We start from the raw sequence: 57,671 nt of genomic DNA on the forward strand, positions 1-57,671 counted from the left end.
CAACTTCCTATGCGAGGATTTTTTTAATTCTTTTCTAATTCATTCATAAAATAACGTTCGACTTCTGCCCAGTTTTGAAGTCGAAGCGGGAATGTAGAACTTTCATTATGTGGCGCAGCAAACATGACACCTGTTCCTGTAAAACGTGTCAGTTGTAATTCGGTATCATCGATTAAATAATCGGCATGAACGACACTTTTATCGCCACAAAAAACGTAATGATGTTTCGGAATAGCTGGAAAATGCTCTTGCAGCCATTCAAATTTCGCTTGAAAAGAAGATGGCACGTCCATCGCTGCCGTCGCAATGAAAATTTCATAATGCTCACCTAAACGCGCAATCGTTTCCATAGCGCCTTCAAACAATGGTAAATCTCTGAAAAAAGTCGGATCGTTATAATAACGCGCAAGTGCCTCTGGTGCATGTGCGTCGAGTTCTGGTAATCGTTTATCACGTAAATCATCTTTCGTATAATGCGTACCGTATTGCGCATTAAATGTCGTTAGAAATTTAGCAATTAAATCCGCCATTACTTGGTCCATATCAATAGCAATTCGTTTCATTCGTCAATCATCTCCTTTAGTCTCTCTTCCTACTGTAGCGATAGTTGACGAAAAGAGCAACTAAATATGCTATACTACGGTTGAATAAAGGACTGACACTATGAAAAAAATACAGTTAGAGTTATTAAATACACGCAAGAAAAAAATACATGCCATTTTACTATTAGGTATTCCTGCAATGTTCGAAAATATTTTGCAAACACTCGTCGGCTTCGTCGACACACTCTTCGTTTCGAAAGTGAGCTTAGATGCGGTAACGGCCGTCAGTCTAGCAAATGCCATCATCGCGATTTATATGGCGATTTTTTTAGCAATTGGTGTCGGTGCCACGTCGCTCATCGCTAGACAACTCGGCAGCCATGACGTTCAACAAGCGAGTGCAACAGCGAAAAAAGCAATTTTTTTATGCATCGCCTGTAGTTTTCTTTTCACTGCATTCAATGCCTTTTTCGCAGAACAATTGCTCCAATTTTTAGGCGCATCTCCAGCAATCCATACGATCGGTGCTACGTATTTACGCATCGTCGGAATTCCTGCCCTCTTCATTGGGTTGCCACTCGTCCTGGCAACGATTATTCGCGCGACAGGTGACACGATGACGCCACTTAAAATTAGCTTCGTTCTAAACATCGTGCATATCGGTCTCGATTACGTTTTCATTTTACTACTCGACTTTGGTGTAGCCGGTGCTGCTTATGCAACACTTCTTTTACGTATGATGCACACCGTTATTTTATACCGTGCTGTACAGCGCTCTGTACTACGTATTACGTGGAAACAACCACTATCGCTTCGCTCTATGAAGCAGTTAACGAGCTTATCGATTCCTGCGGCGATTGAGCGTTTAATTATGCGTGTCGGTCAAGTCGTCTATTTCGGTCTTATTTTGAAAATCGGTGCAGCAACGTATGCCGCACATATGATTGCTGAAAATATCGAAGCGTTTACGTTCATGCCTGGCTACGGCATGGCAGTCGTTGCTACAACATTTGTCGGTCTCGCAATTGGTGCGAAGAGAATTCGGGAAGCGTATGAATACGGTGTCATTTCAACAGTCATCACGATTATCGTCATGTCCGTCATTGGATTGATGATGTACATCGTTTGTCCCTTCGTTGCCGCTTGGTTTACGAACGATCCGACCGTCATCGCACAAATCGTTACAGCGCTGCGCATCGATGCTTTTGCACAACCAGCTGTCGCCATTACATTCGTGATGGCTGCGGCACTTCAAGGTCTTGGCGATACGAAAACACCGATGTTTACGACCGCAATTGGCATGTGGGGGTTACGTATTATCGGTGTATACACTCTCGGCATCCACTTTGATTTAGGCATCGCCGGTGTTTGGTTTGCGCTTTTAATCGATTTATACATCCGCTCTCTTATTTTATGGTATCAATTCAAACGAAAAATACAAAAGGAGGAACAAGCATGTACTACATTATCGCGACAAGTTCCCAAGTAGATGTCCTCGAAAAAGAAGGCGCACTCGATTTTGAATGGGCACTCGAGCAACTACAATTAGAACAATCGAAACTCGTTCCTGTCGGCTTACATGAAATCGTCCCTAACGTCGTGTTATTTTGCGATGAACGTGCACAATACGATCAAGAAGGCTTCGCTTTCCGCCTTTCTTCAGATGAAGACCGTTTCGGTATGAAAATTTTCGGTTCTTTCATTATTAGTGCCCTCGATCCAAAAGCAGAAGACTTTTTCGGTTTAACCGATGAACAATTGAAGCAACTACAATTTAAAATGAACATCGAACCGTTTACACCGTACGTGTAAAATCTTATAAAAAAGGCATCCCTTTCGCTCATCGTTTGAGCGAAGGAGATGCCTTTTTATGTGACCGCATCTTACATCTTTTAAGCGGTACGTTTTTGTTGTCGTTTCATCGGATCCAGTTTTCGTTCGATTAATGATAGGACAATATCGGCAAGTACGGCCATTAATGCGGTTGGGATTGCCCCAGCTAAAATAATTGCTGTCCCGTTCGTCGCATTTGTTCCTCGAATAATAATATCTCCGAGCCCACCCGCACCGATAAATGCACCAATTGCCGTTACACCAATGGCTACAACGAGCGCAATACGAATACCGCCAATAATGACGGATAGGGAAAGTGGGAGCTCAATCATACGAAGTACTTGGCTTCGCGTCATGCCCATCCCTTTCCCAGCATCAATTAAATCTCGGTTAATATTCATAATACCTGTGTACGTGTTTTTAATAATTGGCAGTAAGGAGTATAAAAAGACCGCTACGATAACAGTTGGTCTACCTAAGCCCATACCGAGCATTAAAATCGCTAACATCGCCAGTGCAGGAATCGTTTGAATAATGTTGGCAATTGAAATGACGATGTTTGAAATTTTATAATACTTCGCAATTAAAATACCGATTGGAATCCCGATTAACGCTGCTAAAAGTACGCCATAAATAGACGTTAAGAAATGTTGGAAAAATTGACTTAATACGTAAACGCCATTTTCTGAGAGGTAATAGAAAAATTGTTCAAATGTATTCATGTCTTTCATTTCTATTTCCCTCCTTCGAAATAATTATTGTCTTCTAAAAAACGTTCTGCGACAATTGCTGGCTCAATTAAGTCGTTATCCGCTTCATAGTTTAATTTTTGCATTTGTTCTGTTGAAATTTTACCTTGTAGTTTATCGAGTGTTTCTTTCACATCTGGTTGCGCTTTTAGTAACGCTTCTGTTGCGATTAACGTCGCATCATATGGAGGGAAAAATTGGCGATCATCTTGTAATGTGACTAAATTATAACTGCTAATTCGTCCATCTGTTGTGTATCCTAAAATGACGTCCATCTTCCCTGCTGCTAACGCATCGTAAACGAGTCCAATTTGCATTGGGAAAATATCTGCAAATTTAAATCCATACTCTTTCGCAAACGCCTTATACCCGTCACCTTCACGCGTCATCCAAGACGTATCGATTCCGACTTTGACTTCATCTGCTATTTTTTTCAAATCACTTACTTTTTTCAAGTTATATTTTTTAGCCGTTTCTTCCGTTACCATAAATGCATACGTATTTTCAAAACCGTATGAATTAAAATAATGTTGTTGGAAACGTTCGCTCATTAATCTTTGTACTTTTTCTGTTACTTTTTTAGGATCTTTCATCGGATCTTCTTGTAAAACACCGATTAAATCTGTCCCTGTGTAACGTGCCGTAGAAATATTCGCATCTCCGTTCACCATCGCTTGGTGTAACGTCACACCAGTTCCTAAATTGTTAATCATTTTGACGTCTTGATCGTTGTAGTGCTCAATCATTCCCTTAACGATGTAAGCGGTAATGGCACTTTCTGTTGTCGCTGCAGAAGCAATTGAAATTTCTTCGCCTTCTTCTACCGCATTTTTGCCTGAGCATCCAGCTAAGATAAGTAGGACACTACAAGCGAGTAATGCTAGCTTTTTCATAGTTCCTTCCTCCTTATCGTTCGACACGCAAGCCTTTTGGTGTCACCCATTTTTCAACTCGGCTTAAAATAAAATCAACGAGCAATGCTAAAATCGTTACGAGAACAGCCCCTGTGACGATATAGTCAGTTTGATATAAGTTTAAACCGTTAAAAATAAAGTCCCCGAGTCCGCCTGCTCCAATGAATGATGCAAGTGTTGCCCAAGAGATGGCATATACAGCAGAAAGTCGAATACCTGCCATAATAACAGGAATTGCGAGTGGAAATTCTACCATATAAATTGTTTGCCATTTTGTCATTCCCATACTCGTGCCGGCCGCTACTAAATTAGCATTGACCGAACGCATACCTAAAAATGTGTTGTTTAAAATTGGTAATAACGTATAAATAAACAGCGCAATAATAGCTGGAATAACCCCGACACCTAAAAATGGAATCATTAATGCTAAAATCGCAAGCGATGGCAATGTTTGCAATACGCTCGTAATCGCTAACACGATTTTTGCGACTTTTTTTGTCTTTGATAATAAAATGCCGATTGGAACGGCTACTACTATACCTAATGCTAATGCAATCAATGAAATGTAGAGATGTTCCCACGTTTTCGTAACCATTTCACCCGCATTTGCTTGAATGAATTCAATCATGGAAACCCTCCTATTCTGCTACTTCTTCTCCCCAGATTGTATCGTATACGATGTCAACAATATTCGCGCGCGTTACGAGTCCTACGAGATGTTGTTCGTGATCAATTACTGGGATATTGCTTAAATTACGACGTAATATACGTCGAACAGAGTCTTGCAATTTCGTTCCTGTATGTACGGCATATATATCTTTATGCATCACATCTGAAACCGTTGACTGACCATCACGATTTGGCGTAATATCTTCAATCGTAACCATTCCTTTCAGTCGTTCCTTACTATCGACAACAAATAACGTATCAACACGTTTTTTCACCATCACTAAAATAGCTTCCTCTAAATCACGCTCAAGTGAAATCGTCGCTGGTTTAATCATGACATCATCTACTAGCTTCGCACTTGGTTTCGTTTGAATAAGGCGATGACTTCCGATAAATTCACGTACAAATTCGTTTGCCGGTGCTGCTAAAATATTGTCTGGCGTATCGTATTGCACGACTTGTCCGTTATGCATAATGCAAATACGGTCAGCTAACTTAATCGCCTCGTCCATATCATGCGTAACGAAAACGACAGTTTTTCCGAGACGTTGTTGCAAGTCTTTCATTAAGTCTTGTAACGTATCACGCGTAATCGGATCCAATGCACCGAACGGTTCATCCATTAAAATGATGTCTTGGTCTGCTGCTAAAGCACGTAACACACCGATTCGTTGTTGTTGTCCTCCTGATAATTGAGATGGGTAAAGGTCTAAATAGTTGTGTGGTAAGTCAACGAGGTTAATGAGTTGGTTCGCCTTATCGTCTTTCTTATCTTTTGACCATTTTAATAACTTGGGGACGAGCGTAATGTTTTCACGGATGGTCATGTGGGGCATTAAACCGATTTGTTGGATAACATACCCGATTGAGCGTCGCAAAGCAACTGGATTTTTCTTCATTAAATTTTCGCCGTCTAATGAAATAACACCACTGGTCGGTTCAATCATCCGATTAATCATACGTAGTGCCGTCGTCTTACCGCTCCCACTCGTACCGATAAAGACGACAAATTCGCCTTTTTCAATTTCAATGTTCATATCATCTACCGCTTTTTTACCTCCGCGATACACTTTCGATAAATGTTCTATTTTTAGCATATAATCTCTCCTCTCTATATTATTTATACCCTGTTTTTGGGAAATATAACCTTATTCCCTTATTTGACGCGTTTCTGCTTCTTTCGTCTTGCTTTTTTCAAGCGCATTCTAGTACGTAAATGAACGACAAGACCTCCATTATATTCAGGCTTATTTTTATTTTTCTCAAGTGCTTGAAGTACCGTCTACTTGGGTTTTCAGAAGCTTTCTGACATATCAAAATCACCGTTTGTATTTGACGTTCTTACATCATGCAGATTCACTGCCTCGTAACCTTTATAAAAATATCTATATGTCCTATTAAAAAAACCCGTTAAAACAAAGTTTTTCTGCTAAAACAACAAAAAAACAGACACCATTTTGAATCGATGCCTGCCTTTTTAATGTAACGCGGTTTTTATATGAATGTTTGAATTTACTCGGATAATAATACTTCATAAAATCCAATCATTTTAATGTTATGTTTTTTACCGTAGAATATTTTAGAAGCGTTCACAATAATTACAGAGAAGTTGGCCACTTTCTCTACTCCACTCCCCATTTTCTAACATACGGCAACTTGTTTATGAAATACTAATTGTGATTCCGAAAAATTAAAAATTACAAATTTTTACACAAAAAAAGCATGAGATACATCTCATGCTTTACACGACTAATTTTAAACCGATAACGGAAACGACGATTAGTGTCATGAAGAATAAGCGAATCGCACTTTTCGATTCTCCGTAAAACACCATGCCAATTAATGCAGCTCCGACTGTACCGATTCCTGTCCAAATCGCATAACTCATTCCGAGTGGTAATGTTTCCATCGCAATTTTTAATAATGTGAAACTACAACCGAAACCGAGGATGATCCAAATGAGCCCTTTCATATTACGTCGTGCCATCATATTCAATCCCATAACACCGAACACTTCAAAAATCCCTGCACTAATTAATGCAATCCAAGCCATCTATGCCGCCTCCTTTTCACCCGTTACGAGTTTTAATCCTAAAACACCGACTAGTAATAAGAAAATAAACATTATTTTCAACCAGCTAAACGGTTCGTCTAAAAACAACATGCCGACCGTTACCGTTCCAGCTGTACCAATTCCTGTAAAGACGGCATACACAGTCGCTACTGGTAAATTTTTCGATGCGTGCATGACTAAATAAAAAGAAAGAATAATTAACACGATCGTTCCTCCCCATTCCAAAACAGACGTTGACTGCTTCAAGCCAAATACCCATAAAATCTCAATGATTCCAGCGCCAATGACAAACAACCAGTTTTTCATTTTACACTTCCTCCTTCTTTTGAATACCACGCATAAAAATAACAAAACTTGCTTCTAGACGCGTCGTCGCTCTACGTTCATTTCCGTACAATAATTCAACGAATATACTATCTAATAAAGCTAAATAAGCTTTTGCGATTTGTGCTGGAACAATTTTTTTCGTTACAGCATCCGAATGAATAAAATAATCCGTTGCCTCTTGTTCTAATGAATCGATATACTGCTCGACCATATTTAATAACTCTTCTTCTAAATGTTGCGGTGGGAAGAACATCATACGCAACCAAAAACGACTTGCTTCATTTTGTTGAAATCGCTCCATGTAGGCTACTAAAAGTTGCTTCGGGTCTTGCTTCATTAAGCCTATTTCATGTCGTCCAAATGCCAATTCTTCCGTTGCACATTGCTTACATACCGCTAAAAATAAATCATCTTTATTTTTAAAATGGGAATAAATCGATTGTTTTTTTATGCCTACTGCTTCGGCAATCATTGCCATCGACGTTCCTTCATAACCAAATTGAGCAAATTGCTCTACTGCTGCAATCATTAATTGTTCTTTTTTCATCTTCTTCCTCCTTACGAACGTTCGTCAGTTTATAAAATAAATCATAACACGCGACTATTTCACTGTAAAGTAATTTGCTATAATTAACCGTATATGGAGGGACACTGTCATGGACCAACAACTTTTATTACAGCATATGCTGCTTCAACAAACGACGAATCTTCGTCAAAAAAGTACGTTATTCATGCATCAAACGGGCGATGACTTTAACGTTTTTCTTTGTTGAACGTAGAAAAACAATCGACTTTATTCATTCAGTTTTTAACGAATCTTCTCGATCCAAACGGGAAGCACGGTGTCGATCATTTATTTTTAAACTTATTTATCGAACACGTTTTACAACGGGAAAGCTGCGGTGCCGTGTTTCTACACAAACACGCCGCATCTCATCCTTTTGATTTTACAATTCATATAGGAGAAGAAGCATTCCCATTCGTTTTTGAATTAGAAGAAGAAATCGCACTACCTTTAACGTCTAATGGACCGATTTATTATGTAAGTAAACACGGTATTAGCCCAAAAGAACAAACGTATCCCATCATTTCTCTTTCGATGCGTAACCATCTCATGTCCTTCATCACCGCTGCCTTGTATACACCGTCCATTAATCGAAAAAATGCTTTAAGTCATGCATTAAAACAATTTTTATACTTCATTCGTGATATGACGAATCAGTTAGAGGAGACATCTCAAATGGAATTGAAAGAAACGATTAATTCATCACCTGAAATGATGAAAAGCGCATTCATGGTCGCGCAAACATTGCAAGACAGTAAAACAGCTTTACTCCACAAAATTTTCGAAGACTTGGACCGACAAATTCCAATGAAGCGGATTCTCGATGAGAAAGACTATTTAGCGCCGCATAAAATCGATCGTTATTATGAATCACGCGACTCTTCAAAACCAGGTTTAACGTATATGTTTCGTAAAAACATTTATGAAGATGTAGATTTACTTTTCCGCATTGAACTCGACGACCGTCTTTATGCAGGCTTTATCCCGACGAAACCGATTTCTATGAAAGATGTGAATCGTTTCTTACCCCATATTGATGAACCTTTTTATGATAATGAATTCGTCTACTGGACATTTTTACCGACTGAATCGATGGAGCATGTTCCGACATTTAAAGACCAAACGATGGATGATCCGTATTTTGATTTATTTAATAACGTGGAATATCATCTTTTCATTAAACACGCGACAGAAACTATTCAACGATTGTATATCGATTACATTTAATCAAACGTATGATGACATCATGCGTTTTTTTATGCAAACAGATGAAAGATGAGCTAATCTTCTCGAAACCCATCTCTAAGAAAGCTTGTTTTAATCTATTACACGCATCAATAAATAGATATTTTTATACATCAAACAGAAATTATTTACGTTTTAAATGAAAAAATCTATATTTTTTACGACCAAATATATTGGCTTTTTTCTATATTTATCAACGGTTCACGCCTCTTAATATATTGAATACACACATTGAAATACCATTTGTTGCTTAAAATAGCATTGAATGTTTTTAATTGTCAGAATATAATAAATTTATAGTTAAATTAAAAGAGGTGATTGAATGGAAGATTTTTTAACGAAAATTAACGATTCGTTATGGAGCCCCGTGATGATTTACGGTATTTTAATCGTCGGTCTTATTTTTACGTTCATGACGCGTTTCATGCAAGTCCGCTTTTTCAAAGATATGTTTGTTCAGCTATCGAAAGGTGAGAAATCATCAGCCGGTGTTTCTTCTTTTGAAGCGATGGCAATGGCATTATCAGGTCGTATCGGTGTCGGTAACATCGCAGGTACGGCAACAGCAATTGCGTTCGGTGGACCGGGTGCTATTTTCTGGATGTGGGTACTTGGATTTATCGGTGCTGCAACCGCTTATGTAGAGTCTACACTCGCTCAAATTTACAAAGAAGAAAAAGATGGTGTATTCCGTGGGGGTCCTGCTTACTACATACACAAATTTTCAGGTAAAAAATGGCTCGGTATGATTTTCGCCATCGTTGGCGTAGTCGCGATGGCGATCTTAATGCCGACTGTGCAATCCAATGCGATTTCTGGTGCAATGGATAACGCTTTCGGTATTCCAGCATGGGTATCTGGTGTACTGCTCGTTCTTTTAATCGGTGTCATTATCGTAGGCGGTGTGAAGCGTATCGCGACAGCGGCTTCCATCATCGTACCATTCATGGCAGGTCTTTACATCTTAGTCGCACTTATTATTATCGTTATGAATTTTAAAGAAATTCCAACTGTATTCGGTCTTATTTTCTCAAGCGCTTTCGGTGCAAATGAAATGTTTAGTGGTATTTTAGGTGCTGCGATTGCTTGGGGTGTTAAACGAGGCATTTATGCCAATGAAGCTGGTCAAGGTACAGGTCCTCACCATGCGGCAGCAGCAGAAGTTTCTCACCCAGTGAAACAAGGATTAGTGCAAGCATTCTCAATCTACTTCGATACGTTCTTAGTATGTACGGCAACGGCTTTCATCGTCCTTTTCACTGGTCAGTACAACGTTCAATATGAAAGTGGCGATAAAGCAGGTCAATTTATCGTCGAGAACGTGCCAGGCGTAGAAGCTGGTACACCGTTTACACAAGCGGCATTGGAACATGCCTTCCCGCTTGCTGGATTCGGTTCCGGATTCGTTGCAATTGCGCTGTTCTTCTTCGCTTTCACAACGATTATGGCTTACTATTACATCGCTGAAACGAATTTAGCCTACTTCTTAGAAGGTGGCAAACTAAAAATTTCGATTCGCGTCATGCAAGTCGTGTTCTTACTCGGACTGTTTTACGGTTCAATTAAAACATCCGAAGCAGCATGGACGCTTGGCGATATCGGGCTCGGTTTAATGGTTTGGGTAAACGTGATTTCCTTACTCTTCCTCGTGAAACCGTCGCTCATTGCGCTTCGAGATTATGAAGAACAGAAAAAAGCAGGAAAAGACCCTGTATTTGACCCCGTTAAGTTAGGCATTAAAAATGCTGACTATTGGGTGAAGAAAAATAAAGATCTCGGTCAATAAATGCTAACTAACCACCTTTTTTCGGTACACTTCCGAAAGAAGGTGGTTTTATTTTCGTAAAAAACAACTGATTGACGTATCAAAAAAGAACATTTCCAAAATCATAAGCCTTCGGAATTGTTCTTTTTTTATCGTATTCACGACTTATTGTTGTAACTGTGTTTGAAAATCGAGCACTTTATTAAATATTAATTGCTGAATCACATATGCCCCGTCCACTTTTTTCACGATAGCATACCCTTTTTTCGGTTGGCTATATTGAATCGCTTGACGCATTTCATCTGACCAATTTTTCACAGGTGTAAAAAATGTATCTTCTGTAAAGCCATTCGGATTATTATGTAATTCAACGAAGTCAAGCTCTACGTACAACTGATCATTTTGTAATAAACTCAGTTGTTGAATGACCGGAATGCTTGCTTTCGGGATGCTTTTCAGTTGTGGTAAATAAATGTATTGTTTCGTCGCAATTAAATCATACGGTAATTGAGAATTTTCGAACTTCACATCTTCGTACGTCGGTGTTTGATTAAATAATTTTTTCATGTAAGCGTCTAAATCTGTCCGATTGTATCCAACATATTTGTAGCCACCTAATGATTTAGTAGACTCTGTCACTTCTGTAAATGACGTGTCAAAAAAGCGTAAAGCCCCGTGAACAACATCTTTTGCGACAAATTCAGAAAGTTCTTTGTTCGTTAAGTTGCCAAATTGACGATCTTTATGAAATAAAGAGAGTGCCGCAATTCGCGCTTGTAAATCAACCCGTTCTTCGTCTGAAATCGGGTCTACTGGATTCGTCACGACATAATTTTTTCGTATGAGTTTACGATACACATCATTTAACGTATTTTTTGCTTCTATGTAAGGAATGTTCATCGTCAACGTGCCCGCATCGTTTGCAACGACCTTCTGTTTCACTTTATACGAATGCACCATCTCTTGATATTGTTGGACAGTCGGTTGTTCTTTCGTTACGAGATTTTTGCTTTTATTCGTCAGCGTTTGACTACCTGTCACTGTTTGTAAAAATACTCCTTCATCTACTACTAATTTTTTATTCGTGCCGACGTGATAATATGCCGCTTTTCGCATCGTATAATCATCTTTATCGTATTCGATTGTCGATGCTAAAAAATAGTGATCATTCCGCATCACGATGGACCGTTGGGCTTTTGCCGAGTCTAACGTGCCGCTATAGAGTGACGCGACTTCCCCGTCTTTCATTCCTAACACTTCTTCTTCGTATCCTTTTGCTGTTTTATACAATAAATATAGTTCTTCTTGTTTCGTATCGTTAAGGTTTAACAGTTGGACATACATAAGTCCTGAATAAGCATCTGTATCTCGAAGTAGGGGACGTCCCGCAAGACGTGACGCTAAGACAGCCGCTATTTTTTCTTTTTCTTCAGACGTCAATTTAAGTTCGACGGATGTTTCGGCCTTTGTGACGTTTTCCGTCGATGTTTGTGTCGATTCTTTACTCGAGCAACTCGCAAGTACGATTGTTGCAGCGAGCAGTACGATGAATTTTTTCACGTGCATCTCTCCTTACGTTCAGTATACGGCAACAACATGAATAATATGAATTAAAAAAAACACTTTTTACGTTTTTTGCATAAAAAGTGTTCATCTGTATTATGAATGTGCAACGAGTTGAAAATGATCCGCTAACGTTTCCATAATTCCTGCGGCTGCGGCCTTTTTACCGCCATACAGTTGGAACGTACCATCTTCTTTAATGATGTAATGATCGACATCGGTCGTATAGAGGGAGCGCGATTGATTTGCGACCATAAACGTCGCTTTAGACGTTTTCATACGATTTTTCGCACGCTCAATTAATTGTGCTTCTGTCGCATCTTCTAACTTAAAGCCAACGAGTGTCACTTCTTCATTCCACCCTTTTATTTGAGGTAAGATTTTCGGCGCTTTTTTGAATTTAATAATTGGTGGTTCGTCGCTCGATAGTTTACCAGAAGCGTGCATCGGTCGTCCTTGCTGATCTAATATTTCATCGACGAGCCAGTCGCTACCTGCCGCTGCCATAATGACGGCATCTATTTTTTCTGTCGTCACAAAATGTTTAATTTTCGCTCCTAAATCTTCAATTCCTTCAAACGTCACGAGTAGCAGTTGTTCGGTATGTTTCGGTTTTTTAGCAAAATAGCCATTCAAATAAATAACGGTCGCCCCGCGCTGTAATGCTTCTTCCGCTAAATACGTTCCCATTGTCCCCGTCGCCATATTCGTATGTCCTCGTACACGATCCCATTTTTCAAGCGTACCACCACTTGTAATTAATATTGTTTTGCCTCGTAAATCTTTTTTCATCGTTCTCACCTCTACGTTTTTCTATTACGTTAAGTATACATGAAAGAACCTCTTTTTAACTTTCATTTTATTTAAGTTGCCTACACTTCTCGTAAACTAATACGTATGTCGATTTCAAGTAAACCCTACGTAGGCGAACGGGCTTTCCCTATGGTATGCTAAAAGAAAAAGGGGGTATTCACATGACATTAACGTACCGTATTGCAACGCTCGCTGATTTGGAACGCATCGTTGCCATTTACAACACAACCATTGCAAGCCGTATGGTCACAGCTGATTTAGAAGAGGTTTCCGTAGAAGAGCGAACACCGTGGTTTCACGCACACGACCCAAAACGTCGACCACTTTGGGTCATTGAACAACAGAATGAAATCGTTGGCTGGATTAGCTTACAAGATTTTTATGGACGTATTGCGTATCAAAAAACGGCCGAAGTGAGCATTTATTTAGCTCCTGAAACACGTGGAAAAGGCATCGGGAAACAAGCGATTGCATTCGTTCTCGAACAAAGTCCGAACTACCAGATTGAAACTTTACTCGGCTTTATTTTCGGTCATAATTTACCGAGCCTTCATTTGTTCAAACATTTTAATTTTGAACAATGGGCTTCTCTGCCAGGCGTTGCAGAGTTAGACGGTGTAAAACGTGATTTAATCATTCTAGGGAAAAAATTATAACGGTACATAACTAACATACCCCCCCTTTCCGAATAGAGAGGGGGGGTATGTCGTAGAAAAACGATTCATAGATTGTTAGGACAAATACACGTTTACAACGTCGGGAATTTTTTCATTCGATATTGTAAGCTTTGTCTTTTAATGCCGAGCGCTGTAGCTGTTTGCGAAACATTGCCATCGAATAAATTCAGCGCTTGACGAATATACGATTCCTCGAGTTCGTCCATAACAATTTGAAGCGGGCGAATGTCCTTTTTAGAAGAAGCTAGCATGTCTTTTTCTGCTTGTTGTTGTGTACTGCCTTCCACTTTAAAACGGAACGCGATTGGTAAATGCTCAAACGCAATCTGCTTTTCATTTCGAATCGTCATCGCCGTTTCTTCTAATAAAACTTCGAGCTCCTTCAAATTCCCTGGCCAGTCGTATTGTTGAAAAACTTCTTCCACTTTCGGGCTAAGCGACTCTAAAAGGCTACCTGTATTTTCTCTTAAGCGACGTAAAAAATCCGTAACGAACGGTTGAATATCTTCTTTTCTCTCGCGGAGAGCAGGAATGTGAATGCAAACAGAAGCGAAATAATAATACAATTCTTTCAGTAATTTCCCTTCTTGAATGAGTTCAATTGGATCTGCACCAACAGAGGCAATTAGTTGATGTTTCGCGCCTTCTTTCCGTAGTAGCTGGACGAGCTTCTGTTGATTTTCTAACTGCATATATTCTAAACGGTCGCAAAAAATCGTCGCACTCGGTTGTGACAAAACGAGCTGTAGTTCATTTAATAATGCTTCATCATCGTAGCGGCAAATTAATGTGACATATTGATTTTCTTCTCGTTCGTATGCGTGATACATCCCTTCTGCAACGAGGTCCTTCCCTGTTCCAGATTCTCCATACAATAACGTCGGCATCCGATGTTCTGCAGCCAATCGAGCTCTCGTGATCGCTTGTTGCATATTAGTAGAAATCGCTGTAATCATATCAAATGTTAACGCCTTACCATAACGGCGCAGTGGCTGGAATGCCATCAGCTCGTTTTCAGTGACATCTTTCGTAATTTCGATTGCACCAATTAACGTCTTTTTGTCGCAAATGGGATAATAATCTGAAACGGTCACGAACTCTCGACCGTTCGATAGCCAATCATTTTGTTTATGATGCATGATCCGTTGCTTTGTCTTTAACACATGATAAATTAGGCTATCGCTACTCATCCATTGCATTTCTTCTTGCAATAAACCTTTTAACTGACGCATTTTTTTGTTTAATAACAACGTTTTCCCTTTCGCATCAACGACGTGTACGCCCTCGTCCAATTCATTCATTAACGACTCATACAATTTTATTTTATTTTGCATATCCATGGACTTCACCTTCTCTACTTCGCTGCATTTTCTTTTAAGTATACTATGATTGAATACACAAAAAAACTCGAAACCGCATGAATAGGCTTCGAGCTTTATATTATCTTTGTAAAATATACGGCTGTACTTTATTGCGTCCGTTATTTTTTGCTTTGTATAACGTTTCATCTGCTTCTGCAAACATTTTAGTCGCTTGTAAATCCCGTTGTTCATGTATTGCAGAAACGCCACAACTTGCTGAAATCACGTTACCGAACGGTGATTTCGAGTGTGGAATTTGAAGTTGGACGACCCCTCTACGTAGATTTTCTGCAACAGAAAAGCCTTGTGTTTGGTCGTAATCAATGAGTAAAATAATAAACTCTTCCCCACCGAAACGTGCGACGAACGCATTTTCAGAGCGCGTATATTTACGTAAAACATCTGCAACTTGCATGAGAACAGAATCGCCCTCTAAATGTCCGTAATAATCATTGTATTGTTTGAATGCATCCACATCGAGCAAAATGGCTTGCACCGTTCCAGAGCCATTCAAGTTCTCATCCATAAAGCGATATAAGCCACGGCGATTCGGTAAATTCGTCAATTCATCTCTTTCAGAAATGTCACGCAACTGTTCATTTACGGCTTCCAATTGTTCATTCGATTGTAGTAGCTTTTGATGTTGCGTAAAACTATTCGCCGCATAATTGTATAAAAAACGCGAACCAATCGTTGCAAACACGAGGTAAATGGCCATATTAATCACATGTGCAATAAAGACGCTATGCACTGGTTGAACGATGTAAATACCTGCCACAACGAGGGCGAACGGTATAAATTGCATAATAGCAAATTTCTTCATCGTCGTATGGTACATAAGCACACCAACTAATACGTTAGATAAGTATGCTGTTACTTGCCCATATGAAGATTGATCGAGAACAGTCAAAGCACCGCCCCATAACACATCAAAAATATAAAAACTAAAAATGACACGATCCAAATGACGACTTTTCTCTGGATTTTTTTTCATAACATAATGAACGTAAGCATATGTAGCCATCGCAACGACTAATAAAACAATATAAAATATAACGTAAATATGTAGGGAAAATCCGTGACGAATAATATTTCGCGTCAACATAATCAGTTCGAATAATATGACAATTAATAACGTTAATTTAGAACGTTGAACGTTATCAATCGTTAATTTTTCAGAGAATCCTTCTCCAGGCTTCTCACGAATAAACAACAATTCCTTCACTCAGTTCACCTTCTATTCCATACACATAATCTCGCTAAACTATAAAAAAGTATTTTAAATATATTTATGTCTTTTTATAAAAAAAGAACGCTCCTACTATTTTACTATTAAATCATTTAAATTGCATGCTATTTTTTCAATTAATTTATACAACTATTGTTTAGTACCCTTTTTTTAACAACTTTATACGAATTTCGACAAATTGAACCGATAAACCTACTATAATAGTCGGAACTAGAACTATTCTAACAGAAGAATAGTGAATAGAATGCGACGGACCCTTTCCTAGGGCATAGAAGAATCCTACTCGTTCGCAAGTTCGTTGCGGCTCTTCAAGCTCATGCTCTTCCATTAGGAGTTGCCATCAAATTGTTGGTTTACTATCTTTTTTCGGTATTGTACTGGAGAAAGGTAGTTTAAGCGTCTTGTTTATCATAAGTCGTATAAGCAATCATTTCTTAATTAACCCCCTTCATAATACGTTGCACGTGCCACCTTGAACGCTTTTAACACGTCTTTAAGTAATGTTTCGATCGTTTGAAAAAGATTGGTTGAAGCCTTCCTTCCCGATACGATATTGTGTAACTGGTATACTAGCCAATCTCATTTCAATCGCCTTCATTTTTATTTCCGCTGGGTAGCTAACGCTTGTCCCAACAAAAAAACACCTCTGTTTAGTCAGAATAGGTTTCTATACCCGATTCTTTCACGAAAGGTGTTTTTGTTTGGCTCATTTTATTAAGTCTGTTCCTATACCCTTGAAAGTGTCTTGTTCTTTTTGTATTGTCTCAAATTTTTAGGTCCGTTCCAAATGTTGGCTTTTTTTATTAGCTATTCATTTTCTTGATCAATAAAACGCACCATCAAATATTCATCTATATAGCGACCGTCAATAAACATTGCATCTTGCTTCGTACTTTCAATCGTATAGCCCATTTTTCTAAACAAGAAAATCCCTTTTACATTATTCGTTAGCACCATCATATCGAGGCGATGGAATTTTTCTTTACGTGCCCAGTCGTGCATTTGTTCGAATAAATCGGTACCGACACCTTCTCCTCGTACGTCGCTATGCACGCCGATAGCAATCGTGCCACAATGTGCCGTACTCTTTAGTTTTCCTCTTTGCACCATTAAGTACCCGACAATTCGGTCCTCTTTCACAGCGACAAATAACGTCATCGTTTCTTCATTTTCTTTCATCCACTTTTCAATACGCTCAACTGTTAAGCCCACTTCCCCAAGTTGGACAATGACCGAATCAAAAGCATCTGCATTTTGAATGACTTCTAATAATTGTGCTGCGTCTCGTAAGACAGCTTTACGGATTTCCACTTTCATCACTCCCATTTTATGTGCTTCTTTTATTTACCCACTATAAGAAAAAATAAATACCCCATTTATTTTTATAATATCAGACAATTCAGTATAATAGCTAATAAAAGGAGATGATTTGTTGAGTTTACAATTAGCACAAAACGATTTAGCGACATTTCAAGCAGCCGACCGCATTCAACTTTTGGATGCTAGTTCTGCTACAGTAGATGAAGCAGCACAAGCACTCGGCTGTGAACCAGAGCGCATCGCCAAAACATTATCTTTTTTCATTCAAGAACAACCGATTGTCATCGTCACTGCAGGAGATGCGAAAATTGACAATAAACGATTCAAACAGTTTTTCGGCGTCAAAGCCCGAATGATGCACCCATCGGAAGTAGAACGAGTTATTGGTCATGCAATTGGTGGCGTTTGCCCATTCGGCGTTCATGATAATGTAGCGATTTATTTAGATGAATCACTAAAACGCTTCGAAACCGTATTCCCTGCTTGTGGCACAGCGAATAGCGCCATCGAGTTATCGATTGACGAACTACACACATTTTGTCACGAGCCGACTTGGATTCATGTTTGTAAAAACTGGCAACTTACAGAAGAAACAACTATCAACGCTTCATTATAAGGAGGAAATATTATGTATCAACATCTTTTAGTTTGTTTAGACGATTCGGAAATGGCTCCACTTATTTTAGACCATGCACTCGACGTCGCTAATCGGCACGATGCGACGATTCACATCGCAAGCATCGTCGACTCTCGTTCATGGGCAAGTGTTGACAACTATTTGCTCAGTAACAGTGAATTAATCGAACGTGCACGCGAAGATGCCTTGCAACTCATTCAATCTTATATAGAAGAAAAAAATGTACAAGGTGTCACATTCGATGTCGTCATTGAAGTCGGTTCACCTCGTACCGTCATTACGAAAAAAATTGCGCCGAACGTAAACGCAGACGTCATTATTTTAGGTGCAACGAGCGTTCGAGGGCTCGATCACCTCGTCGTCGGGTCCGTTACATCCGCTGTTTTGAACCATGCACCGTGTGACGTGCTCGTCGTTCGCAGACCTTAATACGATTTTTACACTACAATTTATGAAAAAAGGAAGCGATTCATCTCTTTTTTAAACGTAATTTCAACTATTTTATTTAATTCCTATACAAAACTTGAACATTTTGTAACGCTTTTTAATTCATCTAGTCAGACGTATGAAAAGACAGTATAATGAAGTTATATAGAATTGGAGGTTTTTCAAATGGCAATCGTTACTACTATTATCTTTATGGTCGTAGCCGTTTTTTCTGTATTAGCTCTATTCGTATTCAACGCTATTGATCTTAACTACTTATCTTACAAAGATGAAGTAATCGCTGAACACGTAGCTGCTAAAAAAAGCGGTAAAAAAGCACACGCTTAATACATTCGTTTAAAAAAACCCTTATTTGCTTTGGCAAATAAGGGTTTTTTTCTATCGTTAAAATTGAAGACGTGTGACGAGGGCGAGCAACGTAATGAGCAAAATGGGTGGTGTTAAACGAATCCCCATTTTAAAATACGCACCCCACGTAATACGAATACCTTGTTGTTTCAAGACGTGTAACCATACGAGCGTCGCAAGCGAACCGATTGGCGTTATTTTCGGTCCTAAATCAGCACCAATGACATTCGCATAAATAAGTGCTTCTCTCACGACACCCGACGCTTCTGATTCCGCAATGGCAAGTGCCCCCGTCATAACGGCGGGTAAGTTGTTCATAATACTCGATAAAATGGCCGACAAGAAACCCATCCCAACCGTTGCACTGACGACTCCATATGAAGTGAAAAAGGAAATGACTTCCGCTAATACATCAGTCAAGCCTGCACGTCCAATGCCGTATACGACTACGTACATACCGATTGAAAACAAGACGATATGCCACGGTGCATGTTTTAAAATCGAAACGGTTGCGACTTGTTTTGAGTTTCGCGTAATAAATAAAAATAAAAACGCGACAGCGAGTACAATAAAAGAAACCGGAATATGAAGCGGTTCACTCAACGTATAGCCTAAAAATAAAATACCGATCATCCACCACGACCATTTAAACAGCGCCAAATCACGAATGGCATCGGACGGTTTTTTTAATTGCTTTAATTCATACTGCGCTGGCAATTCCTTACGGAAATAAACGTACAATACGACAATCGTTGCGATCATCGAAACGACGTTCGGTAACAACATATGCGTCGCATACTCCATAAATGAAATCGAAAAATAATCTGCCGAAACGATATTCACTAAGTTACTAATCGTAAACGGTAAAGACGTCGTATCCGCGATAAAACCACTTGCAACGACAAACGGTAAAATCATAGCCGTTGAAAAACGTAAGTGCCGTACGATTGCAATGACGATGGGCGTTAAAATAAGTGCCGCTCCGTCATTTGCGAAAAAGGCGGAGACGACTGCACCGAGTAAACAAATAAAAATAAAGAGGCGAATGCCACTCCCTTTTGCTAATTTCGCCATATGTAGCGCTGCCCATTCAAATACGCCAATTTCATCTAAAATAAGCGAGACGATAATAATGCCAATAAATGCGAGCGTCGCATTCCACGTAATCGCTAAAATATTGAACACATCGCCCCAAGCAACGATGCCAAAAGCAAGCGTCGCACTCGCACCAATAAGTGCGGTCCAACCAATATTAAATCCTCTCGGTTGCCAAATGACGAAAATCATCGTGCAGACAAATATACCGAAAGCTACTAAAAATGTACTCAAACTAATGCCTCCATAAAAACTACTTCTTGCCGTTCTTTTCGAAAGAACTTCCGTAACCTTCTCCTATTTTACTGTCTTTTTCATTTCTTTTCTTGCATAATGGAAAATAATACATAATGAAGGAGGATCACATGCCTTTACAATTTTTTAAACTCATTTTATTATTCGTGACGATGTTTTTTTCATCAATCATTATTTTTACGAAAACCTACGAACTTCTACCGATTACGACGATTTTATTCGGATTTTGCTTTTTCATTCTTGCACTAGAACAACGAAAGAAAGCACAAGGAAACGGTATCCTCTATTTTATCATGGCGGTCGCACTTATTGCGTTTTCAACGTACCGCATCGTAACTTCTTTTTAACAGACGAAAAACCTGAAGCGACGACCGTCTTCAGGCTTTTTTAATACTTCTTTATAACGTAAAAGCAATCGATCCCGCTTCATCTTCAAAATGCGCGATGTGACGCAGTTCATCTGATATTTCCGGCAATAATCCAGGGTGTTGGTCGTAGCCAATGAGCAATGTTACGAGCTCAAACGCTTTTTTTCGTTTCAACGTATTAAATTCCGTAATAAATGATTCCGGAATATGACAAACACCGTCCGTAATAAATAAAACATGCCCATTTTTCGTAGACTGTTCGAGATGCCGCATCGCTTCTTTCAAAGGTGCTTCAAAATTCGTGCCACCCCCGATATAAGACGTTGCCACGTCGACTAAATCTTTAATCGTATAACGTCCTTTTTTAAATACTCGAACGTCAGAATGACCGACATCGCCACTAAATGGAATAAAAATAAAATCTCTTCTTTCTTTTTTAGCGAGTGCCATTAAAGCGACGAGAAATCCTTTCCCTTGTAAATCGAGCGCTTGCATACTACTACTTTCATCAAAACAAACGACGAAAGCACCCTTTGCTTCTTTCTTTTTCATTTTATAATCATACATCGTCGCACGTCCTTCACTGAGACGTCGCATAAAATCCAGTTGCGCATCCGCATCATCTGACTTTAAATATTCCGCTGGTACGAGACGCTCTGCCGCATGACCAAGACGAATTCCTCTTTTTAAAATCGTCGGCACATTCATCGCTTTTTTCGTCAAACGTGCTGTTACTTTAAAGCGTGCCGCCCACGTCGCAATTTCGACTAATGACGGGCGGTCATGTAGCGCTTTCGCTAAACGTAACTGATCGTAAACAGATACCCGTTGCCGGTCTCCCCCGTCTACATTCGGTCCGATGCCACGTAAAAAATGGTCGACAGCTTCGTCTAATAAAGCGATTTGCTGAAAAATCTGTTCGAATACGTGTACGCGTTCTTCGTTTTTTGTATGTGTAGCGAACGGCTGCTCTTCTTCACCGAACGTACGAATCCATTGTTCGGTACAACACCACGTCGTAAGCGTCGTCCAAAAAATGTCTTGCTCACATTTTTGAGCAACTTCTTCGTACGCAGCTAGTTCCAAAAAGGAAGAAATCGGTTGATGCGACCATAAGTGATGCCACAAGTCACGTACGCATTCCCCGTAAACTGGATGAGTGACTTGTTGTTGCAATGGCGAAAATTGCTGACAAACACGATCAAAAGGCGTCGCTCCTCGTTGTTTTTGTTCCATTTATACGAGCACCTTTGATAAAAGTTGTTCCATTTGTAGTTGCATACGATCTAGTCTCTCTATCGCTAAGCGGTCGCCGCCACATAAGTCTTCTATTTCTTCGACAATTCGTTGCCACTCATTGTAAGTCGCCGCTCCGTACGTCGTATACTCGACTAAATCGAAGTCTTCCGCTGCCGCATACGTCGCTACACGGTCTGCAGTGCGCTGCACGAGTCGCTGTCCTTTTTCAAATGCTTGTGCAAGCGGCGTCAAAACGTATTCATTCAACAAAGCATCAACGACGTGACGGTCTTCCACTTCCGTCCATAAACAATGTTTTAATATAGCGAAGTGTCCTCTCTTCACACACGTCTGATTTTGAAGCAACGCTTCTGCTTGTAAAATGCTCACACATTGCTTCGTCCGGCGGTCTGATACGACAACACCTGCTTCTTTTAAACGGAAATGAATGTCGACGAGCCATTCATACGTCGCATCGGGTACGTCAATTTGACTCGCTCGTTGCTGAAGAGTTGCAAGTTGTTGCAGCGATAGTTTCGGTACGTCAACTTGTTGTGAAGAACGTAGCATCGCCATGAGCTGTGCCGGTGTTTTTAAACTTTCCACTTCCAATCGCAGTAAAAATCGGTCATATAAAGCGGTTAATTCATCAGCTTCTGGAAACTCATTACTCGCTCCTACTAGTGTAAATAAGGGGCTTTCTATTACGTCTGTCCCGTTGTCAAATTGATGCTCATTCATTATTTTCAAAAGACCGTTCAATAAATCAGACGTCGATTTAAAAATTTCATCTAAAAAAGCAAAATGGGCTGTCGGTAAATGGCCTTCAATTTGTCGTTCAATAATCCCTTCGCGTAAACGATCAAACTTAGCAGAACCGAACAATTCATCGGGCTGTGTCGTCGGTGAAATAAGGCGGGTAAACGATTGAACATCTATAAAATGATCGATAAATTGCTGAATCACGCTTGATTTTGCAACACCTGGTGGACCGATGAAAAGGACATTTCTTTTCGCAATTAAGGCGAGAAAAATGGCATGGATTTCTTGCTGTCTATTAATAAAATTGGCATTCATTGCTCGTTCTGTTCGTAATAATTGTTGCAGTGAGTCATTCATAAGCTTGCGACGTGCGCAAACACATCCTTTCTTTATTTCGTATGTCTCGCAAATACACGAGCCAACATACGATAAAATGGTTGTTTATCGTATGGAAGTTGTGGACAATACGTCTCCATAAATGAATGGAGATCGTGTAGAAGTGTCAATCGTACAGGCAAATGACGGGCATCGTCTTTTGTCGAATGTACCGTTGAAAAATGTTGTACAATCCATGGCGTTTCACACACTTCTTTATAAAGAGCCATCCCCGATCTATTCGTTTCGTCTATCTCTTTTCTCGTTTGCTGTCGCTCGATTAGCGTAACACGTCGCAAAGGACGAACGACGAGGCGATGGCGTTCGAATAAAAGAGGCAGCGCATAATCACCTAGTTCGCACGTTGCAAAAGGTGTGGCACGAAAAGCAAACAAGCCTGTTTGTCGATAATCGAGCCCTTCAATGATTCGTGTCATTGCATGACTTACTACCATACTCGCCGTTTTACCGCGCGTTACTTTTTTTTGCACATACGTTGAAAAATTGAGTATAACGTTTGGCACGTCTTTTTTTTCGCAGTAAAGTAGGAAAATTGTACAACACGTCCGTTGCCATAAAATAAAAGGAAACCATCGTCTCACTCATACCGATTTTATCCGTGATTGTGCCGCGGCGAACGTGTGGTGTGACGTCAAAACAATGTGAAAAGAAACGTTGAACGTCGTCTTCCTCTACTAAGCTACTCGCCAATGTCATCCATCCATTTTGTAAATGAATCGGCCTATTTTTCGCCGCAAACTCTAGCAATTCAATGAGTTTCTCGTATAAAAGCTGTGCGTTCTCCGCTGTTTGTTGTTTTTCAAACTTTGCATACGTTGCTTGCAGCCCTCCAAGGTTTTTACGCTCGCTTAACGACTCAGCACGTAAAGAACTAGCCGATTGAAATTTACTTTTACTACGCTGCAATTGCGCTTCGAAATGCATTAAAAGAGGATCAATTTGCGCAATCATCTTCGGAATGTCAGCATACGCGATTTCTACATACGTCACCGGTAATTTTTCACTGACGAGCGTTACTTGTTGTTGTACGCTCTTTGCATATTTATTTGTTCGGCATAAATAATACATCAAATCGTCCTTCCGTTCATTGATTAGATACCTTTACTTTACCGCAAAACGTATTCATTTGGTACGTTTTTATATTTACACATCTTCTATTATAAAAATTCAATTTACCTTTTTTCAATACATATATTTCTACACCTTATTTTATGATAGGATGAACAATAGATTTTACATTCACGGAGGGGTTTTTGTGTCTTATTTTCAACCGATCGTTTGGCAATTACTCGGTGGAACGGTTTTCGCACGAATTGCGAGCTTTATGACGCTTCCTTTTTTAGCGATTTATTTGCAAAATGATTTACACGCTTCCCCGCTCATGATTGGACTCGTCGTCGGCATCTCACAATTAGCTGCGACAGTTGGGGGATTTTTCGGCGGATTTTTAACTGACCAATTCGGACGAAAACCAATCTTAAAAATTTCGGTCTTTTGCTGGAGCGCTGTATTTTTCGCCTTCGCTTTTGCCGACAGTATTTGGGTATTTTTACTTTGTAATGCTTTGAACGGATTGTGCCGGTCATTTTTCGAACCTGCTTCTCAAGCACTTATGATTGACCATACAGATGAGAGGAAACGCCGCCGACTATTTTCGATTCGCTATACGGCGATTAATTTGTCGGCCGTAATCGGACCACTCATCGGTGTATTGCTCATTCAAAGTGCATCGATGCGCATTCCTTTTTTATTAACCGCATCGATGTATTGTATGTACGGACTATTCCTACTCCTTATTTTGAAAAATGTGCCTGAAATGCACACACCGTATGCTCAAAACAATTTAAAAAGTATGTCAACGACGCTCATGCAAGATACGACGTTACTTTTACTCATTATTGCAGCGATTTTCGGTAGCTTCGTTTATTCTCAAACGTCTTCCACAATGCCACAACTTTTAACGCGTTCGCTCGTCGACGGGCTGCAGTTGTACTCCGTTTTAATTGCGGTCAATTCGCTCACCGTCTTAGTGTTGCAACTACCACTCGGCATTTTAAGCGAACGTTTATCCATTCGAACGAGTATCGTCATCGGCGTCGTGCTTTTCATGGCAGGCATGGTCGGCTTTCAATTTGCAACGAATTGGTCAACGTACATCATCGCCATGGTCATTTTTTCTATTGGGGAAATTTTTGTCTTTCCGATGATGAGTGCGGTCATTGAAATGATTGCACCCCCGCATCAAAAAGCAACGTATTTAGGTGTTATGCAATTTCAAAGTTTAGGTGGATTTTTAGGACCTTTCTTAGGTAGTTGGCTGCTCGTCCATTTTGCCGACCAGCTCTACCTCTTAATGGCAGGCATTAGTTTTTTATCACTTATTTGCTATTTCTTCGCTTTTCGAAGAAAGGAATTCCGCCTATAAAAAAGAGGTTAGGACAAACCCCTAATCAAAAAAAGGGTCGTCATGATGTTGAAATCATGACGACCCTTTTTTTCATATGTGTACATTGTTCTTTGTTTTGAGCAACGCTTTTCGCAGACACTTCGAACAAACTAATTTTAAATAAGCAAAAAGAGCCCCTTTTAAAAAAATGGATAATAAAAATGCCGCTATCTATCGGCAGCGGCATCTTTATTTACTCTGTAGGACCTTCCCACGCAAGCATACCGCCAGTCATGTTCGTCGCATCATAGCCCATTTGCGTTAAAAATTGAGTCGCTTGTGCACTGCGACCTCCTGCGTGACAGACACAAATATACGGTGTTTGTTTAGATAAATCCGGTAATTTCGCTTCTAATAAGTGAAGCGGAATGTTAACCGCCCCTGAAATTTTCCCATGTGCGACTTCCTCTGTCGTGCGAACATCAATTATATGTAATGTTTGCTGTTGTTCAAGCGCATGTAATACGTCTGTTGCACTCATTTCTTTCATTTTTTCCCCACTCCTTAATATTGGTTCATGCCACCACGAATATTTGTCACATGCAGCCCTAATTTTTTCATTTGTTTACATGCCGCTTTCGAACGCATACCACTTTGACAAATGACGTAAATCTCTTTATTTTTCGGAAGCGTTGAATAGTCGCTTCCAAGTGGCATATTTTTAAACTGGCGCAAGCCGTTATGTTTATATTCACTACGTGTTCGCACGTCAATAAAGATTTTTTGCTGATCTCGCATCATTTCTTTTAACTCAGTCGTTGAAATCGATGGTATTTTCGTAAATAAATGCCCAAACATCGAATCCCTCCTTTTCATTCCTAGTCTATTATACCCCATAAGGTATAAAAGTCAAAAAAGAAGGTTTTATACGTTAAAAACATCCTATTCATATAAATAAAACATTAATACCTGTCTATTTTATCTTTTCCTATAAAAAAATGCCCCTATATAGGTATAGGGGCATTTAAATTTTATTCTTTTGGCTCTTTTCGTTCTTCTACTCGAGGTTCAATATACGTTTGTTCTTCTTTTAATGGTTCGCGTGATACATCGTCTTGTACACCTCTTGTTAAATTATCAAATGGTGTGTACGTATCGCCACCGTTTCGATGGTTTCGAATCGTTTTGTAAACAGCTAATAAAATTAAAATCATGAATAAAACGCCTAATGTAATTAAAATAAGCAATAGGAACAGCTCCTCTTTATTTAGTAAAATAACTGTTAAGCCGCATTAATTTCTTTCAACAGATCATCGACGAATGCTAGTAATTTTTCAAGTGCTTCGCCCATCGTTTCAGAACCTTCGAATGATTCCATCGCATCGAATGCGATGTTAATTTCCCAAAGACCTTCTTGACCGTTAAACATTGCGCTTGATGAACCGAGCATCGGTGTTAAATGGCTTCTTAAATAAGTTTTAATTGGATTGCTATATTTTTTTTGTAATGTTAAACCAAATAATGCGGTTTTCACTTTGAACATGTCATCAAATTCAATGACAACAGCGTCCATTTTACGTGATGCAAACTCTTTAGCTTCTACATAAATGTATTCAATTGGATTTTGTTCTACATATCCAATTGGTTGTTTTAAAAATGATTGATCGAGAGCTGCGATAATTTCTTCTGTTTCTTTATTGCAACGATCAAATGCTGTAATTTGCATAATACCCCTCCTGTGTCTTCTCTTCTATTATACTTGATTGTCCTTTTTTATTCAAAAACCTTAAACATGTTCCTTTTTTACTCCCAATCGTCTTTTTATTCTATTTCAAGCTTTATAATTAAACGTTTTTGCATTAATTTTCATTAATGTCTGAATTTTTCGGTTTTCTATGCATTTTAATGGTAAACTGTTCTCTATAATAAAACATTCGTCTACTCCAGAAATACAGTAGATGGAAAATTGGAGGCTTTATTCATGAAAAATATGTTTAAAAAATGGAACAGCTTAAGCCTCGTAAGTCGCATTGTCTTAGGTATTATTGTCGGTGTCGTTCTTGCGTTACTTGTGCCAAATGTGAGCTGGATTTCCTTATTAGGTACGTTATTCATCAGTTCGCTAAAAGCAGTCGCACCGATTTTAGTATTCGTACTCGTTATTCATGCCATTGCTAGTCACGAAAGTGGTCAAAAAACAAACATGAAAACGATTTTAGGTTTGTACGCAATTGGCACATTTTTAGCGGGGGCTGTTGCCGTCATTGCAGCGAAAATTTTCCCATCTACATTGATTTTAAAAGAATCAGCACAAGAAATTTCTCCACCACAAAATATTGGAGAAGTATTAAAAACTTTACTCGTAAACATTGCATCAAACCCAGTCGATGCTTTAATGAATGCGAATTACTTAGGCATTCTTGCATGGGCACTCGTACTCGGTTTCGCTTTAAAACAAGCAAGTGCTACGACGAAAACAGTGTTAACGAACGTATCTGACGCCATTTCAAAAGTCGTACAATGGGTTATTAACCTTGCACCATTTGGTATTGTCGGTATTATTTACGATACGATTTCAACAAATGGACTAGGCGCACTTGGTAAATACGGGCACGTTTTAATCGTTCTCGTTGGGACAATGTTATTCGTTGCACTCGTTGTACATCCATTCATTACATTCATTTACACACGTAAAAATCCGTATCCTCTCGTATTCCTTTGCTTAAAGGAAAGTGGAATTACAGCCTTCTTCACACGTAGTTCTGCCGCGAACATCCCGGTGAACATGAAACTATGTGAGAAATTAGGTTTAGATAAAAATACGTACGCTGTTTCAATTCCTTTAGGTGCGACAATCAATATGGCTGGTGCCGCTGTCACGATTTCTGTTTTATCACTCGCTGCTGCCCATACGTTAAATATTGACATTGATATTCCAACAGCTATTTTACTTATGGTTATCGCAGCAGTTTCTGCAGCTGGTGCATCAGGCGTAACAGGTGGTTCACTATTACTGATTCCACTTGCATGTGGTTTATTCGGCATTCCTGCAGACATTTCTGCACAAGTAATCGCCGTCGGTATGATTATCGGTGTCGTACAAGATTCTTGTGAAACAGCGATTAACTCATCTTCAGACGTCTTGTTCACAGCGACAGCTGAATATGCAAAAGAACGTAAAGAAGCGAAAGCTTAATCGAATATACAAAAAAGACGTTCCCTTTTGGGAGCGTCTTTTTTTGTTCGCTTATTCCAATGAAAAATCCGTTTATACAAACTGAATTTCATAAAATTTCTTCGGCCGTCCTCTAGAAGTTGAAGCGGTTGTCGGCAAAGCCCTTGCTAAATTTTTCTTATGAAGATGTTGCAAAATCCGATTAGCGGAACGCACGGTCATATTCAGTTTTTCACTTAACAATTCGCCGTTCACAATCGGATTTTTCAGTTGCTGTACGACCGCATCAATTTTTTGTAATTGTGCGAACGGTACGTCTTTTTCTTCACTTAACTGTTTTAAGTACTGTTGACGCCCTTCATCAAATGAAATGACGACGTCAGGCAATAAAGGGCCTCGTTGCTTATTTTGCTCGATAATAAAACCTTGTGTTTCTTTAGAAGAACAGCGTTGTGCTGCTTGCTGTGCAAGCGAGCGGCTTTCGATAACATCTTTGCCAATTCCCCATCCGACTTTTACAGGGAACGACAAACTATGTTCTAAATACGCGACAAGCTCACATTTTGATTGTTCGTGCGTCAGCTTATTAAAAGAAGCATACGTCGTCAATAAGACGATTGAAGATGCTTCTCTATGTACTAAAATCGACTGTTCCCGCTCCTTCAAATCTAAAATTGATTTATACAAGGCAATTTGGCGATATTCAAGTGCATCGACATTCGCCTGATCGACTGGAATGTGAATATGTGCGACGACGAGTTGATTTTGACGCAATCTTCGTAATTCTAATCGATTCATCATTTTTTGAAACGTCGTCCGCATCGCATGCTTCGACGGGTGAACGAACACGTACGGAATGTTTTGTTCGTCTAACATAGCGGGTACCTCTGCGATACGTGTCAAACTTAATTTCACTTTATTTTGTGTATGTAATTGCTTATGCCAATCTATCGCTCTCTCTATAATCGTTTGTGTAGCGTATGAATTAATCGTCTGGCTAAACAAATGCGGGGCTTCATTCATCGACCATTCATGAATACCTAAATAATCATTTTCCTCGTAACAAAAATCGATTGCTAACTCCGCTAAAGAAATTTTTCGATAATAAAATAATTCCGTCAACACTCGATAAAAATCTCGCTCTGAAATGTCAAAATACGCCATTGGGATCGTTAGTGAATCAAATTGTGTTTGCGCAAAAAAATACGGAATTTGTCCGCTAAAAAGCGCCCCGTCCGCTTCGTGTAAATACGCTTTTAACGTCGTTTTTAAATCGTCAAAATTTTGATACGTATAATAAAAAAGTTCACAATCAGCAGGCTTTATCGTATTTAAATATTGAATCCATGATAATGATAATTCAGCCGCAAAAACATTGATTTTATACATGATACAGCACCTCTTCGTTTAAAATAGCTATTGCCTATTTTGTAATTATATGGTTTTATTTATAAAAGACTTATTAATCGACTGTCTTTTATTATGTTATACGCAAAAAAGACAGAATATTCAAACTTAATGACGTCTAATTCACTTAAAGGAGATGAAAGAACATGAATCAAACCGAATCAAAAAAGTCGACATTCGTGACACGCTTCTTAGACTTTATCGAGCGAGCAGGGAATAAACTTCCTGACCCGATCACCCTTTTTGTCATCATGGCGATTCTCGTACTTGCCTTGTCTTGGCTACTATCCACGATTGGACTATCTGCCATTAAACCCGGTACAGATGAAACGATTACTGTCGTCAACTTAATTAGTCAAGATGGCCTCATTTTAATTTTAACAGAAATGCTCAACAACTTTACAGGGTTTCCCCCACTTGGCATGGTCATCGTGACAATGCTCGGAATTGGGCTTGCTGAACAAACTGGGCTCATTTCTGCTATGATGAAAAAAACCGTTATGGCAGCACCTGAAAAACTCATTGTTCCTGTCCTTATTTTAACAGGGCTTGTCGGAAATTTAGCAGCAGATGCCGCATTTATTATTTTACCTCCAATTGCTGCGCTTATTTTTATGAGCATCGGACGAAACCCAATCGCCGGATTAATTGTTACATACGCAGCTGTCGCAGGTGGATTTAGTGCCAACTTATTAATTAGCTCCCTCGACGTATTGTTGTTAGGTATTACCGAATCTGCCGCACGCATTGCAGACGTTGATTATACAGGGCGTGCAACGATGAACTACTACTTTTTAATTGCCTCTACATTCGTTTTAGTCATTTGCGGAACGTGGGTGACGAAGAAATTTACAGAACCTCGCTTCGGTGATTTCAAAGGAACTGTCGATCAACTCGAACCACTGACGTCCCTTGAGAAAAAAGGGTTAAAATGGGCAACGATTGTCGCGCTTATTTATTCGATTGTGATCGCATTTACGGTCATTCCTTCTAACGGACTTTTAAGAGACCCTGAAACAGGCAGCTTTTTAAACTCACCGTTTATGACCGGTATCGTGCCGATCATGCTCTTCTTCTTCTTACTTCCTGCTCTCGCTTACGGCATTGCATCGAAAGAAGTGAAGTCAGACAAAGACGTCGCCGAAAAGATTTTCAAATCGATTGCGGATATGTCTCCGTTTATCGTTCTTGCATTCGTCGCTTCTCAAATGATCGCGTACTTTAACTGGAGTAATATCGGCTCGATTATGGCAATCAAAGGTGCTGAATTTTTACAAGCGCTCAACTTTACAGGTTTACCGATGATTATCGGCTTCATTATTATTTGCGCATTCGTTAATTTACTCATCGCAAGTGCCTCTGCTAAGTGGGCATTGCTCGCACCGATTTTCGTGCCGATGTTTATGTATTTAGGTTATTCTCCAGCTATAACACAAGCAGCTTACCGCGTTGGGGATTCCATTACGAACCCTATTACACCAATGCTTGCCTATTTTGCGATTTTACTCGCTTTCGCACGTCGCTACGATAAAAATATCGGTATTGGTACGTTAATTTCCGCACTTCTTCCGTATTCAATCGTATTCGCGATTGGCTGGATTATTTTATTTGCGATTTGGTTCTTATTCGACTTACCACTCGGACCTGGTGATTTTATTCATTTGAAATAGGGAGATGTTAACATGACAGTTATTTTACAACAAAAACTCGGTGCACTCATCGAACAATACGAACAAGAAATGATCGATTTACGCCGTCATTTCCATGCGAATCCAGAACTTTCTTTCGAAGAAATTGAAACACCTCAAACGATTGCCGCTTTTCACCGTGCGCTAGGGCATGACGTGCGAGAAAATGTCGGTGGAAAAGGTGTTGTCGCAACGCTAAAAGGACATAAACCCGGGAAAACGGTTGCATTGCGCGCGGACTTTGATGCCCTCGCAATTACAGAAGAAACCGGCTTACCTTTCCAATCGACAATTAAAGGACGCATGCACGCTTGTGGGCATGACGGCCATACAGCGACTTTACTCATTTTAGCGAAAGCGCTAAATGCGCTACAGCACGAATTGTCAGGTACGATTGTCTTTATCCACCAACACGCAGAAGAAATTGCTCCTGGTGGTGCGATTGCGATGATTGAAGATGGCTGTTTGGATGGTGTCGATGTCATTTTCGGCACGCATTTATGGGCACCGCTTGAGCTCGGAACGGTGTATACGAAACCGGGTCCGATTATGGCAGCAGCAGATGGTTTTTACGTGACGGTTAAAGGAAAAGGCGGGCACGGCTCGAATCCAACTGATACGAAAGATTCGATTCTTATTACGTCTCAATTTATCGTTAACCTTCAACAAATCGTCTCTAGACGAATCAATCCGCTTCATCCGGCAGTCGTTTCAGTCGGTCACATTGAAGCGTTGAATCCATTCAACGTCATTGCCGATCAAGTGTATGTAAAAGGAACGGCTCGTACGTTCAGTGAAGAGGAACGTGGATTAATCGAACGCGAACTTGAAACACTCCTCCAAGCAACGTGTGCGTACATGGGCGCAAGCTATACGTATGATTATGTGAGAGGCTATCCTGCTGTAGTGAATCATCCTGCAGAAACCGAGCATGTGATCGAAACAGTACGAGCGATGCCAGGCGTACAAGTCGAACTGTGTGAACCACAAATGGGTGGCGAGGATTTTGCCTACTATCTTGAAAAAGTGCCGGGTAATTTCTTCTTCACAGGGGCAAAAAATCCGGAATGGACAGAAGTGTATCCACATCATCATCCGAAATTTGATTTCGATGAACGGGCGATGACCGTTGCAGCGAATGTATTAGGGCAAGCGACGTTAAACTATTTAAAATAACATGCGACAAAAAGAAACCAATACAACACATTAGTCAATTAAAGAAAACCTTTCTTTTAAAGCAAATTGGCCCAATGCTTTCCATTAGGAATCGCTGTCAAATTGTTACTAAACCATCTTTTTCCGATATTGAATCGGTGAAAGATGGTTTTATTTTGTCAAAATCCGCGTACGATGACCGTAGTTATTGTCGGTATAAACGGTTGTGTTCAAAAACCTTTTAATATAAATATAAAATGTTTCACATGTTCGACTCGTATGAGACGTTTGAGTGATTTGAAAAAATTTTAGTACATCCCTTTCTTCCTAATAGATGATTTTCATCATCTATTCCTTTATACTTTGACTATCTATTTCGATCGAAAGGGGCTTTTCTTATGACGTACGTCGTTTTAATCGGTATTTTACTTCTTTTCATCGGGACGATTGCGACGCTTCTCGAACGATTCCGCCAAATTAAACCACCTGAAAAACAAGAAAGAAAATAATAAAAAAACGCTTCAACCGTTATAAATACAATGTTTTATCATTTTATCATTTTATAAAAAATAGAAAAAAGGCAGTCGTGGATTCAAAACCACGACTGCCTTTCTCATTTCATTCACACATTGTTTGCGTGTTTTCATCCTCACATCAATACGGTGCTTTTTACAATTTATTCGCTAAAGTACTTACTTGTTCAGACACTGTCGTTAGTTGTTCAAGTGACTCCGTAATACCCGAAATCGCTTCAATTTGTTGTTTTGAAATTTCATGTGTTTCTTCTAATGTTTTCGAAATGGCGATTACTTTTTGACGAAGGTTTTCCATCACATGATTAATTTCTTTCACCGAATCTGCACTTTGATTTGCTAATTTCGTAATTTCGCTTGCGACAACTGAAAATCCTTTTCCAGCTTCTCCCGAACGTGCTGCTTCGATGCCAGCATTCAATCCTAAAATACGTGTGCTTTTTGCAATATTATTAATCATTTGCAACATTTTTGCCGTATTTTCTGTATATTCCAACATTTCATCTTGTGCTTTCGATAAGCCCGCCATATGTGCTTCGAATTCTGTAGAAGATGCTTGTACTTCTTCTGAAGCGGCTGCAATACTCGTCGTGGAATTCACAACCGTTTCTGACGCATGAAGCAATTGATGTTGCGTATTTAATGAGCGACAAACCGATAAACTGCCAATCAACGTACGTTGCTCATCGAAAATAGGAAGTGCCATATACGAAAAGGCACGACCATATTTTTCTTCAGGCACTTCAAATGCTACCTTTTGTTTCGTACGGATGACTTTATGTAAAATGTCATCTGCTTTAATCGGACGATGTGCCTCTGAAATTTCTGTTTGTTTGCCTGCAAATTCCGCATCTTCATACGTCCAAATCGTATGTGTTAAGCTCGTTAAAGCAAGTAATGTTCCCGGTTCATACGTTTCCGCAATCATCGGTAACCATTGTTTTAAATTTTCAAGACGATCCATTACAATTGTATCCATTTTCATCCCCCGCTTCTTTTCGTTAGTTCTATTCTAACACTTTTTTATATTGAGATGATATAAAAGTCATGATTTTCACGTGATTTTTTTACAATGATAGGATGAATCTACTTTCTATTATGTAAAAATTAGCAGAATTCTTATGTAAGCGATTACATATATGAGTTGTAGTTCTTGCCATTGCCCGTTACAATGAAGAAAATAGGGAGGGATTTAGATGACTCAATCAAGCGAAATTATCGAAAAAACAATGCAACTTGGTGCCAACAATTATCACCCTTTACCGATCGTCATTGATCGTGCAGAAGGCGTATGGGTATACGATCCAGAAGGCAATCGTTACATGGATATGCTCTCCGCCTATTCCGCACTTAATCAAGGACATCGACACCCGAAAATTATTGAAGCATTAGTCAATCAAGCTCAAAAAGTAACGTTAACATCCCGTGCATTCCACAACACCGAACTCGGGAATTGGTATGAAAAGCTAGCCAAACTGACGAATAAAAATAGAGTATTACCGATGAACACCGGCGCAGAAGCTGTCGAATCCGCATTAAAAATTGCGCGGCGTTGGGCATATGATGTAAAAGGCGTAGCAAATAACGAAGCACAAATTATTTGTTGTAGCGGCAACTTCCACGGGCGAACGCTCGGCGCACTTTCTCTTTCTTCAGAAGATGCGTACAAACGTGGCTTCGGTCCCCTTTTACCGAATATCATCACCGTTCCTTATGGGGATGCTGAAGCATTTGAACAGGCGATTACGGAACAAACCGCAGCGATTATTTTAGAGCCGATTCAAGGCGAAGCAGGTATTATCATTCCACAAGAAGGGTATTTGAAACAAGTCGAGGCAATTTGCCAAAAGCATAATGTCTTGTTTATTTGCGATGAAATTCAAACGGGTCTTGCACGTACAGGAAAAACATTTGCCTATGAATGGGAAAATGTCACACCCGATATGATTATTTTAGGAAAAGCACTCGGTGGTGGCGTATTACCTATTTCTGCCGTCGTAGCCGATGATGCGATTTTAAGCGTCTTAGAACCAGGGTCTCACGGTTCTACTTTCGGTGGGAACCCACTCGCATGTGCGGTATCAATTGCTTCTCTTGACGTCATGATTGATGAAAAACTCGCTGAGCGTGCACAACAGCTCGGCACGTATTTCATCGAAAAATTGCAGACGCTCGATCACCCGAGTATCGTCGAAGTTCGCGGTCGCGGACTATTAATCGGCATCGAACTAAACGAAGCTGCACGCCCACATTGTGAACGACTAAAAGAGCTCGGTCTTCTTTGTAAGGAAACGCATGATAAAGTTATTCGCTTTGCGCCTCCATTAACGACAACGAAAGAAGAACTCGATTGGGCATTCGAACGAATCCAACAAATTTTTAATTAATATGCTAAAAAGCCGCTCTAGCTATTTCGCTAGGGCGGCTTTTTTAATCGATGGCAAACGTTTCAAGTAAGGTCGTCACGAACGTTCGCGTCGCAATCGGCAAAATATTAAAATCTTTGTACGCAATGTACAGTTGGCGATATGCTTCTGGCTGTAGCGGCCGCGTCGTAATCTCATACGGACATCTTTCCAACATGAGTGATGGCATAATCGCAATGCCTAATTGTTGTTCAATTAATGCCATTGCCGCAAAATCTTCCTCTACGATGTAATGGCGATTCGGGTGAATCGATGCCGCTTCAAACAGTGCCAGTGCATGGTTGGATTCCCCTTCATCAATAACGATGAGCGGTTCTTTAGCGACCATTTCGAGCGTCAGCCTGTCCTCATTTGCTAGTGCTGATTTTGGCGATAAAACCGCTAAAAGTGGATCTTCACTTAAAAAATGTTTCGTTAAACGCGCATTCGCTTTTTCATTGACGAAGCCAAAATCGATACTCCCTTCTTCAATCCACTGCTCAATATCTGTATATTCTCCTTGGCGAATTTCAAATTGAACAGCCGGATAAAGTTGTTTAAATTGTTTAATGACTTTCGGCAACATATTGCATGCGACACTCGACAACGCACCTATTTTCACAAGTCCCGTATCTAAGCCTTCCATCTCCGCTTTTTTCTTCCGTAATTCCCGTTCGGCATAGCTAATATTTTGAATGTACGGCAAAAATTGCTCCCCATCTGGCGTTAAAGAAATGCCTTTTCTTGAACGAATGACGAGCTGCGTTTCTAGTTGTTGTTCTAACGTTTGAACGATTTGGCTAACCGCTGATTGCGTGTAACCGAGTTGCTTCGCTGCCTCTGTAAATGTCCCGACTTCGACAATTTTTAAAAATGCTTCGTACGCATTCATTTGCTCACTCTTTTCCATCAGTTTTGCTAATAGTTCTATTATAAACATTTGTTTTATTAATAGAAATGACAATGCTAAAATAATGTAGATTTAAGAGAGAGGAAATACATAAACATGAGTCACACACGCGCAAATTTTTTATTAATTACGATTGCAATCGCTTGGGGGAGTTCTTATATTTTCATGAAGCTCGGTCTTGCTTCGATGAATAGTTCGTCGATTATTGCCTTTCGTTTTGGCATTGCTTTTGTCGTTATGTTTGCATTATTCTTTAAGAAAATGATCCATACGTCGAAAGAAACGTTGTACGCAAGTGCGATTTTAGCACTGCCTATGTACGGCGTCTTTATTTTTTTATTAAACGGTATGCAAACGACGAGCGTTTCTGCCGCTAGTTTTTTAACGAGTACGACCGTTATTTTCGTCCCGCTCATTCAAGCGATAATTACGAAAAAAGTTCCTTCTCGTAAAACGATGCTAAGTTTAGCCATCGTCGTTGCCGGCTTGGCACTCTTGACGATTGGCGATGACTTCGGATTATCAACTGGTGCCATTTTATGCATACTTTGCGCCATTTGTAACGGCATTTATTTAGTTTGGACGAACCGCTTCGCTAAAAAAGTTCAACCGCTCCAACTCGGTGTTTACCAACTTGGTTTCACTGCTTGTTATGCGTGTTTTGGCTTTCTTTTTGAAGGACCGACTATCCCTGCGACATTCAATGAATGGACAGCTATTTTAGGTATGGCGATTCTTTGCTCTGCCTATGGGTATGTCATGCAACCGATTGCTCAAAAGTTCACTTCAGCAGAAGAAGCCGGTTTCATCTTCTCGCTTGAACCGGTGTTTGCCGTTATTTTCGCATTTATCGTCTTCCACGAGTGGATGTCTGGCATTGCGCTAACTGGTGCGTTTTTGATTTTGACCGGTGTCCTCGCTGCGAATTATATGCCTAAAAATAAAATGCTCCTCAAAAAACAAATTCCGATGAAATAAATGATTCACCCTTATAAAAATCCCGTACGCAAATGAATCGCGTACGGGATTTTGTACATTATTCGATAATCTCCATGAGTAAATCGAGCAGTCGTTCTTCCTTTTCTTTCACGAGCTCGGCTTCTCCTTCTTGAATGACGCGCTCCAAATGTTGAATTGCTTCGTCAATTTGAATCGCTTGTTGTGGTTCTGCATGACGACGGATTTTTTTCGCACGGCGAATCGTCGCCTTCATTTCCGTCGCGAGTTTCGATTTCTCCCAGTCTTCAAACAGGGTTAACTTCGCTTCTTTTACTTGGCGATTCGACATAATGCCACGCTGCACGTCTAACGCTTGTGTAATTTTGCGCCCCGTACTTAAAATCGTCGCTTCAATTTGAATGAGTCCATTCACGTCGTAATGGAACGCAATTTCTACTTTTTCAGCACCTGCCACATTTTTCGGAATACCGTCCACGATAATCGGTTCGTCGGTAATTTTCAAGTCATCTCGCACACGCTCATCTTCATCGTCGCCTTGGTATACACCAATATCAATCGTCTCTTGATTATCGTTCACCGTATGATATATTTTTTTCGCTACGGCGGGAAGCGGTTCGTTTCGATGGATTAAAATATCAAAATGACCCGATTCTCTCTTTCCTTTCACGACGCGCAAAATGTCCGTGCCGAGCGTGTACGGACATACGTCGATGACCATTAAACTCGTTTCATCTGTGAAAGCTTCATTGTTCATCTCGCCTTGTACAGCAGCACCTAATGCTACTGCCTCATCTGGGTTAATGTCTTTTTTAGCCGTCTTTTGGAATTTATGTTCTACGAGTTGCTGCACGAGTGGAATCCGTGTCGCTCCACCAATTAAAATCACATCATCAATTTGGCTTACGCTAAGTCCCGCATCTACAATCACTTTGTCCGTATGAGCAAGTGTCATGCGAATAGAAGAACCGATTAAATCATCAAATTCATCACGCGTAATCGTATAGTCGAGTGAAATAGGTTGCCCTTCATAAACAGCTAAAAACGGTAAATGAAACGTCGCAGTTTGTGCACTAGACAGCGTTTTTTTAACGTTTTCCGCTTCGAGCTTCACACGGGCATGGCGCTGCGTTATTTCGACTTCTTCGCCGAAACTAAACAGAGGGACTTCGTATTGATCGGCAAACTGTTCTGCTAACCAATCGACGAGTAAACGGTCAAAGTCCATTCCACCTAAATGATTGTCTCCTGCACTTGCCTTCACTTCGATTTGTGCTCCGTCTAGTCGTACGACACTCACATCAAACGTGCCGCCGCCTAAATCGTACACGACGATATTTTTTTCGTCACCTTGATGCTCATAACCGTACGCAATGGCCGCAGCCGTCGGTTCATTTAAAATGCGCTCTACTTTTAAGCCTGCAATTTCACCTGCAATTTTCGTCGCTTTTCGCTGCGCATCCGAAAAATAAGCTGGGACGGTAATGACCGCTTCTGTCACTTTTTCTCCGAGAAAATCTTCTGCCGATTGCTTTAAATATTTTAAAAAATGCGCAGATATTTCTTCTGGTAAGTATGAAGACTCCCCTATGTGAATGGCTTCTGCATTGCCCATTTTCCGCTTCACTTCTAACACCGTTTGTTCTGGTAAAGAAGCATACTGATTTTTCGCTACGCTGCCAACGACGAGTTCCCCACTCACGTTCCGTTGAAAAACAGATGGCGTCGTTCTTTCTCCTCTCGCATTCACGATGATTTCAGGCTGCCCATTTTTCACGTAAGCCATCGCCGAATTCGTCGTTCCTAAATCAATCCCTAAAATTGTCATGCCATTCCCTCCATCACATCACTGTCATCACTTTCGATTCCCTTAAAACTTCTTGTGTTTCTTCTATATAATAACCACGTTCATACACTTTGCAGACGTGGTGTTGTTCAACATTTTGTGCATAGCTTGCAGGCAATGAGCCGATGCTAATCATCCGTTCTCCGTCGAGCTTTTGTCCGAGCGCGCGGATTTCAAAAATTCCGAAGTGGGCGAGTTGATTGACGAGTTGCGAAATGATTAGTTGCAATTGCTCCTCGATTACTTGTTGCATCGTCGCTTTTCGTAAACTTTCGGCAAAATAATCAAATTGGTCAATGAGCTGAATCGGTTTCGTACTATAATAAAAAATTTGTTGCTTATAAGCACGTTCAGAAAAAGGCTCATTGGCAAGTTTCGCAATACGTCGAAGCGGCTCTCGTAACGGAGCGAGTTCATTTTTTCGCATAACGTATAAAAAGCGCTGATGCTCTCTTTGTAGCGTATTCACTATTGCTAACGAAGCGCCTTCTGCTCGCAGTGTGCGAAGAAGTTGAATGTATTTTTCATCGTCATAGTCCGCTACTTGATCTAATTGCTGCACTTTTTTTCGCAATAATTGAAAAGCGTCTAACCAAATCGTCTGCTGCTCATCTTCAAAGCTATACGTGAGCCATTGTTCAATGAGTTGTAGTACGTCTTTCGCATAGCCACAAAACACCATCGTCGCATGACGCAATCGGTCTTCCAACATCCATATACGATATTGAATGAGACATTGCTTAACGTCCATCGCTCCGAATCCCTCCATTCCTTTACATGTATCCGTTCTCGAATTTTTACAAACATTTACTATTTAAAGATTTATTTGAACTATTCAAATAGTTCTTTACTCATAACTAGTATAGCATGGAAAATTTTTCACGTGTTCGAATCTGATTATTTGTTGCTTCATTCGTGTCTATTCTATTACACTAGGAAAGGATGAAAATGATCATGTAATTGGAGGAATATATATGTATCGCCAAATAGAAGATTTTAAACAAGACTGGACACAAGCAATGAAAGGAACAATGCTTGCGTTTGAAGCATTAACAGATGAAAAATTAGACTTTTCAATCGTAGAAGGTCACAACAGCTTAGGTTGGCTTGCTTGGCACTTAACGAATGCACCGATGTTTTTCGTTCATCAAGCAGCGCAAATGCCACTCGTACCTGTTGGTGATCCAAAAGTTGTACCGACAGAAGCAGCGATTATCGTAGAAGGCTACAAAAATATCGCCAACCAAATTTTACAAGCCGCTGACAAACTAACAGATGAAGATTTACTTGAAGAAGTACCATTCATCCAAGGAACAGCGAAACGTGGTGCGATTTTACGCGCGGTAATCGACCACCAAACACACCATAGAGGACAAATGACGGTCTTATTACGTCAAGCAGGTTTAACGGTTCCTCCAGTAATGGGTCCAACGAAAGAAATGAGTAAATAAAGAAAAAGACATTTCTTTTAAGCCGAATTTAACGGACGCTTTCCTGGGGCATGAGCAGAAGACTCCGTAAAATTCTTATTGAACCATCTTTTTCCGGTATTGTACTGGAGGAAGGTGGTTTTACTTTGCCGAAATGATATTGTTTACCGATTGGTTGTAAATGATATCACTTCACCTACTAATAAAGTTGACTGTCATTCTTAATTCCACATACGTTTATCATTTCTTTCACTGGCACTTGTGTCAACTTCATCTTCATCACTTTCCTTTTTGTTTCGTATGAATATACTTGTTTTTTACTTATCAAAAAACACTTCCAAAGATTTGATCCCTTTGAAAGTGTTTTTTTCTTTTTATATTGTCTCAGATTTTTACGTCCGTTCCATTTGAATAAAATCATACCTGTCTTTTTTATACAACCATCCATTGTTTACGTATTTCTGATCAATGCGTGTACAAGCTTTTCTGGTAAGTATTTTTCTAATATAACCGCAATAAGGCAAAATCCAATAAAACTATAAACGAACCATACTAAAATTCTCGTTAAATTGTTTGCCGCTAATAAACAAATGCCATAGTCAAGGAAATGATACCCGATGACCATTATGCTAAATAATATACTCGATAATGCTAATGCTATAAAGCGTTCTTTCCACGTTAGTTGCTGAATAGTTGTTCGTTTCCGAATACAAACTACTGCAATACATATGCCAATAAAGGCAATTAAAATACTCGTCAAATGCATGCGTAATCCCTCCTACGCTACATGTTTCTACAAAAGCTTTCACCTTCACTATAAATCGAAAAAAGGAGAAAATCCAAGGATACGACTTCTTTTTAACAAACTTTTACAAACGTATTTTTCATCAATCATGAAAATGAAAATAAAGTACTCGTATTTCACACTACTTATTTTACAGAAAAAAACACTTTCAACGCCTTTTTCATCGTTAAAAGTGTTTATTCTAATGAATTCAAACGACCGAAAAAATACGGTGTTTCTTCTATTATTTATACTAACGCTTTTGAAATTGATTTTGATTGTAAATGTAAGCCGATAAAGTCTGGGCCACCTGCTTTTGAACACGTACCAGACATGTTGTAACCACCGAATGGTTGATAGCCGACAATCGCACCTGTACAGCCACGGTTAATGTATAAGTTGCCGACGAAGAAATCTTCTTTCGCACGCTCGATATGTTCGTCGTTCGTTGAAATGATTGCACCGGTTAAACCGTACTCTGTATTGTTTGCTACAGCAAGTGCTTCTTCAAATGTAGTCGCTTTTGAAAAGGCAACGATTGGACCAAAAATCTCTTCTTGCATCAGGCGCGCTTTCGGTGCAACGTCTGCGACGACAGTCGGTTGAACGAAGTATCCTGTCGAATCGTCTGCCTCCCCACCTACAACAATGCGTCCTTCTTCTTTTGCTACATCGAAGTAGCTCGTTACTTTAGCAAATGCTTTGTCGTCAATAACAGTTGCCATAAACGTATCGCCATTTTGTGGGTCACCCACTTGAAGTTCTTTCGTCAATTGCACGACGCGTTGTAGTACGTGATCGTACGCTTCATCTCCAACGACAACGACACGAGAACAAGCCGAACATTTTTGACCTGAAAAACCGAAAGCAGATTTGACAATCGATTGTGCAGCTAATTCAAAATCAGCTTCTGAATCGACGACGATTGTATCTTTACCACCCATTTCAGCAATGACACGTTTAATCCAAATTTGTCCTTCGCTAATTTTTGATGCACGTTCGTTAATGCGTAACCCGACATCACGAGAACCTGTAAATGAAATGAAGCGTGTACGTGGATGGTCAACTAAGTAATCGCCCACTTCTGCGCCTGGTCCTGGTAAATAGTTTACGACACCTTTCGGTAAGCCCGCTTCTTCTAAAATTTCCATGAATTTATACGCGATAACTGGCGTTGTAGACGCGGGTTTTAATACGACCGTATTCCCTGCGACAACAGCGGCAACTGTCGTACCTGCCATAATCGCAAATGGGAAGTTCCACGGTGAAATGACAACGCCGACACCGAGTGAACGATATTCAAATGTATTTTTTTCGCCGTTACGTGATTGCACCGGTTTACCATCTTTTAATTCCAGCATTTGACGTGCGTAATATTCCATAAAGTCGATTGCTTCCGCTGTGTCGCCATCTGCTTCTGCCCATGGTTTTCCTGCTTCTAACGTCATCCAAGCAGACATTTCATGACGACGCTCTTTCGTAATAGCTGCCGCACGAAGTAAAATAGCTGCCCGTTCTTCTGCTGGTGTTTTACTCCACGTTGCAAACGTTGCATCTGCTGCTTGCATCGCTTTTTCAGCGAGTGCTTGATCTGCTTTTGAAACGTGTCCGACTACTTCTGTTTTCTTTGCTGGATTGTAAGACGTTAAAAAAGTTTCCGTTTGTACTTTTTCACCGTTAATAATTAGTGGATATGTTTCGCCGAGTTGTGCGTTTACTTTCTCAAGCGCTTGTTCGTAAGCTTTGCGATTTTCCTCTACCGTAAAATCTGTTAAAGGTTCTGTTACGTATTTCGGTAATTGCGTCATATTCATCATTATAAAATCCTCCTTCAAGTTAAAAAACAGAAGTGCCAAATATTTTTGCACCACTTGATTTATTAAATTAATTATAGTGCATAATTATTTCTTTTAGCAAGTTTTAAATTAGAAAATAAAAGTTTGTAGTAGCATATATTCGTTTTTACGACAAAAAAGAGACTGGGACAAAACACGTCATTTTCATTTTTTAGCGTTCGCAACGAAAAACCGGAACCGCACCACAGCGCGATTCCGGTTTTTCTTATGCTCATATGAGAGGTGATTTCTACACGTATGTCCCAGTCTCTTTCATTTATTTTCGTTATTTCTTCGTTAATCGTCCGAGAATGAACGCTGCTGCGGCTACGCCGATGACCGTATTTGTCTTTTTCGTAAACACTTGTTTCGTTACGAGCTGAATATTTTGTGGTCGCTCTGCTAGGCGGCGCATAAAGTATCCGTACCAATCAGCACCGAACGGTACGTACGTCGTGAATTGATAGCCGTCTTTTGCGAGTTGTTGTTGCATGTCTGTACGGAATCCGTATAACATTTGGAATTCAAATTTGTCAGCCGGAATATTGTGCATCGCTACGAATTTTTGAATGTGTTGAATAATTTCATGGTCATGTGTTGCAACCGATGTAAACTTGCCGTTTAGTAAATGCGCTTCTAACAACGCAACAAATTGCTCATCGATTGCCGCTTTTGACGTTAGGGCAACTTGTTCCGACTCTTTGTATGCCCCTTTTACGATACGTAAACGATACCCGCTATATTTTTCAAGCAATTGCGGCGCTTCATGCAAGTAGGCTTGAATCACGGTGCCTGCTGTATTTGGATAACGTTGTTCGATCGTTTCTAAAATCGCAAACGTCGCGTGCAAGCGCTCATAATTTTCTTGATCTAAATTAATAAAAATACCGTATTGCGCTGCTTTTTCAGCAATTTCTAATACGTTTTCTAAACAAAAATCATAATCGATATCCAATCCTACTTGTGATGGTTTGATTGAGATATGCGCTTTGACACCGCTTTCATGAATGGCATCTAACACGTCTAAAATTTTCATTTTCGCAGCAATTGCTTCTTCGCGTTCGTAAACGAATTCGCCAAGATGATCGACGGTCGCCTCGATTCCACGACTATTCAATTGACGAATCGTCTCCATCGTCTCCTCAATATTCGTCCCTGCAACGACCAATTTTGCACCGAGTTGTAGTCCGTAATTTTGTGCAGCACGATTTAACGTGCGATTATTTGAAAGCGATAAAAAAACATTTTTTAATACATCAGCCATGTTCCAAACCTCCTTGCGTTATTGATTTGAAGCGTATAGCATTTTTTTACACTTTGCAACAAAAAAATAAAGGCGATTTTCGAAAGAAATCGCCTTTATTACCCCAGTAGGTATATTATTTAAAATTATACTTCGTCATGATCGGTTCACGTTGTTCCGTTACGTCGCGGTAGTATTCATATAAGCAAATACCTAAATACGAACCGGACATGTTTTTCACACGTGTAAACCCGGCACCTTGCAGTGCAACGGTCGCATTGTAGCTTCGTTGTGCTGAGCGGCAATGTACGTAGACAGGCTCATCTTTCGGAATCTCATCTAAGCGTTCTCTCAACTCGCTAAGTGGAATGTTGATCGCTCCTTTAAGCATGCCATTTTTTACTTCCCCTGCTTCACGAACGTCTAAAATATACGCACCTGATTCGACTAATGAACGTGCTTCTGACACGTGCACTTGTTCAAAGCGCCCTGCTAATACGTTGGATGCAACGAGTGCTGCCATATTGACGACGTCTTTTGCCGTACTGTACATCGGTGAATACGACAGTTCTAAATCTTTCAAGTCTTCAATCGTTCCGCCGAATGAAATGAGCGTCGCAATGACGTCGATTCGTTTGTCGGCATTCCCTTTCCCGATCGCTTGCGCACCGAGAACACGACCTGTTGGCACTTCAAATACAACTTTCAAATGAAGCGGTTGACTGTTTGGCATTAAGCCTACTTTATCCGGCGCAATAACGTAAACGCTATCACATGGAATTCCGAGGTCACGTGCCACTTTCTCGTTAATCCCCGTCGTCGCTGCAGCATAATCGAACACTTGAATGCTCGAAGACCCAATCACACCTCGATGGCGATTCGTTATGCCATACATATGATCCGCCGCGGCTCGTGCTTGTTTTTGTGCAGGACCAGCTAATGCAAGTCGCGTATAACGGCGCATAACTTGATGATAAACTTCAATCGCATCACCGACGGCATAAATGTTCGGATCACTCGTCACGTAATTTTGGTTCACTGCGATACCGCCCGTTTCCCCAATTTTCAAGCCTGCTTTTTCCGCTAATGTCGTATCCGGACGAACGCCGATTGCTAGTACGACGGCATCTGCTCGTACACGTTTCCCTGATTGCAGTGTGACCGTTTGTTGTTCAACGCTTGCAAGTCCATCATTCGTAATGAGTTGCATCCCTTTGTCGAGCAATTCTTTGTGTAAAATTTGGACCATATCGTCGTCAAATGGTGCTAAAATTTGCGGTGCAAATTCAATTAACGATACATTTTTTCCTGCTAAACGAAGATTTTCCGCCACTTCTACCCCGATAAATCCGCCACCGATGACCGCAATGTTCTGCACATTTTCTTGCGTCACATATTGTTGTAAACGTTCGATATCGACAACATTTCTTACTGTAAAGACGTGTGGTTGTTCGATGCCTTCTAATTTCGGAACGATTGGATTCGCTCCAGGAGATAGAACGAGATGATCGTACGCTTCCACAATCGTTTGTTTCGTCGCATGGTCATAAACCGTAATCGTTTTTTCTTCTTTTTGAATGCTCACGACTTCGTGGAACACGCGCGCTTCAATATTGTATTTCTTTTTAAATTGTACAGGGTCCATCATTAACAATTTTTCGCTTTTTTCAACGATGCCACTTAAATGATACGGAAGTGAACAGTTTGAAAAAGACACGTGTGGCCCTTTCTCAAACATAATAATTTCTGCTTGTTCGTCTAATCTACGGACACGTGCGGCAGTAGATGCACCGCCTGCTACGCCTCCAATAACTAATACTCTTTTTGACATTCTTTTCCCTCCAACATTTGCTTATGCTCATATTATACCATAAGGGGTATATTTGCAATTTTTATCGTTCTTTTTTTATAAATCCTTTATGTGACGCCTTTTTCTTTTAGGACTCTTTTTTCTATGCATTGTGAATTTTTTTATTTTTTCGGAATAGGAAGCGTTACTCGGAAGCAACTTCCTTCTCCTAAAACGCTCTGAACGTCGATATGCCCCCCATGTTGTAAGACGATTTCTTTCGTAATCGCAAGCCCAAGTCCTTCTCCACCGGTCGCACGTGCGCGGTGTTCATCCGTACGATAAAATCGGTCAAAAATATACGGAATATGTTCCTCTGAAATCCCGTCTCCCTCATCGAGTACTTCTAGCACATTTCCTGACGTACGAATCGTAATCGTCGTTCCTTCCTCGCTATATCTCACCGCATTTTGAATAAAATTCAACAATACGCGTTGCATTTTAGCGACGTCCATTTGTAAAATGAGTGGCTGGCGGTGAACGCATTGTATGTGATGATGTGGCGTTAACGTTTCAATTACGGGATACACGTCTTCGATTAAATCTCGTAACGACATTGCCTCAAGTTGTAAAGGCGCTTCTCTGTCTAAATGAGCTAACTGGAGTAAATGCCCCGTCAATTTTGACATGCGCTGCGTTTGTAAATGAATTTGTTCAATGGACTGACGCACTTGTTCCGTATTGGATAAATCCGAGCGCAGTAACACTTCGGTAAACCCTTGCATCGATGTGAGCGGCGTTTTTAGTTCATGCGAGGCATCCGAAACGAATTGTTCTAACTTCTGTTTCGCCGCTTCTTGTTGCTCAAATGATTCATGTAACCTTCTTTGCATACGTTGAATAGACTGTTCTAAAATCGCTACTTCGACCGGCGCATTCGGTACGCGCACTTTATTTTCCATCGTTTCCACAGAAAGAGCTTGCACTTGCTTCGTCAAATCATCGAGTGGTTGAATGGCATGGCGAATGACTTTTTTGTACGACCAAAGTGCTACTAAAAATAAAATCCCGACAACGAACGTAAACGCGCCAAATTGCGTATACATCAGTTCATTTTCTTCGTGTAAAGAGAATACGACCGTCACGTTATGCTCGCCGACCGTTCCGCTAATTTCTCGGCGCTCTCCTTTTTTCGGAGAAAGATCTTGTACTTCATATGCGTCTATGTAAATCGCTTCTTTCGGAAATTGTTGGCGCAGCGCTTCCTCTGAATCTTTCGTAAGTACCCCGTCTACAATCGTGACCGCTTCAAGTGCTTGGTCTACGCGTTGTTGTTGCTCGACATGATTGGCATATTTAAAAATAACCCCTTGTAAAAGTCCTAAGATGACATACAACGTAACGAAAATAAGCACTGTTTGCTTCGTTAACATTTTTTTCATTAGTTCACATCCAATTTGTAACCGAACCCTCGAACGGTTTGAATGATCTGGTGTGAATCATCCCCGATTTTTTGACGCAACGTTTTAATGTATGCTTCCACGACGTTCACGCTTCCAAAATAGTCATAGCCCCAGACGCTGTTCAATAAAGCTTCTTTCGATAATACGATGTGAACATGGTCAATAAAATAACAAAGCAATTTATATTCCGTGCGTGTTAACGTCAGTGGTTCCCCGTTTAAACAAATTTGTTTTTGTTGCTCGTCTACGGTAAAAAGGGACGCTTCTTCTATTGCCTCTTCTACTTCATGTACGGCTTGATTACGAAGCCTTGCATGCAGGCGAGCGAGTAATTCTTCAAAGCTAAACGGTTTCGTTACGTAATCGTCTGCTCCAACATTTAGCCCTTTAATACGGTCTTCCACTTCGCCTTTTGCGGATAGTAAAATGACTTGACAACCGACTTGTTTTTTCAACATGCGACACACTTCATATCCGTCCATTCCCGGCATCATAATGTCCACGATCGCAACGGCCGGACGTTTCTCTTTTGCGAGAAACACGCCATTCATTCCGTCATATGCTGTCAAAACGTCAAATCCTTCTGCTTCTAAACCCATTTGTAAAAACTGCACGATGCTTCGCTCATCATCAATAATTAAGATGCGTTCCATTGTCATTCCTCCTAAAATTCAGTTAATTTTCAGCTATTTTTCATTCGTTTTACAGCCTTTCTTCGTACACTATTAAAAAAGACAGAAAGGAAGAGGAAGATGAACCGAAAAATGCTCTTATTTTTACTATGTATAGCACCGATTCCACTCGCTTTATGGCAATTGTATTTCCAACCGAATGCCGATCCATTCTGGTCCATCGTCAGTACGTTCCTCGGAGCAGCAGCATATAGTACGATGTGTATCATCTTATTGTTAGGTGCTCGTCCGAAAGGAATCGATTATTATGACGCACAAGTCGTTCACCGGATAGCAGCGGTCGGTAGTCTTGCTCTTATTTTACTGCACAATCAAGCAGAAGGATTGGCACATAACGGACCTGTCACACACGCTGCCGCACAGTACGGCGGCAATGCCCAAACGATTTTTTTAATCGTTGCGGGTAGTAGCGTCTTATTGTTAGCAACGAAATGGATGATGTATTTACCACCACGTCTACAACAAATTATACAACCTGTGCGACGACTATTTCGATACGACTATATCAAATGGATTCACCATTTGAATCTCATCGCAATTGTTCTCATGGTTCTTCATATCGTTTATATGAATATCGCATGGCACACACCGATTGGCATGAGTTTATTTTTAGTTTATTTCGGCATTCCAGCCGCATTTTATATCGCTTTCTTATACAATCGATTCGCAAGCGGGCATACGAGCGTTCAATCGATTGAATCGATTTCCGATTACACGATCGAAATGAGCGTGGCGAAAAAAGCATGTCCGAACGCACAAATCGGCCATATTCTCTGGGTACGACTCGGCTTACACGAACATCCTTTCACCATCACAGACGTTACGAACGAAGCGATCTTCTTTATTTTCGAAAGAAAAGGGACCTTTACGAAAAAATTAGCGAATCAAACGCCTGGCATGCCTCTACGTGTTCAAGTACAGCGCACGAGACGACTTACCTTTACACAACCGACCATTTATATAACGGGAGGTAGCGGCATTACCGCGGCTATTAGTGCGATTCGACAATGGCTTCAACAGCCGAATGAACCGTTTTACTTGTACGCATCGTATCGCCATCAAAAAGAAGCGATTTACGCGCATTATTTTTATTCTATTTTGCAAAAACATGCGCATTTTCACTATGACATTTTCATTACACGTGAACATAAAAAACGCCGCTTAACGCCCGAACGACTCGTACAAAACAGCGATTTAGAAAAAGCACAGTGCATCATTTGTGCATCGGACGCTGCAGCTGCAGCTTTCGAAAAAATGTTGCGGGACGTATCGGTTACAAACATACGGAAAGAAGCATTTTAATCGCTTTCTACTAACGCATTTCTGTTATTTTTTAATACGTAAGTCCTGCAAAATTAAATCCGATCGCAGCGAAAAGAAAAAGAAGGGTCACGACGCTATGTCTGATCGCTTCCGTACTTTTTAGCCAACGCTTTCTCCAACTTCTGATAAGAATCATGCAAGCTGAAAAAAATAGCAAGAATGTCAAAATTGTCACGAGTACTTTCACGTACGGCCAATTGTTCATAATATACACATTCGAAAACGCCGTTAATAACCCTGCCATATTGAACAAATAAATGAGTAGCACATTGCTCATACGATTCCCTCATTTCTATTTTATTCCGTATACCCTTTCTTTCTCTTTTTACACAAAAAAACAGGCAACCTTTTGGACAAAAAGGTTGCCTGTTTTTCACTTATACTCCGCAACACTCGGGGGAGAGTTCGGTTCATGAGTTTATACGTACATTTTACCGTTCATTTGTGGATAAAGTGTGAAGAGGAAATGACAATCTAAACGTTGTCCCTTGCCCTTCCTCACTCTCAACCGTAATGTCGCCACCAAGTCCTTCTGTTAAGCCTTTTACGATGGCTAACCCGAGACCTGTACCACCTTTATCTCTGACGCGTGATTTTTCAACGCGGTGGAAGCGGTCAAAAATAAAAGGGACGTCTTCTTTCGGAATGCCCACACCTGTATCGCTCACTTCGATTACGAGCTGTTCTTTTCTTTCAAATGCTTGCACGTTAATCGAACCCGCTTCAGTATAGTTCACAGCGTTCTGCATTAAATTCAGCATAATTTGCTCCATACGCATGCCATCTGTCTCTAAGTCATGAAGTGGTCCTGCAATGTGTAAATCAAGCGTTAGCGACTTCGCAGTAGCTTTTAAACGGACTTTATCGACCGCTTGCTCTAACAACTGTTCCATATCAATCGATTGCGTATAAAATGGCATACGCCCTTCTTCCATTTTCGACAAGTCAAAGACGTCTTGAATGAGTGAAGAGAGGCGAACCGATTCTTGGTCGATAATGCGTGCATAGCGTTTCAAATCTTCTTCTGAACGATACTGCCCTTTCTCGATTAATTGAGCGTATCCTTGTAAGTACGAAACGGGTGTGCGCAGTTCATGCGAAATGTTCGCTAACAATTCACTACGATTTTTACGATAATTGTTTAATTCGATACTCAAATCATTAATCGCCACGCCGAGCGAGCCGACTTCATCTTTACTTTGAACGGCGACTTGCGTATCTTCGCCTTTCGCAATTTTCCGCGTTGCCTTTTCCATCTCAACGAGCGGACGAGACAAGCGCCATGAAATTAAAATCGTATAGACGAGTGCGAGTAAAATTGCTGCACCAATCGAGCGAATTAACCAATACCGGATTTGGTACATCGTATCGTACCAACTCGTGACATTTGCCATCACGAGTACACCGCCGGCATATTTCCCGTCTTGTAGTAACGGTTTTGCGACGTAATGAAACTTCGCACCGGTCGCATTTTCTGTTCGGTCGCCCGCATACGATTTTTCGCCGCTCTCAAGTGGACCTGACCATTGCGAGTCAATCGTATCGTCTTTGTAAAATTCATACGCTGAACGTGATAAAATGCGCCCTTCTCGGTCAAAGACGATGACCGAATCATCGCTCAAACTAATCATCGTATCGATTTGTTCACTCGTAATTTCCGGTTTTCTTTCTAATTCTAAAACGGCACGTGTCGCCATTTTATCGACGGAAGAATCGACGTAATCTGTAAAGATATTCGAAAAAATACGGTCGATTAAAATACCGAGTGGCGCTAAAATAGCGAGAAACAGCGCCATAATGAGCGTGCCCCATTTGAAACCGATTTTATTCATGACGGTTCTCTGGCATATCAAATTGATAGCCTAATCCCCAAACCGTTTTAATTAAATTCGTCGAAGCGCCGATTTTTTTCATTTTATAACGAATGTTTTTCACGTGAGAATCAATTGCACGTTCATCACGTTCTTCATCTTCTTGCCACAATAAATGTAGAAGATCTTCTCGTGTGAATACTTGCTTCGGTGATAAGGCAAGTTGTTTCAGCAACTCAAATTCCTTCACTGTTAAATCAACTTTTTGTTGGTCGAAATGGACGCTAAACGACACGATATCCATTTTAAATGGTCCGTATTGAATCACATCTTCATTTTTCTCTTCAATAATCGTTGAACGACGGATCAATGCGTGCAAACGAGCTTTTAACTCTGCAAAGTCAAATGGCTTCACTAAATAATCGTCCGCTCCGAGTTCTAATCCTCGTACACGATCTTCTACTTCTGTTCGTGCGGTCACCATCAAAATAGGCGTTTGATTCATACGACGAATTTCTGAACAAAGTGTAAAGCCGTCAACGTACGGAAGCATGATGTCTAGCATAATCGCATCATACGTCTCCAAATTAATTCGTTCGAGCGCTTCTGCCCCGTCCTTTGCAATCGTCACATCATACTCTTCTTGCAAATGTACCATTAATAACTCTTGCATTAACGCTTCATCTTCCGCAATTAAAATCTTTTTCATCCGCGCTCCTCCTTCAACTTACTGTCTACGTGTAGGTAAAATAAATATATAGATTATTACAGCGATTACTAGCACTATAAACCAACTACCGAAAATCCACAAATTTTCAAAAACAGCTGTGGCATATACCGCGCTAAACGTCAAAATAGCCGTCAAAAACATGAACAGCATAAATTTAGATGTGCTCATTCGCTCGCCTCCATTCTGTCTTTTTAGTATAGCGATTTTTGAGCACTTCTAGGTGACGTTCTCCCGTGGATTTGGTCGAAAAAAAAAGAGCTGTCACAAATAAATCGCAACCGCTCCATAGTTTATCCAATATTAATCTTCAATTACGTTGTACGTGTAGCTGCCTGTTTCAATCATTTTTTTCCATTCGCTACGTGTCGTCGTCGTGAAATTGTCTAACTCTGCTTTTTCACCGTCTAGTTTAAACTGAATCGTTTCTGTTTTTGGGAAATTGACGAATAAAGACGTCAACAGTTCGATATTGTTTTCCGGAGAAGCGCCAAAGTTATTTTTCGTTAAGCCGCTTTCTTTCAAATCAAGTGTAATCGTTTTTTCATCTTTTGAAATCGCATAACCGTTAAAGTACGTTTTGTAAAATTGATCGTATAAGTTTAATAAAATCATTTTCGCTTGTGGGCCATTGTCTTTGTATGAATAATCAATACGTTTGACCATAAATTCCGTATCCATCGCATCGTATAATACGAATGTATTATCCGTTGCAGATTCTTTTAATGACGCGGGTTTTGTCAAATCAGTCGTCGTTGCTTTTTCTGTCGTCGCTGTTTGTTCTGTCGCTTGCTTTTCTTTTGAAGTCGTTTCAGTTGAAGTTGCTTGCTCCGTCGTTTCTTCTTCCGCTTTCGCATCATCAGCATCATCTGTTGCAGCGGTTTGTTCCTCTGTCTTATTCGTCGCTGCATCGTCTGTTGCATCCGTCGTTTCTTCTGTTTCTGTCGTAGCTTCTGTTTCTGTCGTTTGTTGCGTCGTTGCTTTCGTTCCTTCGTCCGCTTTTTCGTCGTTACCACATGCTGCTAAAATCGTCATCGAAGCAGCTAAAAGAATCCATAATTTTTTCATTTTTTCTCCGACCTCTCTACATATGTATTACTACTCGCCATTATACATGGTCTATATGACGAATTCATCTCAAAATAACAACAATTGTGTGCGCATTGCATTTCTTTTCACACAATATAAGAACGATAGAACGAAAAAAATGTTCATTTTTCCAAAAGAACATGTATAATCGCTTAAAAAAACAATCGTTTTTTGATATACTTAACCAAGCAAAAAGGAGGTCGTATTTTGAAACTTTTTTTATACATCACGACATTTTTAACTGGCTTAGCGACCATCTTTGTTTGGACGAGCATGGACGTATTAACACCTGTATTCGATGCGGATCTATATAAAGCCAATGCAGACGGTTTATACAATGGCTTTTATTTTAAAATCGGCTTTATTTTCATCGTATACTTCTGTGTCATGATGACGATAATCTTACGTGATTTGTACGCAAAATTAGCCCAACGAACACGTCTCATTTTATTGATTGTATACGGTTTCTTAATGATTCTCGTATTCTTCCGTACAATAAGTTCTGCTTTCCAATTAAAAAACGCGCTGAATAGCCAACAAAACGAAGTCGTTTTTTCGATGCTAAACGCTTATTCAACAGACATTTTCTTTAATTTCTTTACGTTTGTTGGTTTATTCGTTTTCTTAAGCTTAATTTCGTTATTGTTACCTGCACAAAATTCTAAAACATCGTATAATTTTTAATAACAAAACGAGTACAGCAACTTAGTTGAATAAAAAAAGGCAGACATCGGTCACAACCGTGTCTGCCTTTTTTCTATTTATTACATGCACGCGCAATATCACAAGCCATTCGCTCCGTTAGTACGGGCATTTGTTCGTCAAATCGTGCATTATCACGTGCGCAGTCGATAAAGCCTATTTCTACTAAAATCGCCGGCACTTCTGTATGTTTCAACACGTAATAAGCAGCCTGCTTCACACCTCGATTTGAAAAGCCACTAATGACCATTGCGTCCTGCAATTGCTGCGCTAAAAGACGTGCCGGGCTATTTGGGAAAATGTACGTTTCAGCTCCACATGCACGGTGCTTCGCCGAGGCATTTCGATGTATCGAAATAAAATAAAGCGGCTTCTTCTCGTTGCTATATCTTACACGCGCACGCAAACTAACAAACGCTTTCCCCTCTCTCGTTTCGTGCACCGTCACACCTCGCTTTCGCAATGCTGCAGCAAGCATTTTACCGAAACGTTCTACATCCTCACTTTCATTCCTTCCTTTATAAGAAGCTCCAACGTCACGCCCTCCATGTCCGTAATCTAAAACAATCGACATTTTCATTCCTCCTTTACGTCCTACATAGCGCGAAATGAGAAAAAATTTCCAAATTTAGACACAAAAAAGCCCTCATACAATATGAGGGCTTTTTGAAATGCTTATTTTTTCAAGAAATCCGGTTGTAAGTAAGCAGCGTCTGGATATTTGTAAAATCCTTCGCCTGAGTTCACACCCATTTTACCTTGATCGATGTATTCTGTTTTGATTTTATCTGCAAGTTCTTGCATACCAGGGACACCTGCTTGTGCTTTTGCAACGTTTAAGTTGTATGGTGTTTCCATACCTACAACGTCTAAAATACCGAATGGACCTGCAGGAGCGCCTGTCGCAATCATCCAGTTTTTATCGATTGTTTCAGGATCTGCTACACCTTTTGCCCATAACTGTAACCCTGCATCTAAAAATGGTACGAGTAATGAGTTTAAAATGTATCCAGGTTGTTCTTTGTGTAAATGGAATGGAATCATACCGATTTCACGAGAGAATTCAATGACTTCTAACGCATATTTTTCGTCTGTTCCTGGGTGACCCATTACTTCTGCTGTGTTGTTTTTCCAAATTTCATTTGCAAAGTGAAGTGCTAAGAATTTTTCAGGACGACCTGTAAATTCAGCAAATTGGCTTGGAAGCATTGTTGATGAATTAGAAGCAAAAACCGTTTTTTCTGGGGCAACTTGTGCTAATTGCTCATAAAAACCTTTTTTAATGTCCATACGTTCTGGTACAGCTTCAATAACAAGATCTGCATCTTTCACAGCTTCTGCTAAATCCGTTGCATAATGTAAACTCTCAAGTGCTTTTTCTGCACGAGCTGTATCATTAAAAAATGCACCGTACGTTTCTTTATGTTTCGCAAATAATGTTTTTGCTTTTTCGATAGCCGCTTCATTAATATCATAAACCGTTACGTTAAAACCGAAAAATGCTGATTGGAAGGCAATTTGACTACCTAGTACGCCGCTACCTGCGATTGTAATATTTTTATAGTTCATAGAGAATCTCTCCTTCTTTAACTAAAAAGTTAGTGTTCACTTACTAATTTCAATATACCACCATCGATTTCTTTTTTCAAGTAATCACTCACCTTTGATTGTAATCCCTTCTGTACTATATAAAAGGATATTCAATTTATGTTGTTCTACTCGTATGTATGTTGCTTTAATTAACTCTTCCAACATCGATTCAACTTCTGAACACGTATTGCGTGAGTCGATTACCCAATTGTCCTTCGAGACGTATCGCTCTTCTGGATTCACAATTAAATACATTAATAATCCCTTTGCCCCCAATGACAGCCGCTCATCTTGTAAAAAAATACAAATCACTATTTTGAAACCGGGTTTTCATAAAATACTTCCTTCCTTATTATTGCTCAAAGAATAATCTACTAATACGTATTCCCTATTTCCTATTTTTAAACCTTTTTCTTTATTTTCACTAGTATTTACTGTTTATTTAATTGAATATCATCATAAATTTCCTTAATATGTCGATTCAAACCGTCACAAAAATGAATTTTCTCCACTTTTTAAAAGTCAAAATATTTGACAAAAAATTTGATATATGCTATAATTTAATATTATATTTTTTGTGTTACAATAACATTCTCCTAGCTAGGAAATTTTATTGTATCGGAGTAATGCCCCATGAAAAATGATCAATCTAGTTTAACTTCTCTTATTTCTACTTTTAGTCGTGCGTATCACCATAAAGAAGATTCTCCCCTTATTTTCAATGACCCGTTCGCAAAGCGTTTTTTAAGCGATGAACAATATGCTGAAATCGGGCATCATATGACGCAAGGCATTTCCTTTTTCAACCCTGAAATGGCCGCAACCAATCCACAACCGAATGCCATTTTAAAATGGGTTCATCACATACAGCTCGCGCCAACACCACTCGCTCGTGCTGCCTTCGCTGAACGAATCGTTTTAAATGAATTCGACCTCGGTGCGACACAGTACGTTATTCTCGGAGCCGGTTTAGATAGTTTCGCTTGGCGTTATCCAGACGTAGATGCTTCGATTTTTGAAGTAGATCATCCAGCGACACAACAACTTAAAAAACAAAAAGTGCAAGAAGCCGATTTAGTGCTTCCTACCAATGTAACGCTCATACCGATTAATTTCATGAACGGTTTTTCTATCGAAGACTTGCGTTTAAAAGGCTTCGACCCGAATCAAAAAACCGTTATTACGTTACTAGGCGTTTCTTATTATTTAACAGAAGAAGTATTCCAAAACGTCTTACATGAATTGTTCGAGCAATTACCTATCGGTAGCTCGATTATTTTCGATTTTGCAGACGAACGTTTATTTACAGAGCGTGGTTTATTTAACCGTGTACAACATATGGTGCAAATGGCAGCCGCTTCTGGAGAACCGATGACGTTCTATTCTTCTTTACAAAATATCGAAAAAATAATGAATCGCGAACAATTACTCATCTATGAACACGTATCTCCTGAAGACATTCAAACACAATTTTTCTCTAACAGAGACGACGAGTTGCAAGCATTTGAAACGATTCAT

At 40.0% G+C, this 57,671-nt stretch carries 59 protein-coding genes (1 of these 59 running past the window's edge); 19 read left to right on the forward strand and 40 right to left on the reverse strand.

Annotation, left to right across the window (positions count from 1 at the left end; genetic code table 11):
• Positions 1–23: 23 nt before the first annotated feature.
• Positions 24–563 (reverse strand): 5' nucleotidase, NT5C type, encoded by a 540-nt coding sequence (locus KSHG_RS10405; protein ID WP_010305746.1) that lies wholly within the window; start codon positions 561–563, stop codon positions 24–26.
• 100 nt (positions 564–663) lie between these two features.
• Here KSHG_RS10405 and KSHG_RS10410 point away from each other — a divergent pair, with 100 nt between their 5' ends.
• Both KSHG_RS10410 and KSHG_RS10415 read left to right on the forward strand, forming a co-directional pair.
• Positions 664–2,031 (forward strand): MATE family efflux transporter, encoded by a 1,368-nt coding sequence (locus KSHG_RS10410; protein ID WP_010305750.1) that lies wholly within the window; start codon positions 664–666, stop codon positions 2,029–2,031.
• A complete protein-coding gene (locus KSHG_RS10415) occupies positions 1,998–2,354 on the forward strand; it encodes a hypothetical protein (RefSeq protein ID WP_010305753.1) in 357 nt (118 codons plus the stop codon). The genes KSHG_RS10410 and KSHG_RS10415 overlap by 34 nt, the downstream gene beginning before the upstream one ends.
• Positions 2,355–2,434: 80 nt before the next feature.
• Here KSHG_RS10415 and KSHG_RS10420 read toward each other — a convergent pair whose 3' ends face one another.
• From KSHG_RS10420 to KSHG_RS10450, 7 genes are all read right to left on the reverse strand, one after another.
• The gene (locus KSHG_RS10420; RefSeq protein ID WP_010305756.1) at positions 2,435–3,106 is read right to left on the reverse strand and encodes an ABC transporter permease; all 672 of its coding nucleotides are present in this window, start codon (positions 3,104–3,106) and stop codon (positions 2,435–2,437) included.
• A gap of 2 nt (positions 3,107–3,108) precedes the next feature.
• On the reverse strand, positions 3,109–4,017 hold the full coding sequence (locus KSHG_RS10425) for an osmoprotectant ABC transporter substrate-binding protein (RefSeq protein ID WP_010305760.1): 909 nt from the start codon (positions 4,015–4,017) through the stop codon (positions 3,109–3,111).
• Positions 4,018–4,030: 13 nt separating this feature from the next.
• Positions 4,031–4,666 (reverse strand): ABC transporter permease, encoded by a 636-nt coding sequence (locus KSHG_RS10430; protein ID WP_010305765.1) that lies wholly within the window; start codon positions 4,664–4,666, stop codon positions 4,031–4,033.
• Positions 4,667–4,676: 10 nt separating this feature from the next.
• Positions 4,677–5,804, reverse strand: coding sequence for a betaine/proline/choline family ABC transporter ATP-binding protein (locus KSHG_RS10435; protein ID WP_010305768.1), 1,128 nt, complete (start codon positions 5,802–5,804; stop codon positions 4,677–4,679).
• Between the two features lie 644 nt (positions 5,805–6,448).
• Positions 6,449–6,760, reverse strand: coding sequence for a DMT family transporter (locus tag KSHG_RS10440; protein WP_010305771.1), 312 nt, complete (start codon positions 6,758–6,760; stop codon positions 6,449–6,451).
• Positions 6,761–7,087, reverse strand: coding sequence for a DMT family transporter (locus KSHG_RS10445; RefSeq protein WP_010305774.1), 327 nt, complete (start codon positions 7,085–7,087; stop codon positions 6,761–6,763).
• A gap of 1 nt (position 7,088) precedes the next feature.
• A complete protein-coding gene (locus KSHG_RS10450; RefSeq protein WP_010305779.1) occupies positions 7,089–7,655 on the reverse strand; it encodes a TetR/AcrR family transcriptional regulator in 567 nt (188 codons plus the stop codon).
• A gap of 222 nt (positions 7,656–7,877) precedes the next feature.
• On the opposite strand from KSHG_RS10450, the gene KSHG_RS10460 reads away from it, so the two are divergent.
• Together KSHG_RS10460 and KSHG_RS10465 are read left to right on the forward strand one after the other, a co-directional pair.
• Positions 7,878–8,900, forward strand: coding sequence for a hypothetical protein (locus KSHG_RS10460; RefSeq protein WP_010305782.1), 1,023 nt, complete (start codon positions 7,878–7,880; stop codon positions 8,898–8,900).
• Positions 8,901–9,240: 340 nt separating this feature from the next.
• On the forward strand, positions 9,241–10,704 hold the full coding sequence (locus KSHG_RS10465) for an alanine/glycine:cation symporter family protein (protein WP_010305785.1): 1,464 nt from the start codon (positions 9,241–9,243) through the stop codon (positions 10,702–10,704).
• 144 nt (positions 10,705–10,848) lie between these two features.
• Here KSHG_RS10465 and KSHG_RS10470 read toward each other — a convergent pair whose 3' ends face one another.
• Both KSHG_RS10470 and KSHG_RS10475 read right to left on the reverse strand, forming a co-directional pair.
• On the reverse strand, positions 10,849–12,243 hold the full coding sequence (locus KSHG_RS10470) for a hypothetical protein (RefSeq protein WP_010305788.1): 1,395 nt from the start codon (positions 12,241–12,243) through the stop codon (positions 10,849–10,851).
• A 99-nt stretch (positions 12,244–12,342) separates the two neighbouring features.
• A complete protein-coding gene (locus tag KSHG_RS10475; protein WP_010305791.1) occupies positions 12,343–13,038 on the reverse strand; it encodes a phosphopantothenoylcysteine decarboxylase domain-containing protein in 696 nt (231 codons plus the stop codon).
• Positions 13,039–13,220: 182 nt separating this feature from the next.
• On the opposite strand from KSHG_RS10475, the gene KSHG_RS10480 reads away from it, so the two are divergent.
• A complete protein-coding gene (locus KSHG_RS10480; protein ID WP_010305795.1) occupies positions 13,221–13,715 on the forward strand; it encodes a GNAT family N-acetyltransferase in 495 nt (164 codons plus the stop codon).
• A gap of 92 nt (positions 13,716–13,807) precedes the next feature.
• Here the strand turns inward: KSHG_RS10480 and KSHG_RS10485 are convergent, their stop codons facing one another.
• The 3 genes from KSHG_RS10485 to KSHG_RS10495 all read right to left on the reverse strand — a co-directional run bounded on the left by KSHG_RS10485 (position 13,808) and on the right by KSHG_RS10495 (position 17,663).
• Positions 13,808–15,076: a sigma-54-dependent Fis family transcriptional regulator gene (locus tag KSHG_RS10485; protein ID WP_010305799.1), complete on the reverse strand. Its 1,269-nt coding sequence runs from the start codon at positions 15,074–15,076 to the stop codon at positions 13,808–13,810.
• 100 nt (positions 15,077–15,176) lie between these two features.
• Positions 15,177–16,322, reverse strand: coding sequence for a GGDEF domain-containing protein (locus tag KSHG_RS10490; RefSeq protein ID WP_010305802.1), 1,146 nt, complete (start codon positions 16,320–16,322; stop codon positions 15,177–15,179).
• A gap of 831 nt (positions 16,323–17,153) precedes the next feature.
• The gene (locus KSHG_RS10495; RefSeq protein WP_407635304.1) at positions 17,154–17,663 is read right to left on the reverse strand and encodes a GNAT family N-acetyltransferase; all 510 of its coding nucleotides are present in this window, start codon (positions 17,661–17,663) and stop codon (positions 17,154–17,156) included.
• Positions 17,664–17,778: 115 nt separating this feature from the next.
• Between KSHG_RS10495 and KSHG_RS10500 the strand changes: the two genes are divergently transcribed.
• From KSHG_RS10500 to KSHG_RS18360, 3 genes are all read left to right on the forward strand, one after another.
• On the forward strand, positions 17,779–18,282 hold the full coding sequence (locus KSHG_RS10500) for a YbaK/EbsC family protein (protein WP_010305808.1): 504 nt from the start codon (positions 17,779–17,781) through the stop codon (positions 18,280–18,282).
• 12 nt (positions 18,283–18,294) lie between these two features.
• Positions 18,295–18,732: a universal stress protein gene (locus KSHG_RS10505; protein ID WP_010305813.1), complete on the forward strand. Its 438-nt coding sequence runs from the start codon at positions 18,295–18,297 to the stop codon at positions 18,730–18,732.
• A gap of 183 nt (positions 18,733–18,915) precedes the next feature.
• Positions 18,916–19,077 carry a hypothetical protein gene (locus tag KSHG_RS18360; protein ID WP_154646900.1) on the forward strand — a complete coding sequence of 54 codons (162 nt, stop codon included), beginning with the start codon at positions 18,916–18,918 and terminating at the stop codon, positions 19,075–19,077.
• A gap of 57 nt (positions 19,078–19,134) precedes the next feature.
• Here the strand turns inward: KSHG_RS18360 and KSHG_RS10515 are convergent, their stop codons facing one another.
• Entirely contained in the window at positions 19,135–20,427 is a 1,293-nt protein-coding gene (locus KSHG_RS10515; RefSeq protein WP_010305817.1) for an arsenic transporter, read from the reverse strand.
• A gap of 131 nt (positions 20,428–20,558) precedes the next feature.
• Here KSHG_RS10515 and KSHG_RS10520 point away from each other — a divergent pair, with 131 nt between their 5' ends.
• Positions 20,559–20,795: a hypothetical protein gene (locus KSHG_RS10520; protein WP_010305821.1), complete on the forward strand. Its 237-nt coding sequence runs from the start codon at positions 20,559–20,561 to the stop codon at positions 20,793–20,795.
• A 51-nt stretch (positions 20,796–20,846) separates the two neighbouring features.
• On the opposite strand, the gene KSHG_RS17595 is transcribed toward KSHG_RS10520, so the two are convergent.
• The 4 genes from KSHG_RS17595 to KSHG_RS10540 are packed head-to-tail and all read right to left on the reverse strand — an operon-like array spanning position 20,847 to position 24,281.
• A complete protein-coding gene (locus KSHG_RS17595) occupies positions 20,847–22,052 on the reverse strand; it encodes a vWA domain-containing protein (protein WP_010305824.1) in 1,206 nt (401 codons plus the stop codon).
• Positions 22,053–23,174 (reverse strand): AAA family ATPase, encoded by a 1,122-nt coding sequence (locus tag KSHG_RS10530; RefSeq protein ID WP_010305828.1) that lies wholly within the window; start codon positions 23,172–23,174, stop codon positions 22,053–22,055.
• Positions 23,175–23,206: 32 nt separating this feature from the next.
• The gene (locus KSHG_RS10535) at positions 23,207–23,629 is read right to left on the reverse strand and encodes a hypothetical protein (RefSeq protein ID WP_010305832.1); all 423 of its coding nucleotides are present in this window, start codon (positions 23,627–23,629) and stop codon (positions 23,207–23,209) included.
• A 28-nt stretch (positions 23,630–23,657) separates the two neighbouring features.
• Positions 23,658–24,281, reverse strand: coding sequence for a hypothetical protein (locus KSHG_RS10540; RefSeq protein ID WP_010305836.1), 624 nt, complete (start codon positions 24,279–24,281; stop codon positions 23,658–23,660).
• 187 nt (positions 24,282–24,468) lie between these two features.
• Here KSHG_RS10540 and KSHG_RS10545 point away from each other — a divergent pair, with 187 nt between their 5' ends.
• Positions 24,469–25,638 carry an MDR family MFS transporter gene (locus tag KSHG_RS10545; protein ID WP_010305840.1) on the forward strand — a complete coding sequence of 390 codons (1,170 nt, stop codon included), beginning with the start codon at positions 24,469–24,471 and terminating at the stop codon, positions 25,636–25,638.
• Between the two features lie 214 nt (positions 25,639–25,852).
• On the opposite strand, the gene KSHG_RS10550 is transcribed toward KSHG_RS10545, so the two are convergent.
• The 4 genes from KSHG_RS10550 to KSHG_RS10565 all read right to left on the reverse strand — a co-directional run bounded on the left by KSHG_RS10550 (position 25,853) and on the right by KSHG_RS10565 (position 27,325).
• A complete protein-coding gene (locus tag KSHG_RS10550) occupies positions 25,853–26,149 on the reverse strand; it encodes a rhodanese-like domain-containing protein (RefSeq protein WP_010305842.1) in 297 nt (98 codons plus the stop codon).
• A 14-nt stretch (positions 26,150–26,163) separates the two neighbouring features.
• On the reverse strand, positions 26,164–26,457 hold the full coding sequence (locus tag KSHG_RS10555) for a rhodanese-like domain-containing protein (protein ID WP_010305845.1): 294 nt from the start codon (positions 26,455–26,457) through the stop codon (positions 26,164–26,166).
• Between the two features lie 173 nt (positions 26,458–26,630).
• Entirely contained in the window at positions 26,631–26,846 is a 216-nt protein-coding gene (locus KSHG_RS10560) for a hypothetical protein (RefSeq protein WP_010305848.1), read from the reverse strand.
• Between the two features lie 35 nt (positions 26,847–26,881).
• The gene (locus tag KSHG_RS10565; RefSeq protein ID WP_010305851.1) at positions 26,882–27,325 is read right to left on the reverse strand and encodes a hypothetical protein; all 444 of its coding nucleotides are present in this window, start codon (positions 27,323–27,325) and stop codon (positions 26,882–26,884) included.
• Between the two features lie 255 nt (positions 27,326–27,580).
• Here KSHG_RS10565 and sstT point away from each other — a divergent pair, with 255 nt between their 5' ends.
• Positions 27,581–28,795: a serine/threonine transporter SstT gene (sstT, locus tag KSHG_RS10570; protein WP_010305854.1), complete on the forward strand. Its 1,215-nt coding sequence runs from the start codon at positions 27,581–27,583 to the stop codon at positions 28,793–28,795.
• Between the two features lie 72 nt (positions 28,796–28,867).
• Here sstT and KSHG_RS10575 read toward each other — a convergent pair whose 3' ends face one another.
• Positions 28,868–30,163 (reverse strand): hypothetical protein, encoded by a 1,296-nt coding sequence (locus KSHG_RS10575; RefSeq protein ID WP_010305858.1) that lies wholly within the window; start codon positions 30,161–30,163, stop codon positions 28,868–28,870.
• Positions 30,164–30,327: 164 nt separating this feature from the next.
• On the opposite strand from KSHG_RS10575, the gene KSHG_RS10580 reads away from it, so the two are divergent.
• Together KSHG_RS10580 and KSHG_RS10585 are read left to right on the forward strand one after the other, a co-directional pair.
• Complete coding sequence (locus KSHG_RS10580; RefSeq protein ID WP_010305862.1) at positions 30,328–31,851, forward strand: AbgT family transporter; 1,524 nt, start codon at positions 30,328–30,330, stop codon at positions 31,849–31,851.
• 12 nt (positions 31,852–31,863) lie between these two features.
• Positions 31,864–33,045 carry a M20 metallopeptidase family protein gene (locus KSHG_RS10585; RefSeq protein WP_010305866.1) on the forward strand — a complete coding sequence of 394 codons (1,182 nt, stop codon included), beginning with the start codon at positions 31,864–31,866 and terminating at the stop codon, positions 33,043–33,045.
• A gap of 648 nt (positions 33,046–33,693) precedes the next feature.
• On the opposite strand, the gene KSHG_RS10595 is transcribed toward KSHG_RS10585, so the two are convergent.
• Positions 33,694–34,536, reverse strand: a complete 843-nt coding sequence (locus KSHG_RS10595; protein WP_010305870.1) for a methyl-accepting chemotaxis protein — start codon at positions 34,534–34,536, stop codon at positions 33,694–33,696.
• Positions 34,537–34,753: 217 nt separating this feature from the next.
• Between KSHG_RS10595 and KSHG_RS10600 the strand changes: the two genes are divergently transcribed.
• The gene (locus KSHG_RS10600; protein WP_010305874.1) at positions 34,754–35,944 is read left to right on the forward strand and encodes an ornithine--oxo-acid transaminase; all 1,191 of its coding nucleotides are present in this window, start codon (positions 34,754–34,756) and stop codon (positions 35,942–35,944) included.
• Positions 35,945–35,987: 43 nt separating this feature from the next.
• Here the strand turns inward: KSHG_RS10600 and KSHG_RS10605 are convergent, their stop codons facing one another.
• Positions 35,988–36,854, reverse strand: coding sequence for a LysR family transcriptional regulator (locus KSHG_RS10605; RefSeq protein WP_010305880.1), 867 nt, complete (start codon positions 36,852–36,854; stop codon positions 35,988–35,990).
• Positions 36,855–36,968: 114 nt separating this feature from the next.
• On the opposite strand from KSHG_RS10605, the gene KSHG_RS10610 reads away from it, so the two are divergent.
• Entirely contained in the window at positions 36,969–37,850 is an 882-nt protein-coding gene (locus tag KSHG_RS10610) for a DMT family transporter (RefSeq protein ID WP_010305884.1), read from the forward strand.
• Positions 37,851–37,908: 58 nt separating this feature from the next.
• On the opposite strand, the gene KSHG_RS10615 is transcribed toward KSHG_RS10610, so the two are convergent.
• On the reverse strand, positions 37,909–39,657 hold the full coding sequence (locus tag KSHG_RS10615; RefSeq protein WP_010305888.1) for an Hsp70 family protein: 1,749 nt from the start codon (positions 39,655–39,657) through the stop codon (positions 37,909–37,911).
• 13 nt (positions 39,658–39,670) lie between these two features.
• Positions 39,671–40,426, reverse strand: coding sequence for a nucleotide exchange factor GrpE (grpE, locus tag KSHG_RS10620; protein WP_010305893.1), 756 nt, complete (start codon positions 40,424–40,426; stop codon positions 39,671–39,673).
• Positions 40,427–40,649: 223 nt separating this feature from the next.
• Between grpE and KSHG_RS10625 the strand changes: the two genes are divergently transcribed.
• Positions 40,650–41,126 carry a DinB family protein gene (locus tag KSHG_RS10625; RefSeq protein ID WP_010305895.1) on the forward strand — a complete coding sequence of 159 codons (477 nt, stop codon included), beginning with the start codon at positions 40,650–40,652 and terminating at the stop codon, positions 41,124–41,126.
• Positions 41,127–41,556: 430 nt separating this feature from the next.
• Here KSHG_RS10625 and KSHG_RS10635 read toward each other — a convergent pair whose 3' ends face one another.
• From KSHG_RS10635 to KSHG_RS10660, 6 genes are all read right to left on the reverse strand, one after another.
• A complete protein-coding gene (locus KSHG_RS10635) occupies positions 41,557–41,871 on the reverse strand; it encodes a hypothetical protein (RefSeq protein WP_010305903.1) in 315 nt (104 codons plus the stop codon).
• 266 nt (positions 41,872–42,137) lie between these two features.
• Positions 42,138–43,697 (reverse strand): L-glutamate gamma-semialdehyde dehydrogenase, encoded by a 1,560-nt coding sequence (gene pruA, locus KSHG_RS10640; protein ID WP_042231924.1) that lies wholly within the window; start codon positions 43,695–43,697, stop codon positions 42,138–42,140.
• A 313-nt stretch (positions 43,698–44,010) separates the two neighbouring features.
• Positions 44,011–44,988 (reverse strand): proline dehydrogenase family protein, encoded by a 978-nt coding sequence (locus KSHG_RS10645; RefSeq protein WP_010305909.1) that lies wholly within the window; start codon positions 44,986–44,988, stop codon positions 44,011–44,013.
• Positions 44,989–45,103: 115 nt separating this feature from the next.
• Complete coding sequence (locus KSHG_RS10650) at positions 45,104–46,798, reverse strand: FAD-dependent oxidoreductase (RefSeq protein ID WP_010305912.1); 1,695 nt, start codon at positions 46,796–46,798, stop codon at positions 45,104–45,106.
• Positions 46,799–46,938: 140 nt separating this feature from the next.
• A complete protein-coding gene (locus KSHG_RS16845) occupies positions 46,939–48,198 on the reverse strand; it encodes a sensor histidine kinase (RefSeq protein WP_010305914.1) in 1,260 nt (419 codons plus the stop codon).
• Entirely contained in the window at positions 48,198–48,872 is a 675-nt protein-coding gene (locus KSHG_RS10660) for a response regulator transcription factor (RefSeq protein WP_010305916.1), read from the reverse strand. The genes KSHG_RS16845 and KSHG_RS10660 overlap by 1 nt, the downstream gene beginning before the upstream one ends.
• Before the next feature lie 99 nt (positions 48,873–48,971).
• On the opposite strand from KSHG_RS10660, the gene KSHG_RS10665 reads away from it, so the two are divergent.
• Positions 48,972–50,213: a ferric reductase gene (locus tag KSHG_RS10665; RefSeq protein ID WP_010305919.1), complete on the forward strand. Its 1,242-nt coding sequence runs from the start codon at positions 48,972–48,974 to the stop codon at positions 50,211–50,213.
• Positions 50,214–50,665: 452 nt separating this feature from the next.
• Here the strand turns inward: KSHG_RS10665 and KSHG_RS10675 are convergent, their stop codons facing one another.
• From KSHG_RS10675 to KSHG_RS10690, 4 genes are all read right to left on the reverse strand, one after another.
• Positions 50,666–52,066, reverse strand: coding sequence for a sensor histidine kinase (locus KSHG_RS10675; protein WP_010305924.1), 1,401 nt, complete (start codon positions 52,064–52,066; stop codon positions 50,666–50,668).
• Positions 52,059–52,754 (reverse strand): response regulator transcription factor, encoded by a 696-nt coding sequence (locus tag KSHG_RS10680; protein ID WP_010305927.1) that lies wholly within the window; start codon positions 52,752–52,754, stop codon positions 52,059–52,061. The genes KSHG_RS10675 and KSHG_RS10680 overlap by 8 nt, the downstream gene beginning before the upstream one ends.
• An 18-nt stretch (positions 52,755–52,772) precedes the next feature.
• Positions 52,773–52,943, reverse strand: a complete 171-nt coding sequence (locus KSHG_RS18365) for a hypothetical protein (protein ID WP_154646901.1) — start codon at positions 52,941–52,943, stop codon at positions 52,773–52,775.
• A gap of 132 nt (positions 52,944–53,075) precedes the next feature.
• Positions 53,076–53,840, reverse strand: coding sequence for a hypothetical protein (locus KSHG_RS10690; RefSeq protein WP_010305930.1), 765 nt, complete (start codon positions 53,838–53,840; stop codon positions 53,076–53,078).
• A 228-nt stretch (positions 53,841–54,068) separates the two neighbouring features.
• On the opposite strand from KSHG_RS10690, the gene KSHG_RS10695 reads away from it, so the two are divergent.
• Positions 54,069–54,545 carry a hypothetical protein gene (locus KSHG_RS10695; RefSeq protein WP_010305935.1) on the forward strand — a complete coding sequence of 159 codons (477 nt, stop codon included), beginning with the start codon at positions 54,069–54,071 and terminating at the stop codon, positions 54,543–54,545.
• Positions 54,546–54,618: 73 nt separating this feature from the next.
• Here KSHG_RS10695 and KSHG_RS16850 read toward each other — a convergent pair whose 3' ends face one another.
• The 3 genes from KSHG_RS16850 to KSHG_RS10710 all read right to left on the reverse strand — a co-directional run bounded on the left by KSHG_RS16850 (position 54,619) and on the right by KSHG_RS10710 (position 56,429).
• Positions 54,619–55,137, reverse strand: a complete 519-nt coding sequence (locus tag KSHG_RS16850; protein WP_010305939.1) for an N-acetylmuramoyl-L-alanine amidase family protein — start codon at positions 55,135–55,137, stop codon at positions 54,619–54,621.
• 101 nt (positions 55,138–55,238) lie between these two features.
• Positions 55,239–56,132 (reverse strand): 3-hydroxyacyl-CoA dehydrogenase, encoded by an 894-nt coding sequence (locus tag KSHG_RS10705; RefSeq protein ID WP_010305943.1) that lies wholly within the window; start codon positions 56,130–56,132, stop codon positions 55,239–55,241.
• Positions 56,133–56,216: 84 nt separating this feature from the next.
• Positions 56,217–56,429 (reverse strand): hypothetical protein, encoded by a 213-nt coding sequence (locus KSHG_RS10710; RefSeq protein ID WP_210432980.1) that lies wholly within the window; start codon positions 56,427–56,429, stop codon positions 56,217–56,219.
• Positions 56,430–56,786: 357 nt separating this feature from the next.
• Here KSHG_RS10710 and KSHG_RS10715 point away from each other — a divergent pair, with 357 nt between their 5' ends.
• Positions 56,787–57,671: the 5' portion of a class I SAM-dependent methyltransferase gene (locus tag KSHG_RS10715; protein WP_010305951.1), read on the forward strand. It continues 27 nt past the right edge of the window; only the first 885 of its 912 coding nucleotides appear in the window; the start codon lies at positions 56,787–56,789; its stop codon lies off the right edge, out of view.

The sequence above is a fragment of the Kurthia senegalensis genome, assembly GCF_000285595.1.
GTDB classification, from domain to species: domain Bacteria; phylum Bacillota; class Bacilli; order Bacillales_A; family Planococcaceae; genus Kurthia; species Kurthia senegalensis.

What these genes read in the sequence shown, in the direction of transcription:
- KSHG_RS10595 (WP_010305870.1), bottom strand. Translation starts at nt 34,536, where the DNA reads ATGGATACAATTGTAATGGATCGTCTTGAAAATTTAAAACAATGGTTA.
- KSHG_RS10635 (WP_010305903.1), bottom strand. Translation starts at nt 41,871, where the DNA reads ATGCATTTGACGAGTATTTTAATTGCCTTTATTGGCATATGTATTGCA.
- KSHG_RS10480 (WP_010305795.1), top strand. Translation starts at nt 13,221, where the DNA reads ATGACATTAACGTACCGTATTGCAACGCTCGCTGATTTGGAACGCATC.
- KSHG_RS10420 (WP_010305756.1), bottom strand. Translation starts at nt 3,106, where the DNA reads ATGAAAGACATGAATACATTTGAACAATTTTTCTATTACCTCTCAGAA.
- KSHG_RS10580 (WP_010305862.1), top strand. Translation starts at nt 30,328, where the DNA reads ATGAATCAAACCGAATCAAAAAAGTCGACATTCGTGACACGCTTCTTA.
- KSHG_RS18365 (WP_154646901.1), bottom strand. Translation starts at nt 52,943, where the DNA reads ATGAGCACATCTAAATTTATGCTGTTCATGTTTTTGACGGCTATTTTG.
- KSHG_RS10615 (WP_010305888.1), bottom strand. Translation starts at nt 39,657, where the DNA reads ATGACAATTTTAGGGATTGATTTAGGAACGACGAATTCGGCGATGGCT.
- KSHG_RS10555 (WP_010305845.1), bottom strand. Translation starts at nt 26,457, where the DNA reads ATGTTTGGGCATTTATTTACGAAAATACCATCGATTTCAACGACTGAG.
- KSHG_RS10535 (WP_010305832.1), bottom strand. Translation starts at nt 23,629, where the DNA reads ATGACACGAATCATTGAAGGGCTCGATTATCGACAAACAGGCTTGTTT.
- sstT (WP_010305854.1), top strand. Translation starts at nt 27,581, where the DNA reads ATGAAAAATATGTTTAAAAAATGGAACAGCTTAAGCCTCGTAAGTCGC.
- grpE (WP_010305893.1), bottom strand. Translation starts at nt 40,426, where the DNA reads ATGGACGTTAAGCAATGTCTCATTCAATATCGTATATGGATGTTGGAA.
- KSHG_RS10650 (WP_010305912.1), bottom strand. Translation starts at nt 46,798, where the DNA reads ATGTCAAAAAGAGTATTAGTTATTGGAGGCGTAGCAGGCGGTGCATCT.
- KSHG_RS10680 (WP_010305927.1), bottom strand. Translation starts at nt 52,754, where the DNA reads ATGAAAAAGATTTTAATTGCGGAAGATGAAGCGTTAATGCAAGAGTTA.
- pruA (WP_042231924.1), bottom strand. Translation starts at nt 43,697, where the DNA reads ATGACGCAATTACCGAAATACGTAACAGAACCTTTAACAGATTTTACG.
- KSHG_RS10550 (WP_010305842.1), bottom strand. Translation starts at nt 26,149, where the DNA reads ATGAAAGAAATGAGTGCAACAGACGTATTACATGCGCTTGAACAACAG.
- KSHG_RS10410 (WP_010305750.1), top strand. Translation starts at nt 664, where the DNA reads ATGAAAAAAATACAGTTAGAGTTATTAAATACACGCAAGAAAAAAATA.
- KSHG_RS18360 (WP_154646900.1), top strand. Translation starts at nt 18,916, where the DNA reads ATGGCAATCGTTACTACTATTATCTTTATGGTCGTAGCCGTTTTTTCT.
- KSHG_RS10705 (WP_010305943.1), bottom strand. Translation starts at nt 56,132, where the DNA reads ATGAACTATAAAAATATTACAATCGCAGGTAGCGGCGTACTAGGTAGT.
- KSHG_RS10625 (WP_010305895.1), top strand. Translation starts at nt 40,650, where the DNA reads ATGTATCGCCAAATAGAAGATTTTAAACAAGACTGGACACAAGCAATG.
- KSHG_RS10405 (WP_010305746.1), bottom strand. Translation starts at nt 563, where the DNA reads ATGAAACGAATTGCTATTGATATGGACCAAGTAATGGCGGATTTAATT.
- KSHG_RS10475 (WP_010305791.1), bottom strand. Translation starts at nt 13,038, where the DNA reads ATGAAAAAAGATTTACGAGGCAAAACAATATTAATTACAAGTGGTGGT.
- KSHG_RS17595 (WP_010305824.1), bottom strand. Translation starts at nt 22,052, where the DNA reads ATGGAACAAAAACAACGAGGAGCGACGCCTTTTGATCGTGTTTGTCAG.
- KSHG_RS10645 (WP_010305909.1), bottom strand. Translation starts at nt 44,988, where the DNA reads ATGGCTGATGTATTAAAAAATGTTTTTTTATCGCTTTCAAATAATCGC.
- KSHG_RS10575 (WP_010305858.1), bottom strand. Translation starts at nt 30,163, where the DNA reads ATGTATAAAATCAATGTTTTTGCGGCTGAATTATCATTATCATGGATT.
- KSHG_RS10425 (WP_010305760.1), bottom strand. Translation starts at nt 4,017, where the DNA reads ATGAAAAAGCTAGCATTACTCGCTTGTAGTGTCCTACTTATCTTAGCT.
- KSHG_RS10540 (WP_010305836.1), bottom strand. Translation starts at nt 24,281, where the DNA reads ATGTATTATTTATGCCGAACAAATAAATATGCAAAGAGCGTACAACAA.
- KSHG_RS10435 (WP_010305768.1), bottom strand. Translation starts at nt 5,804, where the DNA reads ATGCTAAAAATAGAACATTTATCGAAAGTGTATCGCGGAGGTAAAAAA.
- KSHG_RS10485 (WP_010305799.1), bottom strand. Translation starts at nt 15,076, where the DNA reads ATGGATATGCAAAATAAAATAAAATTGTATGAGTCGTTAATGAATGAA.
- KSHG_RS10445 (WP_010305774.1), bottom strand. Translation starts at nt 7,087, where the DNA reads ATGAAAAACTGGTTGTTTGTCATTGGCGCTGGAATCATTGAGATTTTA.
- KSHG_RS10565 (WP_010305851.1), bottom strand. Translation starts at nt 27,325, where the DNA reads ATGCAAATTACAGCATTTGATCGTTGCAATAAAGAAACAGAAGAAATT.
- KSHG_RS10520 (WP_010305821.1), top strand. Translation starts at nt 20,559, where the DNA reads ATGCCTTTACAATTTTTTAAACTCATTTTATTATTCGTGACGATGTTT.
- KSHG_RS10675 (WP_010305924.1), bottom strand. Translation starts at nt 52,066, where the DNA reads ATGAATAAAATCGGTTTCAAATGGGGCACGCTCATTATGGCGCTGTTT.
- KSHG_RS16845 (WP_010305914.1), bottom strand. Translation starts at nt 48,198, where the DNA reads ATGAAAAAAATGTTAACGAAGCAAACAGTGCTTATTTTCGTTACGTTG.
- KSHG_RS10610 (WP_010305884.1), top strand. Translation starts at nt 36,969, where the DNA reads ATGAGTCACACACGCGCAAATTTTTTATTAATTACGATTGCAATCGCT.
- KSHG_RS10430 (WP_010305765.1), bottom strand. Translation starts at nt 4,666, where the DNA reads ATGATTGAATTCATTCAAGCAAATGCGGGTGAAATGGTTACGAAAACG.
- KSHG_RS10505 (WP_010305813.1), top strand. Translation starts at nt 18,295, where the DNA reads ATGTATCAACATCTTTTAGTTTGTTTAGACGATTCGGAAATGGCTCCA.
- KSHG_RS16850 (WP_010305939.1), bottom strand. Translation starts at nt 55,137, where the DNA reads ATGTCGATTGTTTTAGATTACGGACATGGAGGGCGTGACGTTGGAGCT.
- KSHG_RS10440 (WP_010305771.1), bottom strand. Translation starts at nt 6,760, where the DNA reads ATGGCTTGGATTGCATTAATTAGTGCAGGGATTTTTGAAGTGTTCGGT.
- KSHG_RS10665 (WP_010305919.1), top strand. Translation starts at nt 48,972, where the DNA reads ATGAACCGAAAAATGCTCTTATTTTTACTATGTATAGCACCGATTCCA.
- KSHG_RS10465 (WP_010305785.1), top strand. Translation starts at nt 9,241, where the DNA reads ATGGAAGATTTTTTAACGAAAATTAACGATTCGTTATGGAGCCCCGTG.
- KSHG_RS10530 (WP_010305828.1), bottom strand. Translation starts at nt 23,174, where the DNA reads ATGAATGACTCACTGCAACAATTATTACGAACAGAACGAGCAATGAAT.
- KSHG_RS10495 (WP_407635304.1), bottom strand. Translation starts at nt 17,663, where the DNA reads ATGAAAGTGGAAATCCGTAAAGCTGTCTTACGAGACGCAGCACAATTA.
- KSHG_RS10605 (WP_010305880.1), bottom strand. Translation starts at nt 36,854, where the DNA reads ATGAATGCGTACGAAGCATTTTTAAAAATTGTCGAAGTCGGGACATTT.
- KSHG_RS10600 (WP_010305874.1), top strand. Translation starts at nt 34,754, where the DNA reads ATGACTCAATCAAGCGAAATTATCGAAAAAACAATGCAACTTGGTGCC.
- KSHG_RS10450 (WP_010305779.1), bottom strand. Translation starts at nt 7,655, where the DNA reads ATGAAAAAAGAACAATTAATGATTGCAGCAGTAGAGCAATTTGCTCAA.
- KSHG_RS10690 (WP_010305930.1), bottom strand. Translation starts at nt 53,840, where the DNA reads ATGAAAAAATTATGGATTCTTTTAGCTGCTTCGATGACGATTTTAGCA.
- KSHG_RS10585 (WP_010305866.1), top strand. Translation starts at nt 31,864, where the DNA reads ATGACAGTTATTTTACAACAAAAACTCGGTGCACTCATCGAACAATAC.
- KSHG_RS10415 (WP_010305753.1), top strand. Translation starts at nt 1,998, where the DNA reads ATGTACTACATTATCGCGACAAGTTCCCAAGTAGATGTCCTCGAAAAA.
- KSHG_RS10660 (WP_010305916.1), bottom strand. Translation starts at nt 48,872, where the DNA reads ATGGAACGCATCTTAATTATTGATGATGAGCGAAGCATCGTGCAGTTT.